General features: G+C 64.8%; 47 protein-coding genes (2 of these 47 running past the window's edge). 29 read left to right on the forward strand and 18 right to left on the reverse strand.

Annotated elements, in window-relative coordinates:
• On the reverse strand, positions 1-1,462 hold the 5' portion of the coding sequence (locus GEMMAAP_RS17725; RefSeq protein WP_053333545.1) for a sialidase family protein. It extends 1,631 nt beyond the left edge of the window; the window shows 1,462 of its 3,093 coding nt (coding positions 1-1,462); the start codon lies at positions 1,460-1,462; its stop codon lies beyond the left edge, outside the window.
• Positions 1,463-1,586: 124 nt separating this feature from the next.
• On the opposite strand from GEMMAAP_RS17725, the gene GEMMAAP_RS17730 reads away from it, so the two are divergent.
• From GEMMAAP_RS17730 to GEMMAAP_RS17775, 10 genes are all read left to right on the forward strand, one after another.
• Positions 1,587-2,930 carry an alpha/beta hydrolase family protein gene (locus tag GEMMAAP_RS17730; RefSeq protein WP_026848152.1) on the forward strand — a complete coding sequence of 448 codons (1,344 nt, stop codon included), beginning with the start codon at positions 1,587-1,589 and terminating at the stop codon, positions 2,928-2,930.
• Positions 2,931-2,985: 55 nt separating this feature from the next.
• Entirely contained in the window at positions 2,986-3,444 is a 459-nt protein-coding gene (locus GEMMAAP_RS17735; RefSeq protein WP_026848151.1) for a hypothetical protein, read from the forward strand.
• Entirely contained in the window at positions 3,444-6,557 is a 3,114-nt protein-coding gene (locus tag GEMMAAP_RS17740; RefSeq protein WP_053333544.1) for a serine/threonine-protein kinase, read from the forward strand. Before GEMMAAP_RS17735 ends, GEMMAAP_RS17740 begins: the two co-directional genes overlap by 1 nt.
• 64 nt (positions 6,558-6,621) lie before the next feature.
• Entirely contained in the window at positions 6,622-7,245 is a 624-nt protein-coding gene (locus GEMMAAP_RS17745) for an RNA polymerase sigma factor (protein ID WP_075071563.1), read from the forward strand.
• Positions 7,242-8,309 (forward strand): FecR family protein, encoded by a 1,068-nt coding sequence (locus tag GEMMAAP_RS17750; RefSeq protein ID WP_026848149.1) that lies wholly within the window; start codon positions 7,242-7,244, stop codon positions 8,307-8,309. The genes GEMMAAP_RS17745 and GEMMAAP_RS17750 overlap by 4 nt, the downstream gene beginning before the upstream one ends.
• A gap of 17 nt (positions 8,310-8,326) precedes the next feature.
• Positions 8,327-11,143 (forward strand): TonB-dependent receptor, encoded by a 2,817-nt coding sequence (locus GEMMAAP_RS17755; protein WP_158514917.1) that lies wholly within the window; start codon positions 8,327-8,329, stop codon positions 11,141-11,143.
• Between the two features lie 170 nt (positions 11,144-11,313).
• Complete coding sequence (locus GEMMAAP_RS17760) at positions 11,314-12,219, forward strand: fasciclin domain-containing protein (protein WP_026848147.1); 906 nt, start codon at positions 11,314-11,316, stop codon at positions 12,217-12,219.
• Between the two features lie 175 nt (positions 12,220-12,394).
• On the forward strand, positions 12,395-13,249 hold the full coding sequence (locus GEMMAAP_RS17765) for a hypothetical protein (RefSeq protein ID WP_145979218.1): 855 nt from the start codon (positions 12,395-12,397) through the stop codon (positions 13,247-13,249).
• Positions 13,246-13,677: an ABA4-like family protein gene (locus GEMMAAP_RS17770; RefSeq protein ID WP_026848146.1), complete on the forward strand. Its 432-nt coding sequence runs from the start codon at positions 13,246-13,248 to the stop codon at positions 13,675-13,677. Before GEMMAAP_RS17765 ends, GEMMAAP_RS17770 begins: the two co-directional genes overlap by 4 nt.
• Positions 13,678-13,841: 164 nt before the next feature.
• The gene (locus GEMMAAP_RS17775; protein WP_145979219.1) at positions 13,842-14,576 is read left to right on the forward strand and encodes a hypothetical protein; all 735 of its coding nucleotides are present in this window, start codon (positions 13,842-13,844) and stop codon (positions 14,574-14,576) included.
• On the opposite strand, the gene GEMMAAP_RS17780 is transcribed toward GEMMAAP_RS17775, so the two are convergent.
• On the reverse strand, positions 14,560-14,778 hold the full coding sequence (locus GEMMAAP_RS17780) for a hypothetical protein (RefSeq protein ID WP_026848144.1): 219 nt from the start codon (positions 14,776-14,778) through the stop codon (positions 14,560-14,562). The two genes, GEMMAAP_RS17775 and GEMMAAP_RS17780, sit on opposite strands and share 17 nt — an antisense overlap.
• Before the next feature lie 85 nt (positions 14,779-14,863).
• Between GEMMAAP_RS17780 and GEMMAAP_RS17785 the strand changes: the two genes are divergently transcribed.
• The 3 genes from GEMMAAP_RS17785 to GEMMAAP_RS17795 all read left to right on the forward strand — a co-directional run bounded on the left by GEMMAAP_RS17785 (position 14,864) and on the right by GEMMAAP_RS17795 (position 17,988).
• A complete protein-coding gene (locus tag GEMMAAP_RS17785) occupies positions 14,864-15,397 on the forward strand; it encodes a hypothetical protein (protein WP_026848143.1) in 534 nt (177 codons plus the stop codon).
• A 168-nt stretch (positions 15,398-15,565) separates the two neighbouring features.
• The gene (locus GEMMAAP_RS17790; RefSeq protein ID WP_082821456.1) at positions 15,566-17,287 is read left to right on the forward strand and encodes a GMC family oxidoreductase; all 1,722 of its coding nucleotides are present in this window, start codon (positions 15,566-15,568) and stop codon (positions 17,285-17,287) included.
• Positions 17,287-17,988 (forward strand): gluconate 2-dehydrogenase subunit 3 family protein, encoded by a 702-nt coding sequence (locus GEMMAAP_RS17795; RefSeq protein ID WP_053333541.1) that lies wholly within the window; start codon positions 17,287-17,289, stop codon positions 17,986-17,988. Before GEMMAAP_RS17790 ends, GEMMAAP_RS17795 begins: the two co-directional genes overlap by 1 nt.
• Here GEMMAAP_RS17795 and GEMMAAP_RS17800 read toward each other — a convergent pair.
• Complete coding sequence (locus GEMMAAP_RS17800) at positions 17,985-20,888, reverse strand: serine/threonine protein kinase (protein WP_053333540.1); 2,904 nt, start codon at positions 20,886-20,888, stop codon at positions 17,985-17,987. The genes GEMMAAP_RS17795 and GEMMAAP_RS17800 overlap by 4 nt on opposite strands.
• A 161-nt stretch (positions 20,889-21,049) precedes the next feature.
• On the opposite strand from GEMMAAP_RS17800, the gene GEMMAAP_RS17805 reads away from it, so the two are divergent.
• The 3 genes from GEMMAAP_RS17805 to GEMMAAP_RS17815 are packed head-to-tail and all read left to right on the forward strand — an operon-like array spanning position 21,050 to position 24,551.
• Positions 21,050-21,679, forward strand: coding sequence for a hypothetical protein (locus GEMMAAP_RS17805; RefSeq protein ID WP_145979220.1), 630 nt, complete (start codon positions 21,050-21,052; stop codon positions 21,677-21,679).
• Positions 21,680-21,723: 44 nt separating this feature from the next.
• Complete coding sequence (locus GEMMAAP_RS17810) at positions 21,724-22,191, forward strand: (2Fe-2S)-binding protein (RefSeq protein WP_043579311.1); 468 nt, start codon at positions 21,724-21,726, stop codon at positions 22,189-22,191.
• Positions 22,188-24,551 (forward strand): xanthine dehydrogenase family protein molybdopterin-binding subunit, encoded by a 2,364-nt coding sequence (locus GEMMAAP_RS17815; protein ID WP_053333539.1) that lies wholly within the window; start codon positions 22,188-22,190, stop codon positions 24,549-24,551. Before GEMMAAP_RS17810 ends, GEMMAAP_RS17815 begins: the two co-directional genes overlap by 4 nt.
• A gap of 20 nt (positions 24,552-24,571) precedes the next feature.
• Here the strand turns inward: GEMMAAP_RS17815 and GEMMAAP_RS17820 are convergent, their stop codons facing one another.
• Positions 24,572-25,795, reverse strand: coding sequence for a hypothetical protein (locus tag GEMMAAP_RS17820; protein ID WP_026848138.1), 1,224 nt, complete (start codon positions 25,793-25,795; stop codon positions 24,572-24,574).
• Between the two features lie 17 nt (positions 25,796-25,812).
• Between GEMMAAP_RS17820 and GEMMAAP_RS17825 the strand changes: the two genes are divergently transcribed.
• Both GEMMAAP_RS17825 and GEMMAAP_RS17830 read left to right on the forward strand, forming a co-directional pair.
• On the forward strand, positions 25,813-26,427 hold the full coding sequence (locus GEMMAAP_RS17825; protein WP_026848137.1) for a GNAT family N-acetyltransferase: 615 nt from the start codon (positions 25,813-25,815) through the stop codon (positions 26,425-26,427).
• Between the two features lie 35 nt (positions 26,428-26,462).
• Positions 26,463-26,912, forward strand: a complete 450-nt coding sequence (locus tag GEMMAAP_RS17830; RefSeq protein WP_026848136.1) for a hypothetical protein — start codon at positions 26,463-26,465, stop codon at positions 26,910-26,912.
• Between the two features lie 9 nt (positions 26,913-26,921).
• Here GEMMAAP_RS17830 and GEMMAAP_RS17835 read toward each other — a convergent pair whose 3' ends face one another.
• The 5 genes from GEMMAAP_RS17835 to GEMMAAP_RS17855 are packed head-to-tail and all read right to left on the reverse strand — an operon-like array spanning position 26,922 to position 29,064.
• The gene (locus GEMMAAP_RS17835; protein WP_026848135.1) at positions 26,922-27,227 is read right to left on the reverse strand and encodes a hypothetical protein; all 306 of its coding nucleotides are present in this window, start codon (positions 27,225-27,227) and stop codon (positions 26,922-26,924) included.
• Between the two features lies 1 nt (position 27,228).
• Complete coding sequence (locus GEMMAAP_RS17840; RefSeq protein WP_026848134.1) at positions 27,229-27,954, reverse strand: hypothetical protein; 726 nt, start codon at positions 27,952-27,954, stop codon at positions 27,229-27,231.
• A gap of 39 nt (positions 27,955-27,993) precedes the next feature.
• Entirely contained in the window at positions 27,994-28,266 is a 273-nt protein-coding gene (locus GEMMAAP_RS17845) for a hypothetical protein (RefSeq protein WP_026848133.1), read from the reverse strand.
• A 10-nt stretch (positions 28,267-28,276) separates the two neighbouring features.
• Positions 28,277-28,663 (reverse strand): DUF2200 domain-containing protein, encoded by a 387-nt coding sequence (locus tag GEMMAAP_RS17850; protein WP_053333537.1) that lies wholly within the window; start codon positions 28,661-28,663, stop codon positions 28,277-28,279.
• Positions 28,663-29,064, reverse strand: a complete 402-nt coding sequence (locus tag GEMMAAP_RS17855) for a hypothetical protein (RefSeq protein WP_026848132.1) — start codon at positions 29,062-29,064, stop codon at positions 28,663-28,665. The genes GEMMAAP_RS17850 and GEMMAAP_RS17855 overlap by 1 nt, the downstream gene beginning before the upstream one ends.
• A 364-nt stretch (positions 29,065-29,428) precedes the next feature.
• Between GEMMAAP_RS17855 and GEMMAAP_RS17860 the strand changes: the two genes are divergently transcribed.
• The 3 genes from GEMMAAP_RS17860 (at position 29,429) to GEMMAAP_RS17870 (ending at position 35,510) form a co-directional block, all read left to right on the forward strand.
• Positions 29,429-32,431, forward strand: a complete 3,003-nt coding sequence (locus tag GEMMAAP_RS17860) for an amidohydrolase family protein (RefSeq protein WP_145979221.1) — start codon at positions 29,429-29,431, stop codon at positions 32,429-32,431.
• 38 nt (positions 32,432-32,469) lie between these two features.
• Positions 32,470-33,852, forward strand: coding sequence for an amidohydrolase family protein (locus GEMMAAP_RS17865; RefSeq protein ID WP_053333536.1), 1,383 nt, complete (start codon positions 32,470-32,472; stop codon positions 33,850-33,852).
• A 74-nt stretch (positions 33,853-33,926) separates the two neighbouring features.
• Positions 33,927-35,510, forward strand: coding sequence for a phospholipase D family protein (locus tag GEMMAAP_RS17870; protein WP_053333535.1), 1,584 nt, complete (start codon positions 33,927-33,929; stop codon positions 35,508-35,510).
• 28 nt (positions 35,511-35,538) lie between these two features.
• Here the strand turns inward: GEMMAAP_RS17870 and GEMMAAP_RS17875 are convergent, their stop codons facing one another.
• Both GEMMAAP_RS17875 and GEMMAAP_RS17880 read right to left on the reverse strand, forming a co-directional pair.
• Complete coding sequence (locus GEMMAAP_RS17875; protein ID WP_026848128.1) at positions 35,539-35,967, reverse strand: CBS domain-containing protein; 429 nt, start codon at positions 35,965-35,967, stop codon at positions 35,539-35,541.
• Positions 35,968-36,173: 206 nt separating this feature from the next.
• Positions 36,174-37,631, reverse strand: coding sequence for a sulfatase-like hydrolase/transferase (locus GEMMAAP_RS17880; RefSeq protein ID WP_082821457.1), 1,458 nt, complete (start codon positions 37,629-37,631; stop codon positions 36,174-36,176).
• A 265-nt stretch (positions 37,632-37,896) separates the two neighbouring features.
• Between GEMMAAP_RS17880 and GEMMAAP_RS17885 the strand changes: the two genes are divergently transcribed.
• Entirely contained in the window at positions 37,897-39,240 is a 1,344-nt protein-coding gene (locus GEMMAAP_RS17885) for a hybrid sensor histidine kinase/response regulator (protein ID WP_145979223.1), read from the forward strand.
• 22 nt (positions 39,241-39,262) lie between these two features.
• On the opposite strand, the gene GEMMAAP_RS17890 is transcribed toward GEMMAAP_RS17885, so the two are convergent.
• Complete coding sequence (locus GEMMAAP_RS17890; RefSeq protein WP_145979224.1) at positions 39,263-39,964, reverse strand: alpha/beta hydrolase family protein; 702 nt, start codon at positions 39,962-39,964, stop codon at positions 39,263-39,265.
• A gap of 125 nt (positions 39,965-40,089) precedes the next feature.
• Here GEMMAAP_RS17890 and GEMMAAP_RS17895 point away from each other — a divergent pair, with 125 nt between their 5' ends.
• Both GEMMAAP_RS17895 and GEMMAAP_RS17900 read left to right on the forward strand, forming a co-directional pair.
• On the forward strand, positions 40,090-40,911 hold the full coding sequence (locus GEMMAAP_RS17895; protein ID WP_026848125.1) for a fumarylacetoacetate hydrolase family protein: 822 nt from the start codon (positions 40,090-40,092) through the stop codon (positions 40,909-40,911).
• 21 nt (positions 40,912-40,932) lie between these two features.
• On the forward strand, positions 40,933-42,276 hold the full coding sequence (locus GEMMAAP_RS17900; RefSeq protein ID WP_026848124.1) for an NRAMP family divalent metal transporter: 1,344 nt from the start codon (positions 40,933-40,935) through the stop codon (positions 42,274-42,276).
• On the opposite strand, the gene GEMMAAP_RS17905 is transcribed toward GEMMAAP_RS17900, so the two are convergent.
• Complete coding sequence (locus GEMMAAP_RS17905; RefSeq protein ID WP_075071564.1) at positions 42,268-42,564, reverse strand: DUF4342 domain-containing protein; 297 nt, start codon at positions 42,562-42,564, stop codon at positions 42,268-42,270. The two genes, GEMMAAP_RS17900 and GEMMAAP_RS17905, sit on opposite strands and share 9 nt — an antisense overlap.
• A gap of 154 nt (positions 42,565-42,718) precedes the next feature.
• On the opposite strand from GEMMAAP_RS17905, the gene GEMMAAP_RS17910 reads away from it, so the two are divergent.
• On the forward strand, positions 42,719-43,111 hold the full coding sequence (locus tag GEMMAAP_RS17910; protein ID WP_026848123.1) for a nuclear transport factor 2 family protein: 393 nt from the start codon (positions 42,719-42,721) through the stop codon (positions 43,109-43,111).
• 18 nt (positions 43,112-43,129) lie between these two features.
• Here the strand turns inward: GEMMAAP_RS17910 and GEMMAAP_RS17915 are convergent, their stop codons facing one another.
• Both GEMMAAP_RS17915 and ggt read right to left on the reverse strand, forming a co-directional pair.
• Positions 43,130-43,825, reverse strand: a complete 696-nt coding sequence (locus GEMMAAP_RS17915) for a potassium channel family protein (RefSeq protein ID WP_026848122.1) — start codon at positions 43,823-43,825, stop codon at positions 43,130-43,132.
• Positions 43,826-43,864: 39 nt separating this feature from the next.
• Positions 43,865-45,550 carry a gamma-glutamyltransferase gene (gene ggt / locus GEMMAAP_RS17920; protein WP_026848121.1) on the reverse strand — a complete coding sequence of 562 codons (1,686 nt, stop codon included), beginning with the start codon at positions 45,548-45,550 and terminating at the stop codon, positions 43,865-43,867.
• Positions 45,551-45,659: 109 nt separating this feature from the next.
• Here ggt and ppk1 point away from each other — a divergent pair, with 109 nt between their 5' ends.
• A complete protein-coding gene (gene ppk1, locus GEMMAAP_RS17925; RefSeq protein WP_053333532.1) occupies positions 45,660-47,756 on the forward strand; it encodes a polyphosphate kinase 1 in 2,097 nt (698 codons plus the stop codon).
• A gap of 4 nt (positions 47,757-47,760) precedes the next feature.
• Here the strand turns inward: ppk1 and GEMMAAP_RS17930 are convergent, their stop codons facing one another.
• A complete protein-coding gene (locus GEMMAAP_RS17930) occupies positions 47,761-48,315 on the reverse strand; it encodes a hypothetical protein (protein WP_026848120.1) in 555 nt (184 codons plus the stop codon).
• A gap of 170 nt (positions 48,316-48,485) precedes the next feature.
• Between GEMMAAP_RS17930 and GEMMAAP_RS17935 the strand changes: the two genes are divergently transcribed.
• On the forward strand, positions 48,486-51,785 hold the full coding sequence (locus GEMMAAP_RS17935) for a WD40/YVTN/BNR-like repeat-containing protein (protein WP_158514918.1): 3,300 nt from the start codon (positions 48,486-48,488) through the stop codon (positions 51,783-51,785).
• An 8-nt stretch (positions 51,786-51,793) separates the two neighbouring features.
• On the opposite strand, the gene GEMMAAP_RS17940 is transcribed toward GEMMAAP_RS17935, so the two are convergent.
• Positions 51,794-52,270, reverse strand: coding sequence for a hypothetical protein (locus GEMMAAP_RS17940; protein WP_145979225.1), 477 nt, complete (start codon positions 52,268-52,270; stop codon positions 51,794-51,796).
• 208 nt (positions 52,271-52,478) lie between these two features.
• Between GEMMAAP_RS17940 and GEMMAAP_RS17945 the strand changes: the two genes are divergently transcribed.
• Both GEMMAAP_RS17945 and GEMMAAP_RS17950 read left to right on the forward strand, forming a co-directional pair.
• Positions 52,479-53,867, forward strand: coding sequence for an L-serine ammonia-lyase, iron-sulfur-dependent, subunit alpha (locus tag GEMMAAP_RS17945; protein ID WP_043579308.1), 1,389 nt, complete (start codon positions 52,479-52,481; stop codon positions 53,865-53,867).
• Positions 53,868-53,901: 34 nt separating this feature from the next.
• Positions 53,902-55,548, forward strand: coding sequence for an FG-GAP-like repeat-containing protein (locus GEMMAAP_RS17950; protein ID WP_082821461.1), 1,647 nt, complete (start codon positions 53,902-53,904; stop codon positions 55,546-55,548).
• A 15-nt stretch (positions 55,549-55,563) separates the two neighbouring features.
• Here GEMMAAP_RS17950 and GEMMAAP_RS17955 read toward each other — a convergent pair whose 3' ends face one another.
• On the reverse strand, positions 55,564-57,379 hold the 3' portion of the coding sequence (locus tag GEMMAAP_RS17955; protein WP_026848115.1) for a multicopper oxidase domain-containing protein. The gene runs 815 nt beyond the window's last position; 1,816 of the gene's 2,631 nt are visible here — the last part of the coding sequence; its start codon lies beyond the right edge, outside the window; the stop codon is at positions 55,564-55,566.

Here is a 57,379-nt window from a genome sequence, read left to right on the forward strand (position 1 = left end):
CGTTGCGGCGCGGCTGCGGAGAGATGTCCTGCTGCTCCAGCGTTTTCATGTGCGTACGCCAGATCATGCCACCCTGCGACTCCGAGACGATGAAGTCCGGATCGTCGGGGTGTGAGGTCTGATAGTAGCCATCGCCGTACGACACCAACCGCCAGTCGTCCACGAGAATGCCCTGCGGTTCACGTGTGCGGCTGGGGCCAAGCCAGTTGCCGTTGTCCTGCAATCCACCGCCAAGGAAGTAGAACGGCTCGCGGTTGTCGGCGTGCACCTGATAGAACTGGGCCAACGGAAACTGATTGGGGAAGCGCCAGGTGGCGCCCTGATCGTTGGAGACGGCAATACCGCCGTCGTTCACCTGCCACAGGCGACGCGGATCGGTGGGATCAATCCAGAGTCCGTGATGATCGCCGTGCACGTTGCCGGAGAAGCGGACAAAGTTGCGGCCGCCGTCAATGGAGTACGAGAACTGACAGGCAATGGCGTACACGCGATCGTGATTCTGCGGGTCCACGCGCAAGTCGGAGTAGTAGTAGCCGCGGCACATGGTCGCGGCATCCTGACTGGTGGCGCGCCAGGTGGCGCCGTAGTCGTCGCTGCGCCACACGTAGCCTTCGCGCGATTCGGTGAGCGCGTACAGTGTGCTGGGGCGCGACGGGGCCACCTTGATGCCCACGCGGCCCAGCAGTTTGGGCAACCCGCCGCCCTGCTTCTTCCAGGTGCGGCCACCATCGGCCGACGCGAAGATGCCACCCTCGGTGGAACCACTGGTGAAGGTCCACTGCTTGCGATCGAAGTGCCACATGACCGCGTACACGCGGTTGGGATTGACCGGGTCGATATCCAGATCAGCACACCCGTGTTTATCGTCGGTAAACAGCGATTTTGTCCATGATTCGCCACCGTCTCGCGTGACAAACACACCGCGTTCGGCGCTGGGCGCCCCGATGTGCCCCACCGCGCACACAAAGACCGTGCGCACATCACGCGGGTCCACAATCACACGGGCAATGTGGCGCGCATCGCCCAGGCCAATGAAGCGCCATGACGCACCACCATCGGTGCTCTTGTACATGCCGCGCCCGAACGACACCGAATTGCGCACATTGGCTTCGCCGGTGCCCACATAGATGACCTCGGGGTTGCCCGGTTCAAGCGCGAGGTCACCAATGGACAGCGTGGGCTGCGCGTCAAAGAGCGCCTTCCACGTGGTCCCTCCGTTGGTGGTCTTCCATACGCCGCCACTGGCGGTGCCCACGTAAACGATGTTGGGATCACCCGGGACCCCTTCTACATCGGTCGCACGGCCCATCATGTTGGCCGGGCCGATGCTGCGGAAGGTGAGGCGGGAGAGCGCTGAGGTGTCCACGGCGGGGCGCGCCGCAGTGGATGCCGGCTGGGCCGGCAGTGGTACAGTGGCGAGCGCGCCAACCAGGAGCGCGGCGGCGGAGGAGCGGGTACGCATCGGGCGGAGGCGGATGGAGGGGAGACGCAGTATGCCTGATGGCCCGAAATTGCGGGACGAGGTGTGCTGGCGCCAGCGACGGGCGCGGGAAGACGGGGGGGAGGCGGCGTGGTACGTTTCCGACATGCAACGGTCCCTTCGATTCTTCGTGCCGCTCGTCGCCTTCATTGCGCACCCCGTGGAGTCAGCGGCGCAGTCCCGTGCGGCCGACACGCCCGCCCAGGCTGCGGTCTGTCCGGCGTCGGTCGCTGCCGGCAGCCGGTGTCTCGCCGGGCGCGATAGTGCCGGGGCGTACTACTGGTTTGCGGTGCCGCCCCAGTGGAACGGCACGCTGGTGGTGCATGCCCATGGTGGCCCGGAACTGGGCAATCCCAAGGCTGACCGGGTGGCCGAAGATCTGACCCGCTGGTCGATCTGGACCCGGGCCGGGTACGCCTACGCCGGCTCCGGTTTCCATCAAGGCGGCGTGGCCGTACGAAGTGCCGCGGAGGATGTCGAACGCGTGCGCCGGCTGTTTGTGGCGCAGATTGGCGTCCCCACGCGCACGGTGCTGCACGGACAGTCCTGGGGCGCCAGTGTCGCGGCGCGTGCCGCTGAAGGAACCGCAGGAGCCACGGGGGCCAGGTACCCCTACGACGCCGTATTGCTCACTGCCGGCGTTCTGGCTGGTGGTTCGCAATCGTACGATGTCCGCTTCGACTTGCGGGTCGTGTATCAGGCTATCTGTGGTAATCACCCGCGCGCTGACGAGCCCTCGTATCCGCTCTGGCAGGGACTCCCGCTGTCGTCCACACTCACGCGCGCCGAATTGGCCAACCGGGTGGACGAGTGTACCGGCGTCCGCAAGTCGCCCGGCGAGCGCAGTGCGCAGCAGCAGCGCAATCTGCAAAGCATCCTCGGCGTGATTGCCATTCCCGAGACGGCATTGATTGCCCATCTCAACTGGGGGACCTGGCACTTCCAGGACATCGTATTCCGGCGGCTCGGCGGCCGCAATCCGTTCGGCAACGCCTCGGTGCGCTATACCGGGTCGCTCGACGACGCCACCCTGAACGCGACGGCCTTTCGGGCCACCCCCGATCCGGCAGCGTTGGCCGAGTTTGTGAACGACACCGATCCCACCGGCCGCATTCCCGTACCGGTGCTCACGCTGCACGCCATACACGACCCCACCGCCTTTGTCGAATTGGAATCGGTGTTCCGCGAAACCATGCAGCGGGGCGGCAGCGGTGATCGGCTGGTGCAACTCTTTACCGACGACCGGGAGCATAGCTACCTGAGCGACGCGCAGTACGTGGCGGCCATGCGTGCCCTGCTCACCTGGGCAGAACGCGGGGTGAAGCCGACGCCGAAGGAAGTGGCCGCGCAGTGCCGCACGGTGGACGCGCAGTTTTCACCGGCCACCGGATGCCGGTTCCTCCCCGACTATCAGCCGCGTCCTCTCAGCGCGCGCGTGCCAAAACGCTAGATTGCCGTGGCGCGATGGCGTGCCTCCCTCCGTTCTCTCTCTCCCAGCCTCTCCCGTGTCCACCTCACCCGATTCCCGCGTCGTCCTCGATCAGCTGCTTGCCACCAATGGCCTGACGTCGGAAACCCGGCTCTATCGGGAGGCGCTGTTCAGTGCGCTGCACCCCACAGAGACACCGGGACTGTTCCGCCTGGCGGCCAACGCCTCACCGGCGGAGTCCGTGATTGACGTGTACGGGGCGGGGCACCTGGTGCAGGCAGAATCCACCGGCGCTGGCCTCGCCTTTGCCGAAAGCGCACGCCCCAATTGGCAGGAAACCATGGAGCTACGCACGCTGCGCCTCGACACCAGTCACGGCGCGCTTCCCGATCCGCACGTGGAGGTGGAAGTCCAACTCGGCGATTTGCTCGCGCAGGGCGCTCTGGTTTATCCGGTGGAATCCGTCACGGTGGAAAAGGCCTGGTACTGCACGATGCCCGCCGGCGACGTGCTGGTGCGCCTCGTCGGCTCGTAATGTCCGATCCGATCGACGACGTCAACCTCTCTGGGCTGGCCGGCTACGGTATCCCCCGGGACATCGGGCGATACCGCATTGTCAGTGTGCTCGGCGAAGGCGGCATGGGCACGGTGTTCGAGGCGGAGCAGGATCAGCCGCAGCGCATGGTGGCGTTGAAAGTCATTCGTCCGGATTACGTCCTTCCCAAACTGATCCTGCGCTTCACGCGCGAGGCTGAAGTCCTGGGGCGGCTGCAGCATCCGGGAATCGCGCAGATCTACGAAGCCGGCACCTTTGCCAATCGCGATGGGCAGCGCCCCTTCTTCGCCATGGAGCTGGTGAAGGGCGTATCGCTCACCGAATATGCCCGCGCCAATGAGCTGGATGCGCAAGGTCGCCTGTCGCTCTTTGCCAAGGTGTGCGACGCCGTGCACTACGCGCACCAGCAGGGGGTCATTCATCGCGATCTCAAGCCGGCCAACATCCTGGTGGACAGTAGCGGTCAACCCAAGATCCTCGATTTTGGCGTGGCGCTGCTCAGCGAGGGCGGACTGCAGAAGAACCGGCAGACCTCACTGGGTGAAGTGGTGGGCACGTTGCAGTACATGAGCCCCGAACAGGTCAATGCCGACCAGATGCCGCTCGATTATCGCAGCGATGTCTACTCGCTCGGCGTCATTTTGTACGAACTGCTCTCGGGTCGGCTGCCCTATGACCTGAGCAGCAAGCTGATTTTCGAAGCGGCACGCGTCATTCTGGTGGACGAGCCGGCGCCCTTGAGCTCCGTCAATCGGCAGCTCCGCGGTGACGTGGAAGTCATCGTCAGCAAGGCACTCGAGAAGGAACGGCAGCGCCGCTACAGCTCGGCCAATGAACTCGCTAGCGATGTACGTCGGTATCTGAGCGACGAGCCCATTACGGCGCGCAAAGCCAGTGCCATGTACCAGCTGCGCAAGTTTGCGCGCCGCAACCGTTCGCTCGTGACCGGTCTGTCCATCGCGGCGGGCGTGCTGGTGGCGGGTACGGTGGTGAGTGTGTGGCAGGCGGTGCGCGCGACCGCGGCCGAGCGGTTGGCCGATGCACGCCGCGAAGAAGCGCTCGCGTCGCGCGAGTTGGCGGAACAACGGCGCCTGCAGGCCGAGAAGGCACTCTTGGCCGCGGATTCGGCGCGCGCGCAAGCAGACGTGGCGCGCGCCGATGCCGAGCAGCAACAGGAAATCGCCTCGGCCAGCGCCGTTCGTGCCACCAACGAAGCCGCTCGCGCCAACGCGGTGAATGAGTTCCTGCAGAACATGCTCAACTCGTCCGACCCGGCACTCGCCAAGGGGCAGGAGTTGACAGTGCGTTCCGTACTCGATCGGGCCGCCGTTCGCATGGACTCGGGGCAGTTTGCCGGTCAGCCGGAAACGCGCGCCGGCCTGGAGTCCACGATTGGGCGCACCTACTACGCGCTGGGGCTTTACGACAAAGCGCAGCCGCATCTTGACTCGGCCTACGCCATTCGCCTGCGGGTGCTGGGGGCGACCAATACGCAGGTTGCTACCAGTGCCGGCGATCTGGGCGAACTGGCCCGGGCCAACGGTGACTTTCCCACCGCCGAACGCCTGCTCAAGCAATCGCTCGCCACCGCGCGCGCCAAGCTGCCGGCCAATGACGATCAGGTCACCGGGACACTGTCGCTGTTGGCCACGGTTACCTACTCACTGGGGCGTAATGCTGACGCCGAACGGCTGCACCGCGAGGCACTGGCGCTCAGCAAATCGAAGTATCCTCGCGGCGGGCCCATTGTCGCCGCACGATTGTTGTCGCTCGGCACGTTCCTGCTGTTTGCGCAGCAGCCGGAGAAGGCGTTGCCGTACCTCGAGGAGTCACTGACCCTCGGTCGCGCCGCCAACGGCGAACTAAGCCCAGCCACGGTGAGTACGCTGATCATGCTGGGCGATACGCGCCGCCAACTGCGACAGTTCGACATCGCCGAACGCACGTATCGCACGGCACTGCAAAGCGCACGCCCCCTGTTTGGTGCGCAACACCCCACGGTAGCCGACGTCGTCTCGCGCCTGGGCGGTGTGCTGAGCGACCAATCCAAGTTTGCCGAAGTGGACCCGCTGCTGAAGGAAGCGATTGCCATTCGCATCGCGGTGCTGGGCGAGCAACATCCCGACGTGCAGCTGGGTCGCGTGGAGCGCGGGCGATTCCTGCAGCAGCTCTCACGGTTCGCGGAAGCGGAAACACTTTTCACTCAGGCCTACGAAGGGCGGCTGGCACGACTGGGGCCCACCAGTCCGGCCGTGGCGTCCTCTCTGCAGGACCTCGGGTACCTGGCCAAACTCACCGAGAACTGGCCGGTGGTGGAAAAGCGGTACCGCGAGTCGTTGCCCATCTGGCGTGCCGCGAACATTGAAGTGGAAGTCCTGCGCTCCGAAGGCGAAGTGGGCTTTGCCCTCGTCAAGCTGAACCGGAATGACGAGGCGTACACTTTGCTGACCAATGTGGTGGCGCGTCGGAAAGCGATGTTCGGTGACAATCATTGGTTCACCGGAGACGCCCTCGAGAAACTGGCCGGTGTGGAGCTCAACCGCGGTCGGCTGGTCGAGGCGGAATCGCTGGGCACCATTGGTCTTCGCATTCGCCGCACGGTGTACGGTGACCGCTCCGTTCCTGTGGCGGGACACCTGCAGAACATGGCGGTGTACCGAGAAATGCAGAACGACACGCTGGGATCCATTGCCCCGTTGCGGGAGTCGTTCCGCACCTTCAGTGCGTTGCGCGCGCCCAATGACCGGAACGTGTTGCTGGCACAGCGGTGGTTGGCACATAACCTGTGCGCCACCGGCGCCATCGCCGAGGGCGACTCGCTGCTGCGGGCTGGGGTGGCGTTGAGTCCTCTCGACAGCACTCAGCCGGTGCCCTACCGCCTGCGGGCCAGCCTGGGGGATTGCCTCGCCCGGCAGCGGAAGTTCGCCGAGGCAGAACCACTGTTGCTGGAAGCGCAGCGGGTGCTGAACGGCTTCCCCACGACCTCCACGATCCTCCGTACTGCGCTGGTCGACATGCTGGTGGCGCTCTACCAGGGGTGGGGACGCGCCGCCGACGCGGCCGCGTGGAGCGCGAGGCGCCCCCCCAAGTAGGCGTCTGCATGGCCCCGGCCCTGGTGACTGGTCATGCGGGCGTTCTGGGGTGTCTATCGTTGGTATGCCTCCTCTTCCGCCACCGCTCTCCGTGAGCTCTCTCCCCGATCCCCCGTTGTTCGATCTGGCTGCTGTGCAGGCAGGTGACGAGGGGACCTTTCAGGCGCTGTTCGACGCGCTTTATGGGCCACTGCTGCGCTACGCGCAGTCGTATCTGGACGAGCCGGCAGCGGCCGAGGATCTGGTGCAGGAGGCCTTTGTGCGGCTGTGGGACCGCCGGGCAAGCCTTCCGGCCGACGTCACCCTGAGCGCGTACCTGTACAAAACGGTGCGCAATCTGGCGCTGAACGTGCGACGGGATCGGGCCACCCGGGAGCGGCTGCTGGAAGATCCCGCCGCGCAGGAGGGAGCGGCCACGCCGGCCGCCGTGCCGCAGCCGGACGCCGAGGTGGAAGGGGAGGATCTGGGCGGGCGATTGACCGGCTATCTCGCCGATCTTCCACCGCGCCAGCGGGAAGCCATTCAGCTGTCCCGATTTGAAGGGCTGACGCACCACGAGGTCGCCGTCGCGATGGGTTGCTCACCGCGGACGGTCAACAATCACCTGGTCGCCGCACTGTCTACGTTGCGGCGCCGACTTTCCGAGGCCGGCAGTCTGGTGGCGGCCGTAGCCTGGTGGCTCACATGACGCACGACCCAACCCCGACCCGCTCGCGTGATCTGGAGGCGATGCTGGCCGGTCGCGCTGATCGCGACGCGCTGCGGGAGGTGTGGGAGACACTCCCCCGCGTAGCGCCTTCGTCACTCGACCCCTCACCGGAGGCACGCCGGGTGGCGTGGAACCGGCTCCGGGCCACTCTTGCCGACCCCTCGCGCACACCGTTCACTGCGGATGCCGCGGCGCCGCTTACGCTGGTGGACGATGACCAGCCGACCGTGGTCCCGGCGCCTGCCGCGACCATCGGTCGCGCGCGGCGCTGGCTCGTGGCGGCCAGCGCGGCCGGTGTGTTGATCACCGGTGGTGCCGCGCTGCGAGCCGTGCCCACCACGTATGCCGCGCCTGCTACGGCCGGCGCGGCGCCGGTCGTGGTCGTGCGCCTGGCCGACGGCTCCGACGTGTGGTTGGCGGCAGGGAGCACGCTGTCGGTGCCGCGTGCATTGGGGTGGCCTGGTGTGCTGCGGGCGTCGTCGCGCGACGTGGTGCTGTCCGGTCGCGGCTTCTTTGCGGTACAGAAGGACGGGCGGCCGTTCGTGGTGCGCACCACCGATGCCGCCGTGCGGGTGCTGGGCACGCGCTTCGAGGTGCTCAGCGCCGCCGTGGCAGGGAGCCCCGCTGTTGGGACACAAGTGACGGTGCAGGAAGGGCGGGTAGCCGTGTCGGCCACGTCGCAGGATGGGGCGCTTGGGGCCGCCGTCGAGCTGGGGGCAGGACAGCGCGCCGCCACCATGGCCGGTCGCGCGCAGCTCCTCCCTGTGCGGTCGGTGTCGGCCGAACAGGTGGGTGCGTGGCGCACGGGCGGGTTTTCCGCCCTCGATGAATCGCTCGACGCGGTGCTGAGTGAACTGGCGCGACGGTCGGCGCTGGAGATCACGCACGCACGTGAGGTGGACGGCGCGGTCACCGTCTCCCTGTTCTATCCGGATATGCCGTCGGTGGACACCGTGCTCAACGACCTGTGCACGGCGCAGGGGCTGACGCTCACCCGGACCAGCCGCGGCTTTCACATTACGCGGAGTGGCACGCGCCCGTGAGCGAGCGACGCTCGCGGATGGCGCGGCCCGTTGGCCACGTACCGACTCACGCGCGGGCGTGGCCGCTGGCCATAGGCCTGTGTGCGGCGGTGGCGTGGGCGGCGCCCCGCCCCGTGGCAGCGCAACAGCAAACGCCGCCGCCTGCGTCGACGGTGGGTCGGCAGGCCGATAGCACACGCGCTCTGACCATGGCGCTCCTCGACGTCACCGTGGTGGAGGCGCTGGAGCGTCTCTCCGGTGCGGCGCGTATGAGCATTGTGTGGCAGCCGGCGAGTCTTGGGGCACGTGCCTCCACGCGCATCAGCTGCCGGATTGATCGCGAGATGCCCGAAGTCCTGTTGCGCTGCATCACGCGCGCGGCCGACCTCGACTACTACCGGCTGTCGTCCGGCACCTACGTGGTGATTGCGGCGGCGGAAGCGCCGCCGGGGTGGGCCGCACTGGGTGGTTTTGTGGTCGATGCCGCCACCGGCGCCGGGTTACCCTCGGCGCGCGTGCAGTTGGCCGAATTGCCCAACGCGGTGTTTGCTGGCGATGACGGCGCCTTTACCATGGCGCGTCTGCGGCCGGGCACGTATGCCGTGACCGTGCGCGCACTGGGGTACCAACCATTGGCCACCACCCTGGAGGTCACCCCCAACGCGACACGTCGGGTACGACTGCTGTTGACGCGCCAGGAATTGGCGGCGCGCCCCATCATTGTGAACGGCATTCGTCCGGGCGACGCCAGCGCCCGACTTGGTGCCGCGACGATAGCCGACAGTGCCACGCGCATGCTGGTGGGGCCGTCGCTCTTTCTGCCGGGCGCCGTGGCCCCCTTGGGGGTGTCGCGCCGCGACGGTACCGGCGATCTGCATGTGCAGGGTGGGGACATCGGTGAGCATCCGTGGCGACTCGATGGCATCCCGTTGTACGACGTCACCACGTTGACGGGGCTGCTTGGCATTGTCTCGCCGCTGGCGGTGGAGCGCGTCACGGTGCATCGCGCCGGCTACGGAGCGTCGGTAGGCAGCTTTACGTCGGGGGCGATTGATCTCACGCATAGTCTTGGTGAGCCGCTGTCGCCGTCGGCGCAAACGGCGTCGCGTGGCGTGGCGACGGACATCGCCATTGATCCGTTGACCGCCACCGCCCGACTCTCAACGCCCGTTGCGGTGGGTAACGCAACCGGACGGGCCATGCTCGCGGCGCGCACCGGGCTGTGGCAGTTCACCGCTCCGCCGGCCATGGTGCGTGCGGTGCGCCATTGGAGTGCCCCCGACCCGGTGCTGCTGGCCCGCGTGAGTGGATTTGGCGCCGTGCCGGGGATGGAGCAGCTGGATCGCACCCCATATACAGGGAGCGCGGGCGATCAGGCCGTGTCACTCAACGATGTGCATCTGGCGGTGGCGCTCGATTGGGGGACGGCGCACCAGCTGTCCGCGTCGGCGTTCACCACCGCGCAGGGCATTGCCCACGACGGTACCGCCAGCGACAGCGGTCGGGCCACCGTGCACAGCGTGGATGAGTACGGATGGCGCACAGCCGGGGCGCAGCTCACGCATCGGTGGCTGCTGGGCACGCGGGTGCGGCAACGCGTGCAGCTGCGGGCCTCGCGCCACGCACTCGATCACGACGTGTCCATGGCCATGGCATCGACCCCGCTCGCCATTGCTGGCGGTGAACACAACGCGATCAGCGAAATGTCGTTGGTGGCCGATTGGCGGGTGCAGCTATTGCCACAGACGACGGCCACGTTTGGCGCCGAGGTGAGTCGGGCGCAGGCGGAGCTGGACATTGCCAATCGCGTGTTGCGTCCGCTGTCGTTCGCCAACACGGTGTGGCGTGGCACACTCATGGCGGATGTCACCACGCGTGTGGCGGCCACCACGTTTCTCGATGCCGGCGTGCGCGTGTCGCAACTGCAGAGTGGTCGCAGTTACGCCGAACCTCGACTGGCACTTCGCCGCGAAAGTGCCGCGGCGGGGGTCCCGTGGAGCTGGCGCCTGTCGGCTGGAGGCTACCACCAGTTTGTCACGCAGTTCGATGTGGCGAGCACCATGCCGGTGGCGTTTGTGCCCAGCGTGCGCTTCTGGTTGCCAACCGATGGCACCACGCCGGTGGCGCAGGCGTGGCATGTGGCCCAGGAAGCGGTCTGGCGGCCGGCGCCCGGGTGGGAAGTGCGCGGGGAAGGGTATGCCAAGTGGATGCCCAGTATCCCGACGTTCGACTATGGCGTGCTGTACGCCGCCGAAGGCGTTCCCGCATCTCCGTCGCTGGTGCGCGCCGCGCAGTTTGTTCAGCGTGCCAACGGGCGTGCGGTGGGTGGCGGTGTGCGGGTCATTCGCGACGCGCGGTTGTCGCGTGGACATTGGCGCCATGAACTCGCCTACGACTATGGGTGGGCGGAGCGGGCGTTTCCGTCGCGCTTTGGTGGCCAGCAACAGCCCCCCTCGTGGCTGGAGCCGCATCGCGTGCTGGCCGTGTCCGAAGTGACGCCGTGGGCGCCGCTCACTGCGGCCATTCGAGCGCGCGGTGTCATGGGACGGCCGTGGGCGTTGCGTCAGGTGTACTACGATTTGTTTGGCGCCGCGCCTGATCGCTCGGGGTTGCCCATCGATCTCCCCGGACGCATGACGCGTCCCGCCATTGTGGACCTCGATATGGGCGCGACCTGGCGGCAACGCGTAGGGACCGCCACGGTGGAGGTGGGCGTGAGCGTGACCAATGTGCTCAATCGTGCCAACGTGCTCGACTATGGCTTGCGGCGCCGCGCGGATGGCTCCGGCTACGACATGATTGCCCGCCTGCTGCCCGGGCGTATTCCCGTGGTCACGATGCAGCTGCGGCGCTGAGCAGCTCGCGAAGGAAGCGAGGTCCGAGTTTTTTCGGACCGACTAGTCATACACGAAGTCTTGCGTGTTCTCCCCGTGATCACCAACGGCGATGCCGTTGCGATGGCATGACGCGTGTCGCGTTCGTCGCCGTCGATCACTCCGATCACGTCCACACAAGGCTTTCCTCCATGCGTTCCACGCTGTTCTCGCGCCGCGCGGCGCTCGTGCTTTCCTTCTCGGTTCTGGCCACTGGACTGACGGCCTGCGGTGACGATGATCCGGTCGCGCCGCCTGCTCTGACCATCACGGAAACGGCGGCCGGTTCGGCGCAGCTCTCCACGCTGGTATCGGCGCTGACCGCCGCCGGGCTCACGCAGACGCTCAATGGCACCGGCCCGTTCACGGTGTTCGCTCCGGTGAACAGCGCGTTCTCGGCGCTTCCGGCTGACGTCGTGCAGCGTCTGCTCGAGACGGGCAACCGTTCCATTCTCACCAAGGTGCTGACGTTCCATGTGGTGCCGGGGCGCATCACGGCCAGCCAGCTGCAGAACGGACAGACGCTCACGACGGTGGAAGGGACGACGTTGCCGGTGACCGTCGCGAACGGCGTGGTGACGGTGGGTGGCGCGCGCGTCACGACCCCCGACATCTCGGCGTCGAACGGTGTGGTGCACCTGATTGATGGCGTGTTGCTGGGCAGCATGGACATCGTGGACAACGCCATCGTGCGCGGCTTCAGCTCGCTCGTGAGCGCGGTGACCACGGCCGGACTCGGCACGGCGCTGCGCGGTGGCAACCTCACGGTATTCGCGCCCACCAATGCCGCCTTTGCCGCCATTCCCGGTGGTGCACCCACGACGGCCGCGGCGCTGACGCCGGTGCTGCAGCTGCACGTGGTTGGCACGCGTGCCCTGTCGTCGCAGCTCACCAACGGGCAGATCCTGAATACGCTGCTCACGGGCTCCAACCTTACGGTGGGACTCACTAGCGGCGTGCGCGTGACTGGCCCCAAGAATTTCGCCACCGTCACGGCGGCCAACATCGTGGCCAAGAACGGTGTCATTCACGTGATTGACACGGTGCTGCTGCCGTAATCGGCGCCGCTCCGCTGTGTTCCTCGCCCGACGCTGCCTGTTGTCTCTCAGGCGGCGTCGGGCGATGTCGTTTCCCCGCGCAGGAACCGCGCAGGAACAGTACAGGCGAAACCGCACGACGAACCGGCACGTTGGGAGAGGGGCGCCGTTCTTCCCTCCCGACCTCATGGACCGCATGCCCGCTCCTGTTGACCTGCGACCCACATGGTCGCCCTGGCTCGTTCGCCTGGCCGCTGTGTCGGCGGCATTGTGTGCTGTGAGCCTCGGCGGGCTGCTGCTCGATGACCGCGTTATTGGGGGAGCCCCCGCCTGGCTCAAGCCGGCCAAGTTCGGAGCCTCCGGCGCAATGTTCCTGCTGTCGGTGGCGTGGATGACACACACCCTGCGCCCCACGCGACTGCTTCGTGTGGCGGAGTCACTGATCGGTGCGATCATTGTGGCGGAAATCGTGATCATCATGGTTCAGGCGGCGCGCGGCCGCCTCAGTCATTTCAATATCGACACACCGCTGGATGCTGCACTCTTCAGCAGCATGGGCATGGGCATCGCCACGGTGTGGGTGCTGACCATGGTGGTATTGGCCCTGCATCTGCGCACGCCACACGCCGACCGTGCGCTGGCCGTGGCGTTTCGGGCCGGGCTGCTCTTGCACATTGTCGGCGCCGGGATGGGCTGGATGATGACGCAGCCGCGCCCGCAGCAGGTGGCGGCGATGCAGCGTGGCGAACGTCCGTTTGTTTCAGGCGCGCACACGATGGGTGGACAGGACGGAGGCCCGGGGCTCCCGGTGACCATGTGGAGTCGCGATCATGGCGACTTGCGGGTCCCGCATTTTGTGGGGATGCATGCCCTGCAGCTGTTGCCTTTGCTGTTGCTTGGCGTGCGTGCCGTGCGTGGCCGCCGCAATGATGGACTGGAACTGGGGGTACTGGTGGCCTCAGCGGCGGCGGCGTATCTCCTCTTTGCGGGCGCGCTGTGGCAGGCGCTGCACGATCATCCGGTGGTGGCGTTCCTGGGAGGCAAGACGTGACCGAAGCGCAGCTGTTCCAATATGCCAACACGACCGCGCTGCTCAGTTGGGTGGTTCTCATTCTGGTGCCGAAGCGCGCCGCCCCCGTGTTGCGCATCGTGGTGCCCGTGGGCATGGCACTTCTCTATATCTGGGCACTTACAACGGCTCCGGCCAACCCGGATGGCGGGTTCGGATCGCTGGCGCAGGTGAAGGCCCTGTTCACCCAGGATCGCGCCGTGTTGGCCGGTTGGGTGCACTATCTGGCCTTCGATCTTTTTGTCGGGTGCTGGATCGTGCTTGATGCCCCCGAGCATCGACTGCACCACCTGCTGGTGGTGCCCTGCCTCCTGCTGACCTTCATGTTCGGACCAGCGGGACTGCTGCTGTACTATGTGCTGCGCACCTCCATTCGCCTCCGTCGGGCCGAGCCCGCGGCCACGGGCTGACGGAGGGGATTGCCGAGGGGCAACGGCGATCCGGGGCCGATTCTATTGGCTGAACGCGAAGGAGGCGCCAGCGGGGTGTAAGGCGCTTCCCGATTTTCGCGAAACGCGAATGTCGTAGTGTTGAAGCACCCTTTAGCGACGCACACCTCATGCTGGAGTTCCACATGAGAAACTCGTGGCGGCTTCTCGCGGTGGCGGTGACCACCGCCTGCAACAGCACCACGCCAACGGCCCCCGTTGGCGACTTCACCTTTTCCGTTGGTGACTTCTCGCCCGCTGACGTGCGCCCTGGGGATACGACATCGCTGCCTCTCTTCTCGGCCTTCCGGAATGGCTTTCAATCGCCGGTTGGGTTTGCCTTTGAAGGCCCCAGCGGCTTTACCACGTGGCTCACCGACTGCCGAACGATTCTCACACCCCAACCGTTCGGGCCTGCCGCTGGCGCGTCGTGTACGGCCATGATTCGTGTGGACAGCACCGTCACCGCTGGCACGCACAGTCTCGTCTTCACCGCGACGTCGGCGAGCGCGGTTGCCAAACGGATCTCCGCGCCACTGGCCATTCTGCCGCCCCGTCCGCTGCCGCAAACCTTCTCCGTCACGCCGAGCACGCGGGCCCTCACCATTCGGCGCGGCGATAGCGCCGATGTGGTTTTTGTGCTGTCAGCGCGACCCGTTGGTGCGGCCCCTGTGACCTTCACCGTGCTCGGGAATTATCTCGGGATTGGATTGCAGTGGCGTCCATCATCCGTCGTACCCGCAGGCAATGATACCGTCCGCGTGCGTATCACCGTCCGTCAGGACGGTGTCGTTGGCGGGCACTCGTATCTGTTTCAGGCGCAACTTCCCGGGAAGCCCACCTATTCGATTCCCGTGTCGGTGACTATTCCGGCCGGGTAATGCGCTGGCCCTTTGTGTATCGCACGCCATCAAGCGTGACCGCCCGCGACAACCGGCAGCTTCGCAATCGTCCATCGGGATAGAGTTGGAGCTGCGTGGTGCCGGTGAGCTCCCGCCAGAACCATGCAGCCTGGCAAGGCACTCCGTCGATCACCGCCACTTCGGAGAAATAGCAGGCCGACATGCGCACGAGGTCGACCATCTCTCAAAGTTATGATGCCCCGGGCTCGGCGGAAGACGGCGGGAGAGCGTTGCGCCGCCGCCAACAGGCGTGCTAGTTCACAGGTATGACTTCTGCTCGCGTTGCCGCGCTCCCGTTTCAGGTGAGCGGCGAAAATCAGGTCATTGCCAAAGGCACCGTGACCACCACCGAAGAGCGCCGCCATGGCGTGCTGCGCCTGGAGGGCGCCACGCTCACAGTGCAGTGGCGGGTGGAACGGGAAATTCAGCGCGTCGGCGTTGAGATCCGCACCGACACGGAGCGCGATGGCATGCGATCCATCCCGGTGCGCGTCGATCAGCTGGGCGATGCACGGGTCCGGACCCGCGGACGCTGGTGGTGGCGCCGCTGGGAGCTGGTCCTCACCGCGCGCGACCTGTCGGCGTTTGACCCGCTGGCCGGCAACGACGGGTTTGATTTTGCGCACCCCGCCGAGTTGGTGTTGCCTGTACGCACGGCGGATGTCGAGTTGGCGCGGGAGTTCGCGTCCGAGGTGGAGCTGGCCATCGCCGAACTGGCGCTCCGTGCCGCTGAGCAGGCGGCCGCGCCGCTGCCCGCCCCAGCACCCGGTGCCCTCCCCTCAGCGCCACCTTCCGCCTAGTTGCTGGCCGGTCACGGACCGTAGATTACCCCAGTCGCTTCCCCACCCAGCGCGCGTCAGTCGCGCGCCTCTGCACCGCCCCCCTGTGGAGTCGCTGTGATTCAAAGCAGTCCCAAGTCGCAAACTGAATACGACGTCGTCGTCGTAGGCTCCGGCGCCGGTGGCGGTATGGCCGCCTATCAACTCGCCATTGCCGGCCTCAAGGTGCTCGTGCTCGAAGCGGGCCGGTCGTACGACCCGGTGCGCGAAACGCCCATGTTCAAGCTGCCGCGTGAAGCGCCATTGCGCGGCGCCGGGGGGCGCGAGAAGCCGTTCGGCTTTTACGACGCCACGGTAGACGGCGGCTGGGAAGTGCCGGGTGAACCCTATACCAATGCGCCGGGCACCGACTTCCGGTGGTGGCGGGCGCGCATGATGGGCGGGCGCACCAATCACTGGGGCCGTATCTCCCTTCGCATGGGCGAGTACGACTTCAAGCCGAAAACGCGCGACGGTCTGGGCGCCGACTGGCCGCTGTCGTACAAGGATCTCGCGCCGTACTACGACAAGACCGAGTTGCTCATCGGCGTGTACGGTGGCGATGACGATCTCGAAAACACACCACGCTCGTCACCTGGTGTGCTCCAGCCGCCACCAGCGCCACGCGCCGTGGAAATGCTGGTGAAAAAGCACGCCACGCCGTTGGGCATTCCCGTCATTCCGGCCCACCTGGCCATCATGACGCAGCGGCAGAACGCCGATCGACTGCCCAAACTGCTGCACCCGGGCAATGCGCTCGCCCAGCGTGTGTTGCGCCAGTCCATGCAGTCGCGCGCGGCCTGCTTCTATGCAACGCCCTGCGGCTGGGGCTGCTCCATCAAGGCCAACTTCCAGAGTACCACGGTGCTGCTGCCGCCGGCGCTCGCCACGGGCAACGTGGACATTGTGCCCGACGCCATGGTGCGTGAAGTCACGGTCGGGAAGGACGGGCTCGCGACCGGGGTGAGCTACATCGACAAGCGCACGCGGCAGGACCGGCGTGTGAAAGCGCGCGTGGTGGTGCTCGCCGCCAGCGCGGCCGAAACGGCGCGCATTCTGCTCAACTCCAAGAGCAGCCAGAACCCCAACGGGGTCTCCAACTCCAGCGGTCTCGTTGGCAAGTACCTCATGGACACGGTGGGTGCCGGCCTCGGGGGACAGATCCCGATGCTCGAGAACCTGCCGCCGCACAACAACGACGGCGCCTCCGCCATGCACGTGTACATGCCCTGGTGGCAGTACAAGGAGCAGTTGGGCGGCAAGCTCGATTTTGCGCGCGGCTACCACGTGGAATTTGGCGGCGGCCGCGGCATGCCCGGCAACGGCTCCTTCAATTTCCTCGAGAATCTCACCCAAGGCGCGTACGGCAAGTCGTACAAGGAAGCGGCTCGTCGCTACTACGGCTCGTTCGTCTGGTTCGACGGCCGCGGCGAAATGATTCCCAACGAAGACAGCTTCTGCGAGATCGATCCCGAGGTGGTGGATCAGTGGGGCATTCCGGTGCTTCGCTTCCACTGGAAGTGGTCGGATCATGAGCTCAAGCAAGCCGTGCACATGCAGAAGACGTTTGCTGAAGTCATCACGGCCATGGGCGGAAAGCCGGGCAGTGAGCCGCAAACCGATGGCAACAAGGCTATCGCCAAAGGCGGGCAGATCATCCACGAAGTGGGCACCTGCCGCATGGGTGACGACGCACGCACCAGTGTGCTCAACCAATACTGCCAGTCGTGGGACGTAAAGAATCTGTTCGTCACCGACGGCGCGCCGTTTGTCTCCAACGCCGACAAGAATCCCACGCTGTCCATTCTCGCGCTGGCGTGGCGCACGACCGACTATCTGCTTGAGCAGATGCGCAAGAAGGAGATTGGCTGATGTCTGACGAACAGCACGAAGCCGCGCCTGAAGCAGCGCCCGAAGGGGTGAAGCGGCGCGATGCCCTCAAGGCCATGGCCGCGGCGGCCAGCTTACCCATTCTGGGCAGCATTGCCGCACCGGAGGCCGACGCCCAGGCGAAACCGGCGGCACCCACCGCCCCTCCGGTACAGTTGCGCCGCGGCGGACCGCGTGGCGACGCGTGGGATCCCGATCTCATCAATCCCAAGAAAGACTGGCCGCGCAAACTCACCGCCGCCGAGATGACCACGCTGGCCGCACTGGCCGATGTGATTATCCCGGCGGACGGCAAGTCGCCAAGTGCGTCGGCAGTGGGCGCGCACCTGTACATCAACGAGCATGTGAGCGCCCCCGGTGAAGGGAACGCCCGTGATCTCGTGCGCGTGCGCGGCGGAGTGAGCTGGCTCAATCTCGAAAGCCAGCGCCGCTTCAGCAAAGGCTTTGTTGGTCTCACCATGGCGCAGAAGACCGCCATCTGCGACGACATCTGCTACGTGCCCAAGGCCAAGATAGAATTCAAGGCGGGGGCGCGCTTCTTCTCGCTGGTGCGCAATCTCACCGCCACCGCTTTCTACACCACCGATCAGGGGATGAAAGACGTGGGGTACGTGGGCAACATGGCGCTGCCCAAGTGGGACCCGCCACCACCAGCGGTCCTCAAGGCGCTCGGTCTCGACTAGCGTACTCCGGGCTCACCTGACGTCAGCGCCAGCATTCGCGCCCGGGCTTCGCGCACGAACGGCTGCAGCTCGGCGTCGGCGCGTTCATAACGGGCGACGTAGTCGCGGTACAGTTGCACCGCATTCTTGCGATCGCCGCGCGCGTCGTAGATGCGAGCCAGCGCCAGCGTGGACCTAATGGGAATGTAGAGATCCGGCCCGATACGCGGGCGGGAGCCAACGGCCGTACGTCGATAGGCGTCATACTGCACCAGCGCCGAATCGGCGAGGCCCACTGTGGCAAACACGCGCACCAACTCCAGAGGTAGACAGGACATACAACTGGAGGCCGGCCCATCTGGCTTCTGGCTCGCCCGGCGCACCATGGCCGCGGCATCGGCCCATCGCCCTTCGGCGATCGCCAATTCCATCAGGATGTCGTTTCGTCCGTCGACATAGCTCGCCAGTTGCGTGGAATCAGTGAAGAGTCGATCGAACTGCGCCAGCGCGGCCTTTGCTTCTGCGACCATCCTGAGTTTCGCGTAGGCACGAGCCGCCGATATGCTTACGGCCAATTGCTCTTTGGGTGAAGAGGCGCGTACCGCATCTTCAAACCGGCGCAGTACCTCAGGCGGGACCACGCCCGCGTCGATGGCACTCTCCAGCGAGATGAACGCTCCGGTAAACGCATCAATGGGAACACCCTGGGCCCGGTAGGTCGCCAAGGACGCGTCACGAAAACGATCGGCGTCGCGCAAGCGACCCTCCTCCAGCGCATCGAGCATCTGCTGGTTGGCGCTCTGCACCGGGTCGCGCGAATACCCCTTGGCTACGGCATCGTCCAAGAGTCGCCGCTGTAACTCGAGGTCGCCCGTTCTATAGGCGCGGGTGCGAGCCCACGCGCCATTCAGTTCGTCGTCAGGAAAGCGACGGCGGACGATCGCTTCAATGGAGTCGACCGACGTCCATTTGCCTTGGAGCGAGAGGTTGGCGCGCAAGGCACTCAACCGCAGAATGCCGGAATCACGGGCCACCACGAGCCGACGCAACACTTCAGCGCGCCCGAACTCCTGCCGGCTTTCGTACTGCGCGGCAAGATTCCCCAGCACGCTGCTGTCACCAAGTGCCAGCACACGTTCGAAGGCGGGAATGGATTTGCGACGGTCCGCCCGCGAACCCGCCGCGAAGTATGTGGCCGTGACGCGCTCGGCATCGATTTCCCGCAGACGGTCCCGCAGCAGATAGGCTTTACTCAACGCCGAATCGGCAGCACCAGGCGGAGCCGTCATGTTGCTCAGCAACAGTCCAAGCCTTCGCCATCCTTCCGCAAAGAGCGTATCAATGGCCACGGCCTCGCGAAACAGTTGCGCCGCGCGGACCCTGTTGCCTTCCACATCGGCGGCCTGTACGGCGGCTGAATATTTGCGCAGCGCCTCAAGTGAACTGGTGGTGACTCGCTCGAGTGGCGGCGACGCATTGACCAACCGCAGCGACTCCCCAATGCGTGACCGCAGCTTTCGGGACAGATCGTCGGCCATCTGGATCAGACTGTCCGGACTGGCGGCGGTGGCCCGGAACGACGCCAGTTCACGGCCCGAATCGGCGGTCACCAAACGCACCGCCAATATGTACGACGCGCCCACCGCCGTGAGCTCGCCATCGACAATGGCGCGCACCCCTTCTCGGCTGGCGAGGTCGCGCACAAGCTCCAACGAGAGGCGGCTCTCGCGCGGTCGTTCCATACGCCCCAGCGCCTCCGCGATCTCGCTGGGCGTCAGCAGCGTAATTGCGCCAGACTGCACCAGGCCAGCGCGCACGGCGTCAGACGCCACACGCCCCAGCAAGCTGTCGGCACCGCGCACGGTGAAGTCGGTGATCACCAAACGTTCGTTGGGCGCCAGCGTACCGCGGGCCTGCAGCGACCCCGCCGGCCCAATGCCCAGCTTGCCCAATCCAACGTACCCGGCAACCACCAGCAGCAGCCCCGCAACACCCAACGCCGCGACGCGCCGCGGTGTGAGCGTATGCCAGAACCCTTGATCGGCCACCGTCTCGCCGGTCCGTTCTCCACTGCGCACGCCGGCCTGCTCAAGGGCCGCCACGATGTCGCGGGCCTCCTGCGGGCGCGTCGCCACGTCCTTCTCGAGACACTGCATCACGAGCGCCGCCAACGCCGGCGGTACATCCGCCCGACGCTCGGCAATGGGGACGGCGTTCACCGTGAGGTGTGCCGTGAGTTGCTGTTGGACCGGCTTGTCGGCAAACGGCGCACTGCCGCACAGCATCTCGTATGCAACGCACCCCAGCGCGTAAATGTCGGTGCGATGGTCCACACTGTCGCTGCCTGTCACCTGCTCCGGTGACATATACCCCGGCGTGCCGATGGCCATCCCCATTTGGGTGAGAGCCTCACCGGGCACGTCCGCCCGCGCCGCGTTGATGGCCTTGGCAATGCCGAAATCCGCAACGGTAGCGGCGTCACCGGTGAGCAGAATGTTGTCGGGCTTGATGTCGCGATGAATGACACCGCGCTCGTGGGCATAGGCCAATGCTTTGGCCACATCCCGCATGACACTCACCACATCGCCTATGGGCAACTCGCGATCGCGATCAATGCGCGCGCGCAGCGACTCCCCTTCGATGTAGGGCATGCTGAACCACGGCAACCCGTGCAGCGATCCCACGGTGAGCACCGGCACGATGTGCGGATGCTGCAGCCGCGCCAGCAACAGCGTTTCGCGGTTGAAGCGCTCGACATTGACCACCGCCGCCAACTCCACGGGGAGCACCTTCAACACGACCTGACGGCTGAGCGCGAGGTCGTCGGCCAAAAACACGCGCGACATCCCCCCGCCGCCAAGCTCACGGTCGAGCCGGTAGGTGCCGCCGAGCGCGTATTGGAGGTCGTCGAAGGTGCTCATTGCGATGAAAGAAGAGCGATTACAGGGGAATTGTACAGGTCGCTTCCTTCTTCACCATGCACCTCCTCGCTCTCTGCGCACCTGAGCCGCATACTTCTTCCCTTCCTCAGAAAATCCGCTGGCTGTCGATCGGCGCAGACCACCCTCTTCAGGAGCTCGCAATGGCAGCAGACGCAAATGCAGTACAGGTGTTTCAGAAGTATCCCCTGGACTTCATGAAGCAAACGCTGGTCCGCGCCCCATCCTGCCAGACCGCCGTCTACGGTCGGCCTATGGCACTGACCTTGTCGCTGGATCCCATGGCGACGGCCCAGCTCGCGGGCAAAGCGGTAAAGGTGTATGCACTCCGGGCCGCCGAGCCTGGGGAACCATCCTTCAGTTCGTACATCTGCGACTTCAGCACGGGCAACATCAGCTATCAGGTCCTCGGCAGAGAATCGGAGTTCTGTTTCACCTTCGCGATGGACGGTTGCACCTTTTCGGTTGGGTCTCCTACGGGGACGGGAGACGTCCTCGTCTCCCACGGGAACGCCAAGGGCGTGACGGAGGGTGGGGATAGCCAGGTCGGTCGTCAGCACAGCTTTGCGTCACAGCTGCACGGCGGTGGCGTTGCGCAGATGCTGCAGCCGGGCACGTACCGCGCAGACGGCGCCAAGGTGGCCACGACCTTTGGGCTGCGGGACCGAACGGGATGGAGCTTTTACTACCAGAACTATGTCGTGACCAAGAAAGGCTTCCCACCCGGGTACGAACTGTTTGGCGTCTACGATTTTTCCGGCAAAAAGGTCTAGTCTCAACTGATGCGCAGCGCCACGTCATCCTGAAGGGAGAACTGATGTCCACCGCCCCCATAACGCTCACCGTCAACGGTTCGCCACGTCGTTTTGACGGCGATCCGTCCATGCCCTTGCTCTGGTACCTGCGCGACGAGTTAGCGCTGACGGGGACCAAATATGGGTGTGGTATCTCCCAATGCGGCGCCTGCACCGTGCATGTGAATGGCGCACCGGTTCGTGCCTGCCAGCGTCGCATGCAGACGCTGGCTGGCGCGTCCGTCACCACCATTGAGGGGTTGCATCCTGACGACGCGCATCCGCTGCAAGACGCGTGGCGCAGCATAGACGTGCCCCAATGCGGCTTCTGCCAGTCGGGGCAAATCATGCAGGCGGCCACGCTGCTGGCGCGAAACGCCAATCCCACCGACGCCGATATTGATACCGCGATGAACGGACACATCTGTCGGTGCGGCACGTATCCCCGCATTCGCGCCGCCATCAAGGCCGCGGCGGAGCGGGCTCGATGAGCGCGCGTCGGAATCTCCCGTGGCTGGCCGTACCCGCGGCCACCGACACCGCGGCAACGCCGGCAGTCGACACACCATCGACCAGCACCGAACCGGCTCGACGCGACTTTCTCAAAGTGCTCGGCATGGGCGGCTTGCTCATTGCCGCCAGCAGTGTTGGTGTGCGTCGGCTGGAGGCGGCAGCAGGTTTTGCCCCAAGCGCAGAACCTTGGGAGCCGCACGCCTACATTCGCCTTGGCGACGACGGACTGATCACGATCATCTGCCATCGGTCGGAGATGGGACAAGGGATCCGCACGACCATGCCCATGATCATCGCCGACGAAATGGACGCCAACTGGGCGCTGTGTCGCGTGGAACAAGGGCTCGGAAACGAACCGAAATACGGCAGCCAGAACACCGATGGCTCCACCAGTATTCGCGACTTCCTGCAGAAGTATCGCGAGGCGGGCGCCACCGTGCGGGCGTTGCTGGAAGATGCCGCCGCCAAGGAATGGGCGGTGGCCAGCAGTGAGGTGCAGGCACGCAACGGCGAAGTGGTGCACGTGGCGTCCGGACGCACCAAGGCGTTTGGTGCGCTGGTGGCTACCGCGCGGACGATACCCATGCCCGCTGCCACGCGCGTTCGTATCAAGACGCCCGCCGAACGTAAATGGGAAGGCAAGGCGATGCCGTCCATCGACCTCGTGCCCATGACCACCGGCGGCGCGATCTTCGGAGCGGATGTGCGGCTGCCAGGCATGAAGGTCGCGGCCATCGCACGGCCGCCAGTGTGGGGTGGTACCGTGCTGAGCGTTGACGATTCGCTGGCCAAACAAGTGGCCGGTGTTGAGCGCATTGTGCGCATTCCCGCGTCGCCCATGCCCGGTGGGTTTTTACCACTGGGCGGTGTGGCCGTGATTGCCACCAATACATGGGCCGCCATGAAGGGGCGCGACGCGCTGCGCATTACCTGGAATCATGGGCCCAACGCTTCGTACGATAGCGCCGCCTACAAAACGTCGCTCCAGGAATCCGTGCGTCGTCCTGGAGCCGCTGGCCGCACCAACGGCGATGTGGAGCGCGGACTGACCACCGCCGCGCGACGCGTCACGGCAGAGTACTACATGCCGCACCTCTCGCACGCCCAAATGGAACCGGTGGTTGCCGTGGCACAGGTAACCAACGGCAAGGCGGAAGTCTGGGCGCCCACGCAGTCTCCCATGGATGCACGCAAAACCGTGGCGGAGTATCTCAAGCTCGACGTCGCCAACGTGAGCGTGCACGTGACCTTGCTGGGTGGTGGATTCGGGCGAAAGTCCAAACCCGATTTCATCTGCGAAGCCGCGTTTCTCTCACGGGAAGTTGGGGCTCCCGTGCGAGTGCAATGGACGCGGGAAGATGACCTGCGCCATTCCTACCTGCACTCGCCGGCGGCGCATCGACTGGAGGCTGGTCTTGATGCCGCAGGCAAAGTGGTGGCGTGGCGTCATCGTTCTGCATATCCCGCTATTTCGGCCACTTTTGCACCCAAGGTGACCGGCGCGGAGCCCGACGAACTCACGAATGGCGCGAGCGACATTCCGTTCGACATTCCGAACATGCAGGTGGAGATCTGCCCCGCAGTGGCGCACACGCGGATTGGCTGGTACCGCAGCGTCAACGCCATCCATCATGGCTTCGCCATTGGGTCATTCGTTGACGAATTGGCCCGTGCCGCCAAACAGGATCCGGCGGACTTTCTGCTGGCCTTGCTGGGCCCAGATCGGCGCGTGGACCTGTCGCAGGCAGGACTGGTAAAGCCGGCGAGCAATTACGGCGCCACGTGGACGGATCATCCACTCGATTCGGCGCGCGCCCGACGGGTGGTGGAGCTGGCCATCGAGAAGAGCGGCTGGCGCGGCCCCGCATTGGCACGCGGCCGTGGGCGCGGCATTGCGGTGCACCGCAGCTTCCTGTCGTACGTGGCGATGGTGGTGGAAGTGGAGGTCCTGCCCGATGGTACCGTGCTGGTCCCTCGCGCGACCGTAGCCGTGGATGCGGGATTCGTTGCCAATCCCGATCGCGCCCGCGCGCAGATGGAAGGGGCGCTCATCATGGCCATGAGTAACGTGCTATCCAGCGAAGTCACCTTTGCCGCCGGCCGCGTGGTGCAGTCCAACTTTCGCGACTACGGCGTGACCCGCATGCGCGCCGCCCCACGACAGGTGGATGTGCACCTCGTCCCCAGTGAGGGACTTCCCGGTGGCATTGGTGAGCCTGGCGTACCGCCGGCCTGCGGTGCCATTGCCAACGCCATTTTTGCCGCCACCGGGGTGCGGGTCCGTGAACTCCCCGTGGGACGCCAACTGGCGGGGTGGCAAACGCGCAGCAGCAACTGAGTTGACCAGACAGCGCGACTCTACGGTCTGCTGAACACCGTGCCGTGCGGCACCGCGGCACGGCGTGCGCCATGTGGCCACGCCATTCCCTCCATACGATGACCTGGTTCAGCGCTTCCGGCCCCACGAAAGCGCTCGTCCAGCGTGAGCGTCCCGTTTGCTTCGTTGAAACGCGCCAGCAGAATGCGTGTTTTCATGGCCTGGTAGCCCGTGATCACAACACGCTGGTGATTGGGTTCCACACCAATCCAGTGCGGCACATCGTTGGGCCCGAGTGTAATGCGTGACACTTCACGGGGATGCGATGGATCTGACACGTCGAGACTCACCACCGCGCTCCACGCGGGCACCGTAATGAGGTAGTAGTTGCCAATCACCACGGGCACCGCACAAGAGGTCCCGGGTTTACGCGGGAACGAGGCCACCAGCTGCGCAGCGGGGTGATCACCGGCAATGTCACGCAGCAGGTACAAGCCGCAATTGAAGGTGGACACCAACACCGTCTTGCCATCGCGCAGCACGCGCGGTTCCGCCGAGCGATACCCTTCATCGCCCCGCGGTCCGTTGGGGAGTTCGATGGTGTGCTGCACACTCAAGTCGGACAGGCGCCAGAACTGCAGCGCCCGCGTGGTGTCACGATTATCCATGTCGGAGGTCGTCACCACCACCCGATCAATCGCGGGCAGAATGGCTGCGGAGTACGGTCGGATGCGACGATCCACGCCTGTCGCATTGGCCGAGCGCACGCGCACCACGTCGCCACGTGGGGTCAGCTCCGCGAGCCCGCCGGGCGCCATCCCCTGGGCATCGTGCTGCATCTGGAAGGTGGCCAGCACATTCCCGTTGGGCAGCCGCCAGAAGCTGTGCGGATGCATGAGCCCACTGACGTCGCCAAACTGCCGGGCAATACGCGGGGCGGTTGGTGTGGTGAGGTCGAAGATGAACGACTGTCCGGAGCCAAAGCCATTCGCGAACAGCTGGCCATCAGCGGGCATGTCATGTTCGGTATGGTGCGTACGATTGGCGCGGCCGGGCACAGGGACCGTGGCCACCAGCGCACCGTATCGCTCGGCGCTCGGATTGTCCCGAATGTCGTAGACCGCCAGAAAGTCTGCCTCTGAGCTATCGGCGGATGACGCCCAGGCAAACAGATAGTCGCTCGAGCCCTTGGGCAGCTGAGATGGGCCGGAAGGAACGGCCAGAAGCGTAGCGGCAGCAATCAGGATGGGAACGCGAAGTGACATGCGCGATAATTAAGTGCATGACCGACACCCCTGCACTTCCCGTGGGCTACAGCACCGTCCCGCCCGGCCACCTCGCGAGTGTGGTGACCTATCTCGAGATGACGTCGCGGCCGACCAGCCGTCCGGTACCTGAGCTGGGGGCAACGCTCACGTTACATCGGCTCGGCGCCGCGGAGCTCGACCGGTATCGGGCGCTCTTCCGGGCCGTTGGGACCCGATGGCTCTGGTTTTCCCGTCTCAGGCTGTCCGATGAGGCGCTGACGGCCATCCTGGGCGACCCGCAGGTTTACGTGTGGGCCGTTCAGGAGGGAGACCAGTCCGTGGGACTGCTGGAGCTGGACTTCCGGGAAGCAGATGCGTGCGAGCTCGCCTTTTTCGGCCTCATCGACCGGATGGTAGGGCGCGGGGCGGGACGGTGGCTCATGGATGAGGCCATCACGCGCGCGTGGGCACACCCGATACGCCGCTTCCACGTGCACACCTGTACCCTTGATCATCCCGGCGCGGTGGCGTTTTACCAGCGCTCCGGGTTTGTGGCGTATCGGCGTGCCGTGGAGATTGCCCGTGACCCGCGAATCACCGGCGAACTGGGACTCGATGCTGGGAGTGATGTACCGGTGATTGCCGGGTGACGACCGTGACCAGGCTTTTCACCTGGTGCACACGCATGGGACTGGTCTTCGTGGTCTGTCCCATAGGCATGGCCACGGCACAGCCAGCGCCCACAGCGCGCGGTCAACTCGTGTGGAGCGAGAAGGCGTGGCACAAGGAATCGTTACGACGCCAATTGGTGCGCGACAGCAGCATCTCTCCGACAGCACTCGTGGCCGACTTTGACGGAGACGGTCGCCGGGATGTTGCGTGGACCGTTCGCCACCAGCGTACGGGCGAACGCGGCATTCTGATTGTGCACGCCAGCGGACGGGCAGCCCAGCAGTGCGGCGCCGGTGTGGCATTTGGGAACGGCGGAACGAACTACGAGTGGATGGACCACTGGGAGGTGATTCCGCACGACGGTGGAAAGGGTGCGGCGTTGTTGATCGCCAAGGCTGAATCAGCCAGCGCGCGCATTGAATTCAGGGGCGGCCGCTACCGGTGGCAACAGCGCGGCGATTGAGTGGACGCGCTACACCGTTGTGTCGGCGTAGACGGTAATGAATTGCTCATCGACGTCATAACGACCTCGCCCCGATGTCTGCGTGCGCACGACATGTTCGCCAATGATACGCAACACGTCTTCACGCTGTGAGAGTGGGAGTTTTGTGGTGCTTTCCCACTGCGCCACGGAGGGAATATTGATGATCGCCAACGCTCCGGCTCCGGCAAACTCCCACCACATTGAGAACGTCGACTGTGGGTTCTCAAAGTGAATCACACCACTGCGTCCTTCTGACGTAATGCGCACCTGCGTGTTGTGCGGGAGTCCGCTCACGCTACTCCCCATACCGTCGCACACGGTAGCGCAGCTCGATCATCGATGATCTGCTGCCTGAAGACTCTGCACCGGCGGCCGATTCCACACGCTCCGGACGGAACCAGGCACTCCAGTCGGCTCGGCTATCAGGAATGCGCGGCATTGGCGGGGTAAACACCTCCGTTTGCCGACCGGGAAGCTGAACCACGATGACCCGTCCAGTGGCCCGCATAAGCGGGTTCTGCATGACCGGGATGATGCGGTGGGGTCCTTCGGTGCGCATGGCGGCCCAACGCACGGTGCCTTCCGGGCGGGTCTTGCTGGTGTGCACCTCCACCTGCAGCCAGGGCGGAGCGGTATCTGCGGGGACGTTCGCCGCATCAACCCGCAGTTCCAACTCGAGCGTAGCCATGGCGCCGTCGTATTCCAGCGGCTTCTCCATGAGGTACAGCCACGACCACGCGCCCAGGACCACCACGCCCACGAGTGTAGTCACCCCGAGAATGGCCGACCACCCATACGTGGCGCCCTGCCCACTTGGCGCGGACCGCGCGTACAGCGCCATGCCTGCCGCCAGGCCAACGAGGGCCCCCACCAGCCCGACACCAATGGTGAGATAGCCCACCGCACCATCGCGGGAAGACACGTTGGTGAGTTTGGCAAAGAGCAGCGCCGCCCCAAGGCCCACGCCAAAGCCAGCCACGGCCCCACCAAGGACATAGATCACACCAAAAAGACTTCGCATCGGAAAAGCTTACGGTGCGAGCGCCACCCTCGCGAGCGTTTACGTGCCGCTTCGGCGGCGCCACAGCTGAAAGCCGGCCCCAATCCCAAGCGCAATCAGGAAGGCCCACATGCCGCCAACCACGAAGGCGATAGGTGCGAACTTGTCGAGGTGGCCAAGCTTGATGGTGAGCCCGATTTGAAAGAGCGTCGAGGCGGCGAGTGCCGAGAGAACCGCCGCCATCAACCAGTCGCGTGTTCGCAGGTTGGCGACCACGGCACACACCACGCTCAATCCGATCAGGAGCGTCAGACCAACGGCCGCTTCGTTCATGGGGAGTGGGTCATTGGGAGTCGCTCGGAACTGGTACCGATGCGCGCGAGCTCCTGAGAATCTTCTCCATCGCCCTGCCCTTTGCCAGTTCATCCACCAGCTTGTCGAGCCAGCGGATCTGTTGCATCAACGGGTCCTCCACCTCTTCCACGCGCACCCCGCATACCACGCCGGTAATCAACGCGGCGTTGGGATGCATGGCCGGGGCCTGTGCGAAGAATGTGCGAATGTCACACCCGTTCGCGATCTGCTGACTGAGCTCCTCCGCAGTGTATCCGGTCAGCCAGCAGATGATTCGATCCAGGTCACTCTTGGATCGACCCTTGCGCTCCACTTTGTTGACGTACGCCGGATACACACGGCCAAAGGGCATGGAAAAAATGCGGTGCTCCACCATTATCGATCCTGGCCATCGAAAGGGGTACGAGTCTGTATCCTCGGCATACGTGACACGATTTCATAGAAGTCGCGCTCCGGGTCGCTGAATCCCGGCAGCCACGGACACGACGCCAACTCGATGACTCGTGCGGCGTAGCGGATACGGCACCCGCCTTCCTGTGTTTGTGCCACCATGTCGAAGCGCTCGCCCTTGCGAATGACCAGCGCGGTATCGCCATACAGCACACCGCGCCTCTGTAGACCCAAACTCAACCGTTGCACCGGCACATCCTGCAGTACTCGCATCACCAACAGCGGTTGCCCTGACGCATCCGTTGGCGAGCGGCGCGGAGTGCACGCCGTCAGCAGAGTGATGCCCGCAAGTACCAGCACGCGTGGAGCACGATTCGAAGCCCGCATCGGCGTGAATATGTGCACCGCACAGGGAGATGGCACGTTGGCGCCACGACCATCGTGTGCGGCACGAATGTGACGGCGCGCGGCGCCCTCCAGCCCCGACCGCGCGTCTCTGAGGGGCAACGCCCCGAAGCAACGCGCCAAGGGGCTGGAGGGCGTCGCGCGACGGGGCCCACACCCAATTGGGGCCCACACCCAATTGGGGCCCACACCCAAGGGGGGCCTACAGCGGTCAACGATTTGATTCTGTGTGCGTTTGCCCCCAATGTAGGAGGATGCCCGAACGCGTAGTCGCCGGGCGTACAGCAAGCCCCCACCCTTCGTCGTTGATGGCGTTCGTGCGCGACCGCCGTCCCGGGAGTGTTTCGTGAAAGTCGTTCGATCCCTGTTGAGCCTCGCCGCGCTGGCCGTAGGCGTCAGCACCCTTGAGGCCCAGCAATCGTCTCGCACCGAGCCCGTGACGGGTCTGCGTGCCAATGCCACGGGTTATCACGCGCTGGTCGGTGCCAAAGTGATCACCGCCCCCGGGCAGGTCCTCGACAATGCCACCATCGTCATCCGGAACGGCGTGGTCACCGCCGTGGGCGCCGGCCTCACCCCGCCCGCGGGTGCCCGCGTGTGGGAACTCAAGGGGCTGACGGTCTACCCCGGCTTCGTGGACGCCCATGCCGACCTCGGCGGTGACGCCCCCCAGCAGGGCGGCGATGTGGGGCCCACGCACTGGAATCCGCAGGTCCGCGCCTGGTTCAGCACCACGGCCAACCTGAAAGACGATTCCACCCGTCGCATTGCGCTCCGCTCGCTCGGCTTTGGCGCCGCGCTTGCCGTGCCACGCCAGGGCATCTTCCGCGGTACCGCCTCGGTGGTGCACCTCGGTGAGGCCGGCGTGCGCGAACGCGTGCTGCGCCCCGATCTCGCGCAGAGCATCGGCTTCTCGCGGTCGTTCGCCCTGGGGGGCATGTACCCCAACTCCACCATGGGCACCAGCGCGCTCATGAAGCAGACGTTCCTCGACGCGGAGTGGTACATCCGCGCCTGGTCCACCTACGAAACCAGCGGGCGCACCATGCTGCCCCCCGAGACCAGCGAAGCACTCGCCGCGCTCGGCAAGGCCGTGAAGGGCACGCAGCCCGTCGTGTTCCAGACGGAAAGCGAAGAGGAATACCTGCGCGCCTTCAAACTGGCCGCCGATTACAAGCTCACCCCGTGGTTCCGCGGCAGTGGGCAGGAATACCGCCTGGTGGACGTGCTCAAGGGGCGCACGCAGCCTCTCATTGTGCCGCTCGCCTTCCCGGACGCGCCCAACGTGGCCAATCCGGAAGCGGCCACCAACGTGTCGCTGGGAGATCTGCGCCACTGGTACCTCGCGCCCACCAACCCGGCGCAGCTCGCCGCCAACAACATTCCGTTCGCCATTACGGCGGACGGCCTGTCGTCGGTGAATCAGTTCCTCCCCAACCTGCGCGTGGCCGTGGCTCGCGGCCTTACGCCCGACAAGGCGCTCGCCGCGCTCACCACCGTGCCCGCCGGCTGGCTCGGCATTGAGAAGACGCACGGCACGATTGCCGTGGGCAAGGTGGCCAATCTTGTCGTGACGGAAGGCGATCTCTTCACCGAAGAGAGCGCCATTCGCGATGTGTGGGTGCAGGGGACCCGGTACGGCGTAACGCGCCCGCCGCAGGTCGACCCGCGCGGCACGTGGACGATTGCCTCCGAAGACCTCGGCACCTTCAAGAGCGCCACGCTGCGTCTCGAAGGCCCGCTCAACCGTATTCGCGGCACCATCGAAATGCCCAGCCGTCGCCCGGTGAACCTCACCGGTGTGCGCATCATTGCCGAAACGGGCCGCCTCGAAGCCACCTTCAACGGTGAGCAACTGGGCCTCGAAGGCGCAGTGCTGCTCTCCGGGTCAGTCCGCGGCGAAGAGTTCTTTGGCTGGATGTCGCTCCCCACCGGGACCGATGCCAACTACAAGGGCACGCGGACCGAGCAGTACCAGGGCCCGGCGCGCGGCGCGGTGGCGGTGAAGGTCCCCAAGATCGACCTGCCCTTCATTCGCCCGAGCATGGAGTTTGGCCGCACGTCGCAGCCGGTGCAGCCGGCTACGGTAGTGGTGCGGAATGCCACCGTCTGGACGCAGGGGCCGCAGGGCAAGCTCGAAAACGCCGACCTGCTGGTGCAGGCCGGCAAGGTGGTGCGCGTGGGGCAGAAGCTCTCGGCTCCCGCCGGGGCGGTGGAGATTGATGCCACCGGCAAGCATGTCACGCCGGGGCTCATTGATCCGCACACGCACGGTGGTGTGAGCTCGGTGAACGAAAGCGGTTTCGCCATCGTCCCCGAAGTGCAGATGGGTGACGTGATCACGCACAACAACATCTGGTTCTACCGCCAGCTCGCCGGTGGCCTCACCTCCACCATGATCAAGCACGGCTCGGCCAATCCCATTGGCGGCGAGAATGTGTTTGTGAAAACGCGCTGGGGTTCGCTCCCCGAGGACTACAAGATTGTCGGCGCGCCGCGCACGGTGAAGTTTGCCTTGGGTGAAAACCCCAAGCGTGCGCCCACGCGCTACCCCAACACCCGCATGGGTGTGCAGGAAATCATTCGCGACCACTTCCTGGCCGCGCGCGACTACGAAAAGGAATGGAAGCGCTGGGAGAAGGAGAAGACCGGTATTCCGCCGCGCAAGGATCTGCGCATGGAAGCCATTCTCGACATCCTGAACCAGAAGCTGCTCATTTCCTCGCACGGCTATCGCGCCGACGAGTTCCTGGCGCTGGTGCGCCTGGCGGAGGAGTTCGGGTTCAAGGTGCAGACGCTGCAGCACGGCGTGGAAGCGTACAAGATTGCCGACGAGCTCAAGAAGTCGGGAGTTGCCGCCGTGGTGTGGAGTGACTGGGGCGCCTTCAAGCTCGAAGCGTATGACGCCACGAGCTACAACGCGCGTCTGCTCATGGAAGCGGGCGTGGTTACCTCGCTGCACTCCGACGACAACGAGATCTCCACGCGCATGAACTGGGAAGCAGGGAAGCTGCTCCGCTCGGGCGTGAACGAAATCGACGCGTTGAATACAGTCACGATCAACGCGGCGAAGGCCATTGCCATCGACAAGCGCATCGGCTCGCTCGAAGCCGGCAAGGATGCCGACTTCGTGATCTGGAACGGCAACCCGTTGTCGCAGTTCACCAAGGCCGAACAGACCTGGGTAGATGGTCGCAAGTACTTCTCGATTGACGAAGACAAGGTGCTGCGCGCGGATGTCACCAAGCAGCGTGCCCAGCTCATTCAGGCGGTCATCGCGGCGAGCGCCGACGCGGCCCCGGCGGCCGGCGCGGCGCCAGCCCGCGGCCGTGGCCCGGGAGGCAAGTAAGCATGCGTTCTCTCACGACACCTAACCGGACACACCCCATGCACTCCGCCTTGCATCGCGCGGCCCGTACCGCCGCTCTGACCGCGAGCCTCGTGGTGACCGGCTTCGTGGGCGCCGCTGCCACGCCGTCGTTCGCCGGCGCGCAGGTCGTCATTCCTACCGCCGCGCAGGATCAGCCGGTGGTGCTCAAGGGCGCCACCATTCATACGGTCACCAAGGGCACCATCACGAACGGCACCATCGTGATGGAGCGCGGCAAAATCACCGCCATCGGCGGCCCCGAAGTCGCCACGCCGCGTGGCGCCAAAGTGGTGGATCTCACCGGCAAGCACATCTACCCGGGCCTCATTGACGCCTACAGCACGGTGGGCATCACCGAAATCGGCGCCGTGGATGTCTCCAGCGACATCAACGAGCTGGGCGACTTCAATCCCAACGTCCGTCCGGAAGTCGCCGTGAACGCGGAAAGCCGTCACATTGGCACCACGCGGTCGGCCGGCGTGCTGGTGGCCTTCGCCACGCCGGGGGGCGGCCTGATCTCCGGCTTGTCGTCGGCGATTTCGCTCGAAGGATGGACCTGGGAAGAGATGAGCATGAAGGGCGCCGCGGCGCTCAACGTGAACTGGCCCGACCCCAACGCGCGTCCGCGTCGCGGGTTCGGCGGACCGCCGGGTGGCTTTGGCGGTCGTCCACAGCCGGCGCCCAAGACCTACGCCGAGCAGGTGGAAGAGATCAAAAACTTCTTTGGCGAAGCGCGGGCGTATCGCGATGCGCTCAAGGCTGGTCAGAATGTGCGGACGGACGCACGCTACGCCGCCATGATTCCCGCCCTCAACGGGGAAATCCCGGTGGTGGTGGCGGCCGACGGTGTGTCGCAGATCAACGACGCCATTACCTGGGCCAAACAGGAAGGGGTGAAGCTGGTCATTCGTGGCGGGCGCAACGCACTGGATGTCGCGGCGCGACTCAAGGCCGAGAACGTGCCGGTAATTCTCACGGCCACCATGTCGGCCCCGTCGCGCAGCGACGACGCATACGACGAGGCCTACGCCACGCCGGCCGCCTTGTTCAAGGCCGGTGTGAAGTTCGCGATTGCCGGTGACGGTGATGCGCTCTACAGCTATCGCCTGCCGTGGGACGCCGGCGTAGCCGTGGCCTTCGGACTGCCGGAAGAAGAAGCCCTGAAGGCCGTGACGATCAACGCCGCCGAATTCATGGGCGTGGCCGACAAGGTAGGGTCGCTCGAAGTGGGCAAGGAAGCCACGCTGGTGATCACCACCGGCACCCCGCTGGATATGACGACGAACATCATTCAGTCGTACATCCAGGGGCGCGAGATCGACATGAACGACATGCAGAAGCAGTTCTTCAAGAAGTACATGGAAAAGATCAACCAGGCCAAGAAGAAGATTGCCAGCTGATCGTGATGCCTGAACCAGTGCGCGGCGCGTTGCCCTGTGGGCGACGCGCCGCGTTCCCTTTGATCCCCCTCTGAATGATGCCTGTTTCCCGTCGCCGCCTTGTTCGTACGATTGCGCTCAGTGTGGCGCTCATCGTGCCCATTGTTCTGCTCAAGCGATCTCCCGAGCCCGCCCCCGAGCGCCCGCGTGCGCTGCGCCAGGTGACTGCGGACGCCGCGTTTTGTGCGCCACGCCAACGCGCGGGGATATCGCTCTCACAGCATCTGGCACCGGTCGCATCGCGCTTGTCATCGAGCACGGGCGTTTTTGCACTGGAAGAAGGCGATATCTCCATGATTGCGCGGGCGTGGCTCACGGAAACGGCCGAGCGCACCATCGATATCCAGTATTTCATTTTCACCGCCGACAACGTGGGGCTCATTGCCGCCGACTATCTGCTGCGCGCTGCCGATCGAGGGATTCGCGTTCGGCTGCTGGTGGATGATTTCATGCTTGAGGCGGACGCCGAGGCGCTGCTCGCCCTCGACGCGCACCCCAATCTCGAAATCCGGCTCTATAACCCCACCACGAATATCGGGAAGAATCTTCCCACCAAGCTGTTCAACCTCACGTCCGACTTCCGCGGTTTCAATCAGCGGATGCACAACAAGACGTTCATTGTGGACTCGCAGGTGGTGATCACCGGTGGCCGCAATATTGCCGATGAGTACTTCGACTACGATCACGAATACAATTTCCGCGATCGGGACGTACTGTTGCTGGGGAAAGCGGCCCGCGATGTGCAGCGCTCATTCACACAGTTCTGGAACGATCCGCTCAGCGTACCGGTGGCGTCGTTGGTCCAATCCAGCGTAGCGCAGCCTGATACCGCCACCACGTATCGCTATCTGCACGATTATGCCTGCGATCCGCGCAACTTCTGGCCGCAGGTGCGCGAACGCATTGCCGCCGTACCAAGCACCTTCAACAGCATGCAGGAGTCCGGCGCGCTCGTCTGGTCCGACAGTGTCACCTTCGTGACGGATCTGCCCGGCAAGAACGCGGGCACCGATGGCCTTGGCGGTGGCGGGCAGAGTACGGCAGAACTGATTCGCCTGGTGCGCAGCGCGAAGAGCTCGGTGACCATTCAGTCACCGTATCTCGTGACCACTGCAGTCAGCCAGGAGCTTTTTCGCGACGCCATTAAACGCGGCGTACGCGTGCGCATCCTCACCAACAGTCTGGCCTCGACGGATAATCTCGACGCCTTCAGTGGATATCAACGTGACCGCGACGTGCTGCTGGGGTTGGGCGTGGAGCTCTATGAATTCAAGCCCGATGCGGCGGTGCGCCGTCGCGTGATGACCGGCGCGCTGCAAACCACGCTCAATTACGCCCCCATCTTTGGATTGCACGCCAAATCCATGGTGGTGGATAATCACATCGCTGTCATTGGCACCTTCAATCTCGATCCACGCAGTGCCAACCTGAACACCGAATGTCTGGCCATCGTGCGGGACGCCCGCATTGCCGGTGATCTCGCGAAAGCCATGGACGAGGATATGCGCCCGGAGAACGCCTGGCATACCACATCGTCGTTCAACCCGGATGGGAGCGTTCGCCTGGGGAAACGTCTTGCCGTCTGGTTTCGGCGTGTCGTCCCGAAAGCGGTGCTATAGCGCTTGGAGTTCGCTCGGGCCTGCGCACTCAGGACGTGATATAGCTGTGGAGCGAGGCGATCGTGGACTCATGGTCGGCAATGATGTCGTTCATGATGTCCCGAATGGAAATCATGCCGAGCACGCGGGTGCCATCGATGACGGGCAAGTGTCGAATTTTCCTGACACTCATGAGCGACATGCACTCGCGCGTTCGCGTCGTCGCGCTCACGGTGATGACTTCGGTGGTCATGATCTCCGCGACACGCGTCTCCTTCGAGTTGCGCCCCTGCAGCGTAATCTTGCGGGTATAGTCGCGCTCGGAAAAGACACCAGCCAGTCGATCGCCTTCCATGACCAGCAGAGCACCGACCCCGTGGTACGCCAATCGCTCGACCGCGGCGTAGACGGTCATGTCCGGCGTTACATGCCAGAGGGTCCCGTCATGTTTCTTGAGCAGTTCGCCAACAGCTTTCATACCTGAGGACCGGAAATCGGGAGGCGTGTGGCATGGCCATGAACTACCGGCCGCGCGGGACCGCGACGAACTGAGACATCGGCTACGGGCTGCAGCGCAATACTGCACCCGGCTCGGGCCCGCCGACAAGAAAGGCGCGGAAATCGCCCCTCCCCGCGACGGGCCGAATGGCCGAGTCCGCTGATCTCGTCGGCAGCGCTTTGGCCTTACCGACGCGGTACGGCAGGGCGTTGCGGATGCGTGCCCCGCTGGTCTTCGGCCCGTCGAATGGAATCCAGACGTGCCGCCACCAGCGGCTCGCGCAACGCGACATCCGTCTGTTCACCGGGATCCTGTTCGAGGTTGAATACCCGCATGGTATCCAGCATCCAGACGGCCTTCCACTGGCCGGCCAGCACCGCCGACTGCCGACGGTCGGGAGAGTACCAGACCTGCACATCCCGTGGCGTGTATATGCCACGACCAGTAAGCAGCGGCAGGAAGGACCGCCCGGTTACGGTGGTGGGTGCGGGCTGCCCGGCAACCTCCACCAGCGTGGCATGCAAGTCGGTGAAGTCCACGCGCGCGGACGTGGTACGCCCCGGCGTCACCACCCCGGGCCAATGCACGATGCCCGGAACCCGCAAACCGCCGTCGTACAAGTCCCCCTTGAAGCCGCGATACCCCAGGGTGCCGTTGAACCAGCGGCCAATAACCTCCGAGGCCCCGTCATGCGGACCGCGCAGGAACGTGGCGCCGTTATCCGAGAGAAACACCACCATCGTGTGCTGCGCCACGCCAAGGGAGTCCAGCAGGCGACGGAGCCCCCCGAGATCCTCGTCCAGGCGGTGAATCTGCGCGGCATAACTGCGCTTGGGTAACGACCACGATGTTGTAGCGTACGGGCCGAGTGTTGGTGTCTCATACCCACCGTCGGGCGCGGTGCGACTGGTTTCGTTGTGAATGTGCGGGAGATTGGTGGCCCAGAACAGGAAGAAGGGCGTACGCGCAGCGGCCTGTTGGCGAACGAACTGGAACGCGCGGGCCCGCAGCAGATCGGGGGCGTAGTCGAGGCGCACCGTGGCATACCCGCTGCCCATGCCGCGCGGGACCGGTACCACATTCCGTGTGCGCAGCGAATCGGTGCCGTCGAGCAGATACTCCGGATAGAAGTTGTGCGCATGCACCTGATCACGATATCCGAAGAACACATCGAACCCTTGTGCCTGCGGCCACGACTCCGGCTCAGTCTCCCAACTCAACCCCCACTTCCCCACGAGTGCCGTGGCGTATCCGGCACCACGCAGCCGTTCCGCCAGAGTCACATCGGCCGAACGCAGATAATCGTTGTCATTGTCATCCAACCGGCAGCGACCATTGTGGTAACCGGTCATGAACGAACAGCGCGCCGGCCCGCACACGGCCGCGCTCGAGCGAAACTCCGTAAAGCGCACGCCTTCACGCGCAAGTTGATCGATGTGGGGCGTCGCCACCTCCCGCTGTCCCCACGCGCCCAATTCGCCAATACCGAGATCATCGGCCAGTAACACCACGATGTTGGGCGGCGTTGTTGCTAGTGACGCGGCCGCGGGTGACATACCCAGCGGCACGGATCCACTCGGCGTACACGCCACGCCGCCGAGCATGACCACCCTGGCTACGACTGCCCCAGCACTACGCAGCATGTTTCAGTACCTCGGTTCATGAAAACGTGGCCCACGACGAAACAAAACCAGGGGAAGAGGAGCGCGTACCATCACCGCTTGATGAATCTGCGCTCATCTGCCGAATCATGCCGGAAACGGCATGCTACAACCGGCATGAAGTATCGCCGACGATTCGCGGAGTTGCTGGTGGATTGATATGTTCACGCCAGTACGTTCCGTCACTATTGCCCCAGACCCAATGATTTGGCACGCTCGACTTGTGAGGCTGGGCCGCCTCCGCACCATGCTCCTGCTGACAGCCTTCAGTGTCGCGGCTTCAGTCGCGCTCGTGGCGGTCTTTTTTGTGGTTTTTGAGGGACAACCCGAGGATCTGCCGGCGTACTTCGTACCGGCAGTCATAGTCCCGGCCATGGTGGCACCCCTGGTGATTCATCTCCTGCTGGGGCTCGCTGTGGAACTGGAGGCGGCGCATTCCCAGGCGGCACAGCAGCAGGAACAGCTGCAGCGTGTCCGTCAGCTCGATCTGGTGGGGCGACTGGCCAGTGGTCTGGCGCATGATTTCAACAATCTGCTCACCGTGGTGCGGGCCAATGTGGAGGCGCTTGGCGGTGCCACCGTGCGGGAAGAGCTCTCCGCGATCGATGATGCGGCAGTGCGGGGGGCGCGCCTCACCCGTCGGTTGCTGTCGATCAGCCGGCACGATGTCGTGGAGCGTGTGGCGCAGCCACTGGCGCCACTCCTTCGGGAAACGGAGGAGATGTTGCGACGCGTGCTCCCTCCCAACATGCAGCTCGAGATGCCACCCGTCCTTCCTGATGTCACACTCGAGTTTGACCATGATGCCATTCAACAGGCGTTGCTCAATCTTGCGCTGAATGCGCGTGATGCCATGGGGGCGCACGGACGACTGACCATAACCGTTCACGGTCGGCAGACCGAGGACGGGCCGTGGCAGGTACTTGAGGTGCGGGACAATGGACCGGGCATGCCCCCCGAGGTGCTTGGACGAGCAACCGAACCCTTTTTCACGACCAAGGCGGCTCACGAAGGGACGGGGCTCGGGCTGGCCATCGTGCATCGTTGCATGGCGCAGCACAATGGTCGTCTTGTACTCGACAGTGAAGAAGGCATCGGGACCACGGCAGCACTGTGGTTTCCTTCCACCCTGCGCGGCAGTGACGTCATCCGTCGCGAGCGCGTGCCTACCACGCCGCCCACTGGAATCCGACGGAGCGAGCGCTATGACCTGCTGGTCATTGACGATGAACCCGAAATCCGGAGTGTCACCGAGCGTGCGCTGCGGCGTCTGGGACATCGCGTCACCAGCGTTGGCGATATTGCCGCGGCGATGGCGTGGCTGGAGACGGCCCCCAAAGTGGATGGCATTGTCTCCGACGTGATGATGCCGGGGGGAACGGGCATTGAACTCGTCCACCTCCTGCGCAGCGCCGGCCGTACGACACCGGTCCTGCTTGTATCAGGATTTGCGCTCGAAGTGCTCGATGATGTTCTGAGTGCCGACTCCAGCGTGGCGTTCCTTCCGAAGCCCTGGGCACTCGATGCCCTGATGAGTGGCATCGAAAGCGTGATCCACAAGCCCAACCCGGATCAGCCAACGGCACCGTAGCACAGGAGGGGAAGGTGGTGCGTTATCTGCCATGCTGCTCCAGCCATTCCATGGTGGCCTGCATCGCCTGCTCCCACTCCACTGCCGACGTAAGATGACCGGCGCCTCGCAACACGTCATGCCGCCGTGACGGGGTGGTTCCGTAGCGCGTGTCCAACGCCGTGTGCAAGCGCACCACGGCGGCTGGCGGTACACTCACATCATGCTCCGCCGTGATGCTGAGCAGAGAGACATCGCGAAAGCATTGGGGCACGAGGTGAGCGCTGGTGCCCGACGACCATTCGGGACTTCCCAGCAAGGCGACGACGGCACGCACGGGAAGCCCCGCCCCAACGGCGCGATAGGCGAGAAAGGCGCCCATGGAAATGCCCACCAGGGACATGGCCTCGGCGCTGGCGTCGAACTCTGACACCAGCGCGTGGAGGAGACCCGGCACCTCGTTGACGGTGTGCTCAACCTGTTCCAGCATGAGCGGCAGCGCACCGCCGTCGCGCGCAATTCGGGCAGACATGCCGGCATCGAGGCGAGCGCCGTGGCCCACCGCATCAATGCCAATCGCGAGAAAGCCCGCCCGGGCACACCGTTCGAGCTCTCTCGCATGTGCCAGCGCATCAGCACGGAAGCCGTGACACCAAAGCACCGTGGGGAGTGGATACCCCCTCGACTCGGATGGACGAGCCAGTAAGATGGGGACACCGGCGACCGTCAATCCGCGAGTAGACATGCGTGAATAGTACGCGGCAGCCTTCACGATCGAAGGTGGCAGGAGCACGGGACGGCTCTTTCTGGCGCGGGCGGCGTTGCCCCCGTAGCGTTGAGGGTCGCACTCCCCCCAACTCCGAGGATCTCATGCTTCGCCGAATGCTGGTACTGGCCGTGCTCCTTGCCGGGCCGGCGGCCCTCGCCGCCCAACCCGCCAACTATGTGCGCTATCAGATGGGAGGCCGGGTCTCCTATGGACGTCTCGACGGCGACCAGATTTCCCAGCTGCGCGGTGCCCCCTGGCTGGACAAGACACCGACGGGGGTCAAGGTGCCGCGGTCAAAGGTGACCCTCCTGGCGCCGGCCACCCCGTCGAAGGTGATTGCCGTGGGACTCAACTACCAGACGCACCTCGGCGAACGGAGTGCGGCCGCGTATCCCGGTCTCTTTGCCAAACTCCCTACGTCGATCATTGCGCACAATGACACGGTGGTGCTCACACCCGATGCCACGAACGTGCACTACGAGGGGGAAATGGTGCTCGTGATTGGCAAACGCGCCCACAATGTCCCGGTCGCCAACGCCAAGGACTACGTATTCGGCGTGACCACGGGGAATGATGTCTCCGAGCGCGATTGGCAGAAGAGCGACTTGCAGTGGTTTCGCGCCAAGGCCGCCGACACCTTTGGCCCCCTCGGCCCAGTGATTGTCACCGGCGTGAACTACGACGATCTGCTATTGCAGACTCGACTCAACGGCGAAGTGGTGCAATCCCAGCGTACCAAGGACCTGATCTTCAGCGTCGCGGAGATTGTGAGCTACATCAGCCGCTATGTCACCCTCGAGCCGGGGGATGTGATTTACAGTGGCACTCCGGGGACCACGCGACAGATGAAAAGCGGCGATGTGGTGGAAGTGGAACTGGAGCGGGTTGGCCTGTTGCGTAACCCGGTCGTACAACGTCGCTAAGGCTCGGCCAGTTGACGTGAGATGAACACGAAGTCCGCAAAACGCCGCTCCCGCCCACCCGGCATCAGCCCGCATGGTGTTGCGCATGTGCGGCGGGGCTTCAGCGCGCGTTTTGCCACTCTGCGCACGGCCGGCGCGTCCGCGCTGGCCGCCTTCCTGGCCGTGCTGGGCCCGGGGTTGCTGGCGGGTCTCTCCGACGATGACCCGGCCGGGATCACGACCTATTCCGTGCTGGGGGCTGACCACGGCTACCGACTGCTGTGGATCATTCCCCTGTCCACCGTGTTGCTGGTCCAGTTTCATCTGGTGGCGGTCCGGATTGGTGCCGCCACCGGCAAAGGCTTTGTCGGCATCATTCGCACCCGGTGGGGTCGGCACTGGGGATACGTCAGCGTCATCGCGCTGTTGTTCGCGAACTTCGGCACGATTTGCGCCGAGTACGCCGGCATTGCCGCCGCGGGATCGCTCATCGGCGTACCGGCGTGGCTCAGTGCCCCGGTTGCCGGCGTCCTCATCACGCTCGTTGTGCTGCTTGGCTCGTTCCACCGTGTTGAGCACGTATTGCTCGTCATCTCCTCCACGTTGGCGCTCTATATCGTGGATGGCGTGCTGGCCCGCCCCGCGTGGTCGGAGGTGATTGCGGGAGCATTCCTGCCAAACTTGCCCAACACCGACGCCGGTTGGATTGCCCTGACCGCGTCACTTGGCACAACGCTCGCCCCGTGGGGACTGGCGTTTATTCAGTCATACGCCGTGGACAAGCGCATCACCACGGACTCGCTACGCTGGGCCCGCTGGGACGTCATTATCGGTTCCGTACTCACGGGAGTCATTGGCCTCGCGATTGCCGTGGCCTGTGCGGCGACGCTGCATCAGGCCGGCGTACGCATTGAGACGGCAGGCGATGCTGCGGCCGCATTGCGGCCACTTGCCGGTTCGTTTGCCACGGTGTTCTTCGGCGCAGGACTGCTCGGCGCCTCCTTGCTGGCCGCCGCCATCGTGCCTATTGCCACCGCGTATTCCATTGCAGAAGGTGTCGGCGAGCCCGCCTCTCTCGATTTGGATGCCCGCCATTTCCAGTGGTTTTACGCCGCGTTTGTCGGCTTGACCGTCGCGGCTATCAGCATCGTCGCCCTGCCGGGGCTTCCGCTCATTCCGCTCATTTATTCGAGCCAGGTACTGAATGCCATTGTGTTGCCGCTCCATCTGATTGCGTTGATGCTGTTGGCCGCCGACCACTCCATCATGGGTGCCTCCTGTTCCACGCCCACGGAGAAGGTACTGGGCTGGGGGAGTGTAATCCTCGTGCTGTTGTGTGTGGCCGCACTGGCGTGGAGTTGGGTGCAGCAGCCGCCGCTATTCTGAGCGTACCACTGCCCCATCCGGATCTCGCTCCACCACAATCGTGAACTCCTTGGCGAGTGCGACAATGCCCGCCACGGCAATCCAGAAGGGCATCAATACCACGCCCGCGACGCCCGCCGTCAACGGCATGTCCAGCAGGGTCCGGCCACTGGCGTTGCGAATGATGACGCGGCGCACGTTACCTTCGCGCAGCAGCTGCTTGAGAGTGGACTTGAGTTTGTCTCCAGCCACTTTGATCTCGCTCATATCTCGCTCGCCGTTGAAGAGAAACCGCACAGCCAGTCGCATGGCCCACGCCGGGCCCCGGCGGACAGCCTGACCACACATGAAATATGCGACATCCTAAATCGTCCCAATAGCCATTGCCGCCTGCTGAGCCGGATGCCTATTGATGGTACCCCGTGCACTACGCGTTCTCCTTCTTCCCGTTTCGGAGCTTTCGATGTCCAACGCGCAGACCATTCAGGCGGCGTATGCCGCGTTCGCGAACAACGATCCGTCGGTGCTCTTTGGCGCCATGGCGCCTGACATCCAGTGGCACGAAGCCCAGGGCAACCCGCTGGCCGATCGCAATCCGTACGTGGGGGCGCAGGCCATTGGCGAAGGCGTGTTTGGCCGCTTGCTCGCCGCGATTGACCACTTTACCGCCGTCCCCAGCGAGATCATCGATGGCGGCAATCATGTCATCGTGCTCGGCCGCTATGGTGGCACCATGAAACATACCGGCGCCACGCTCGACGCTCCGTTCTGCCACGTCTACCGCTTCGAGGGCGGACACATCGTGTCGTTTCAGCAGTACACCGACACGGCCCAGTGGGCGCAGTTGATGCCCTGACACCCTCGGCGGTGGCGGTCAGGGAGACGGCGGGTCGGTGTCGTCGTGGCGCATGACACTCTCAATGCGCGGCAGCACGGAGACGATGCGTCCAAAAATCAGAATGGTGAACGCCACGGCGATCAACCCCTGCAGAGAGCTGATCAGACGGGCCACACCCAGAGGGCGGATATCACCGTACCCGATGGTCAGCTGCGTAACCACACTGTAGTACAGCGCATCGAGCCATCCCGCCGACCCCACCAGCTGGCTGTTGACCGAGGTGTACAGAATACCAAACAGGATGATCAGCTCGAGGTAGTTCAGGAAGCTGAGCACCAGTGTGCGCACGGCCGACGACACCATCAGTGATCCGCGCGACCGCAGCTGATCGAAGACGCTGAGATTGACGGAGGACTGCAGGATGTCGAGGATGCGAATGCTCGCCAAGACGCGTGACACCACCAGCGGCCAGCCAAGTTCGAGGGCGGCGATGGCGAGCAGGAACATCTCGATAAGGAACCAGCTGAGGATGTAGACCTCAACACGCCGTGAGCGACGAACCGTGGTGCCATGCGGGTCCAGCCGGAAGGCTTCCGAGCGGTAGTGCACCACACGGCTGCCCCCGGCCAGCCGACTCGGGGAGAGCAGATACATGCCCCAGAAGAGCCGTTCAAAGCACCACGTAATCAGCGAGTACGCTCGCAGTTCCGGACCGAGTAGTCGTCGAGGCATCTCAGAACCTCGCTGCGTCTCGTACGGGACGGAAGGGGCTCAGTAACCCACCGCCATGCCATCCTTGCGCGGGTCGCTCCCCGCGGCGAATCCCCGGGCAAGACGCACAATGGCCTGTGCCCCGCCAAAGGCGATAGTGGGCTGCTCAATGAGCACATGCCCCATCCCCACCAGTGCATTGCGTACGCCATCGCCAATGGGGGGTTCGAGCGCCACCCGCTGACGGTCATAGTGACGAAAGCGTGGCGCATCGATGGCCTCCTGCACGTCCATGCCGAAGACGAAGTGGTTGAGCAGGAACTGCACATGCCCCTGGGCCTGCACTCCGCCACCCATGAGGCCGAAGCTCATGTACGCCTGCTCGCGGCCGTTCACGGTCTGCGTCACGAACCCCGGAATGAGCGTGTGAAACGGGCGCTTCCCCGGAGCAACCGTATTGGGCAGCCCTTCGGTCAGTGTGAAACCGGCGCCTCGATTGTGCAGCGCGAAGCCGGTACCCGGAACCACGATCCCCGACCCGAAGTAGTCGTAAATCGAGTTGATGAAGGACACCATGTTCCCTTCGGCGTCGGCAACCGTGAGATACACCGTTTCACTTTTGGTGCGCAGCGGCCCCGGGTCTACCCGCTCCTGCGCGCGCTGCGGGTTCAGGTGACTGCGGCGTTCGGCGATGAACTCGTCGGTGAGCAACTGCGACGCCGGCATGGCCAGATGGTCCGCGTCACCGACAAAGCGATCAAGATCAGCATACGCCAACTTCTTGGCTTCTATAAGATGGTGCAGGTACGCCGGTGAGTTGTGCCCCATGGCCTTGAGATCATAGGGCTCGAGAATGCGCAGCATTTCCAGCGCGGCGATTCCCTGATTGCTGGGCGGCAGTTCCCACACGCGATAGCCCTGAAACGGCACCGACATGGGGGTCACCCACTCGGGCGCATTCCGGCGCAAGTCATTCAGCGTGACAAATCCGTTCAACGCGCTGATGCGTGCCACGATTCGCTGACCAAGACTGCCGCCATAGAACGTCCCAATGCCGCTGTCGGCAATGGTTCTGAGCGTGCGCGCATAGTCGGCGTTCCGGAACCATTCCCCAGCCTTCGGTGCCCGTCCGCCGGGCAGGTAGGTGGCGGCAGCGGCCGAGTCGCGCTGCAGGAACGCCACTTCGTTGGCCCATTGCGCGGCAATGATCGGCGAGACGGGAAATCCATCGCGCGCGTAGCCTATGGCCGGCTGCAGCACCTGCGCCAACGTGCACTTGCCATAGGTACGGACCAGCTTGTCCCATCCCGCCAGAGCGCCGGGCACTGTGACCGACATGACCCCCTGTTGCGACCCGGCGCGGAATCCGCGCGCCTGCAGCGTTTCGCGCGTCATGAGCGAACCGGCCCGGCCACTCGCGTTGAGCGCCACCAGACGCTGCTCCCGGGCCAGCCACACGATGGCGAACATATCGCCGCCAATGCCTGTCATGTGCGGCTCGGTCACGCTCAGCACCGCGGCGGCGGACACGGCGGCGTCAATGGCATTGCCACCACGCCGCAGGATCTCCAGACCAGCCGCCGAGGCGAGCGGTTGGCTCGTCGCCACCATGCCGTTGGGGGCGTAGACCGTCGAGCGACCAGCCATGGTGCTTGGGCGCTGCGCGTGTACCGTCGCCGAGTCGAGGCCGACCCAGGCGAGGGAGGCGAGGAGGGCGTAGCGCGCGGAGGTTCGACAGCGTGACATACCGGGATCCGGAAGGTGAGGCGGAAACAAAAACCGGAAGGATCATGCGGGGACGCGGGAAAGCTAGTGCTTCAGCAGAACCTTCGTGTTTGGCCTATCTTGTGGCGCGATGACTTTTGCCCACCCCCTGCTGACCCAGTCGGAACACGACGAGGACCTCCTCGAGGCCGAACTGAGCCTGCTCGCGTTTCAGCACCGCGTGCTGTCGCTGGCGGCGGATCCCGCGGTGCCGCTCGTGGAGCGATTCCGCTTTCTCGGCATCGTGACCAGCAATCTCGATGAGCTGTACATGGTGCGCATGGCCGAATTGCGCCGGGCCGCGAGTGAAGATCCGGAAGAGAGCAGTGTGGCCGCGCGAACGCTGGCCCGGGTGGAACGCGCCGTTCAGGACATTATGGCACGGATGGACTCGCTTGCCGCCGCCTGTCTGGCGGATGCAGCCCGGTGTGGGGTGCAACTCCTACGCTGGGAGACCCTGACTCCGGAGGAGAGGGGATCGCTGCACGCGCTGTACGAGCGGGATATTCACCCCACCCTGCACTCGCATGCGGTGACCCTCAGCACCGGACACCCCATACCGCACCTGGCGCATCTGGGGCTGTTCATGGCTGTCGTGTACCGCGATCAGGAAGGGGGCCGGCTGCGCGTGGCCGAACACGAGCTCCCCGGTGATGTGCCCCGACTGCTCCCGGTCCCGGGTCGGGTCGGTACGGTTATTCCCCTGGAAGATGTGCTGCGCGCCAATGTCGCCGCGCTGTACCCTGACGTACTGGTGGAGAGTGCACATCTCTTTCGTGTCACGCGCGGTGGCGATCTGCAACTCACCGACGACGACGGGCAGGATCTGCTGGACGCGGTAGACCGCGCGACGCTGCGTCGCCCGCTCAATCCCGCCGTCCGCGTGGAAGTGGACCGGGGGATGCCAACCGCTGTCAGCGCCGTACTCATTGAGGGCCTGCATCGCGAAGCGTCGGCCCGCGACCAGTCGCTTACGGTATCGGCCGTGCAAGTCGTGGACGGCCTGCTCGACCTGCGGTGCCTCACGCAGCTGCCGTTCCCGGCGTCCACACCAGGGCTATCGTGGCCATTGCTGCCCCAGCGGTCGCCGTTCACAGGACGTTCCGTTTTGGCAACGATCCGCGACGGCGACGTGCTGGCGCATCATCCGTTCGATGACTTCAACGACACGGTCGTTCGCTTCTTTGAGGAAGCGGCGGCCGATCCGGATGTCACCACCATTGCCGCCACGCTGTATCGGGTTGGCCATCCGTCGCCGGTGGCCGGGGCGCTGCTGTTGGCCGCCGAGGCGGGCAAACGGGTGTTTGCGCTGGTGGAGTTGCAGGCGCGCTTCGACGAAGAGCACAATGTGCGCTGGGCGCGGGCGATCGAGCGCGCCGGTGGCCACGTGGTGTACGGATTGCCGGGGCTCAAGGTGCACGCCAAGGCCGCGCTGGTGGTGCGACGCGAAGGCGATCTGCTGCGCCGCTACGTACACGTGGGGACCGGCAACTACAATCCCCGCAGCGGGCGGCTGTACACCGATCTATCGCTGTTTTCTGTGCGGCCATCGCTCGGTGAAGACATCACGGCACTCTTCCGGGCGGTGAGTGGGGGGGATGGCGAGACCCCGCGCGCGCCGGCGGCACTGCCACGCGAAGCCCTGGTGGCCCCGCATCAGTTGCGTACCGCGCTGCTCGATCGCATTGCCCGCGAAACGGCCAACGCACAGGCCGGACGGCCGAGTGGGATAACCGCCAAGGTGAACGCCCTGGCCGACCGCGAAATGGTCCGGGCACTGTATGCCGCCTCGCTGGCGGGGGTTCCCGTGCAGCTTGTCGTCCGCGGGATCTGCACACTGCGCCCACAGGTCCCCGGACTGTCCGAACACATCCGCGTCGTGAGTGTCGTGGGACGCTTCCTCGAGCATTCCCGCGTCTACCGGTTTCACAACGACGGTGACGTCGAGTATCTGATTGGCTCGAGTGATCTGCGACCACGCAATCTGCGGCGGCGCGTCGAACTGCTTGTGCCCGTCATTACCGCGGCACAACAGCGGCAGCTCGACGAACTGCTCGCCTGCTACCTCAACGACCCCACCGCGTGGGAATTGCACGCGGACGGCCAGTATTCGATGGTCGAGGGCGCAGGTGTCTCAGCGCAGCAGCACTATGCACAAGAAGCCGCCCGCGCGCTGCCGGTGGCATAACGCATCACGATGGCCGGGACGGATGGTCCAGGTACCGCAACACGAGCAGTACCGCGACCGACAGTGTCCCGGCCACCACCAGCCCTGACGAAGGGATCGCCAGCCAGGCGAGCGACTCCTTGGCGGCGCCGGTGCTCCCCAGTGCCGGCGCCCGGGCACCGGCCAGCACCCAGAAGAGCGCATAGCCAAGCCCACCGAGCCCCAGCGCCACACTCACGAGACGTGCCAGCGTGTCCCGCACGCCAATGAGGACGACCACCACGGTCAGCGCCACCGCCGTGGTGCCCAGCGCCCCGGCGTGGAGATGGGAACGCTGCATGTATGTCCATGATTTGGCGAGCACTGATTGCACCATCGCGGCGTCGCCGTGGTAAACGGCCGGGGGCGCCTGCGCGGCAGTGGCCGCCAGACGTGAGGTAATGGCCTCTTCGTTCAGTCCGAAGACCACACCAAGCCCGAACCCCAGCAACAACGTCAGCGTGGCAAGCAGCAGCCCGGGCAGGACCGCCCGGATGAGCTGTTCACGGGTGGCCGACGGGGAGAACAGGGGGGAACTCATAGTCGCACTCACTGCCGTAAGGCATGTGGCGAGGAACGCACAGGATGACACCTCGTATGCGGTGTCATTCCGTCGCAGGAAGCGTACCGGTGGCGGGGCTGTCGTTCGCGTGGCACATTCGCCGCCTGCGTCGCTCGCTCGTCCACCCGCTCCCGCCCCGGCCCGGCCCCATGTCCTTCCGCACTGTCCTTGGCGTTTCCAGTCTCGTCGTCGGATGCCTCCCTGGCCTCCTCGGCGCGCAGCGCCCTCGGGGGATCACCCCTGCCACCCCCGCCACGGCCACCACCACGCTCGATTCGTCGTTCATCAAGGTGCCCACGTGGCGCTTTGTGGGCCCTGATGGCAATCGCGTGATTGCCGTAGCGGGCGTACCGGGCGAGTATCGCACCTACTACGCCGGGGCCGCGTCGGGCGGTCTGTTCAAGAGCACCAACGGTGGCGTGCGCTGGACGCCAGTCACCGACTCGCTGCGGGTCTCCTCCGTGAGCGCCGTGGCCGTGGCGCCCTCAGACCCCAACGTGGTCTGGTTCGGTACCGGCGAAACGTTCCTGCGCAGCAATGTCTCCATTGGCGATGGCATTTATCGCTCCACCGATGCCGGTGAGCACTGGAAGCGCATGGGGCTCGAGAACACCGGACGCATTGGGCGCGTGCTCATTCACCCGGACAACCCCAATGTGGTGTACGCGGCGGCGCAAGGGCATGGCTACGGCCCGCAGCAGGACCGTGGACTCTGGCGCACCACCGACGGCGGGACCACGTGGAAGAAAGTGCTGTTCGTGAACGACAGCACCGGCATAATTGATGTGGCCATGGACCCCACCAATCCGCGCGTGCTCTTTGCGGCCAGCTGGCAGCAGTACATCGTGCCGTGGAACAAACATTCCGGTGGCCATGGCAGCGGGATCTACATGTCACGCGATGGCGGCGACACGTGGCGGCGGCTCGATGGTGGCGCCGACGGCCAGGGATGGGGCAAAGGATTGCCGAGGGCCGGCACCATGGGCAAGATCGCCGTGGGGGTCGCCCGCAGCGATGCGCAACGTCTCTACGCGTTGATCGAAATGAAAGAGCCGGCGCTCTATCGCTCCGACGATGGGGGCCGCAGCTGGCGGTCGGTGAATCGCGATCACGACTTGCTGGAGCGCCCGCAGTACTACACCCGTTTTGGCATTGCGCCTGACAACGCCGACAAACTGTTTGTGGTGGGCGTGCGCTTTGTCGGCACGAGCGACGGTGGCTTGACCAAGATGCCCAATCCGCCGCGGGCCGGCGGTGACCTGCATGACATCTGGTGGGATGTCCGTGACCCCAACCGGTTCATGGTGGGGGACGACGGCGGCGTAGGCATCACCGTTGACGGCGGGAAGTCGTTCCAGCGCATCGCGCTCCCCAATGCCCAGATGTATCACGTGGCCGTAGACACCAGGATTCCGTACAACCTCTACGGCAATCGGCAGGACGGGTATTCGTATGTGGGGCCCAGCAATTCGCGTGGCTCCCGCTCCATTGGCGTATGGAGCCCGGTGGGCGGGTGCGAGAGCGGGTGGACCATTCCCGACACGGTCGATAACCGCACGGTCTGGAGTGGCTGCTACGACGCCGGCCTGGAGACCTTCGATCTGCAAACGCGTATGGCCCGCGCCGTGGAGCCCTGGCCCGAAGCGGGGTATGGCGTGGCCCCCAAGGATCTCAAGTATCGATTCCAGTGGACCTTCCCCATTGCCATCTCCCCGCACGATCACAACACCGTGTATGTGGGTTCGCAGGTGGTGCATCGCACTACCAATGGCGGCCAGTCGTGGAGTATCATCTCCCCCGACTTGTCCACCAATGACAGGTCGAAGCAGGAATCAAGTGGGGGACTGGTCATCGACAACCTGTTCGTCGAAAATGTGACCGTGCTCTTCTCCATCGCCGAATCACCGCTCCAGAAAGGTCTGATCTGGGCCGGCACCATGGATGGACTCGTGCACGTCACGCGCGATGGCGGCGGCAGCTGGACGAACGTGACCGCGAACGTGCCCGGCCTCCCCAAGTGGAGCACGATCTCCAACATCGAGCCCAGCAAATACGAAGCGGGGACGGCGTACATGTCGGTGGATGCGCACCTCATCAACGATCGGGATCCGTACATCTATCGCACCACCGACTATGGCCGTTCGTGGGTGCGCATCAACGGCAATATTCCCGCCAGCGTGTTCAGTTACGTGCACGTGGTGCGTCAGGACCCGGTGCGCAAAGGCATGCTCTACGCGGGCACCGAGAACGCGTTGTATGTGTCGCTGAACGACGGCGTGTCCTGGATGGAGATCAATGGCTCCCTGCCGCACGCCCCGGTGAGCTGGATCGAGATTCAGGGGCACTTTCATGATCTCGTCGTGTCCACATATGGCCGCGGCTTTTATATCGCCGACGACATTTCGTATCTCCGCACCATGGCCGACTCGCTGGCGGCCAAGCCGGCGGCCCTCTTGCCCATGCGGGCCACCTATCGCTTCCGCAAGGTGAGCACCCCAACGGGTTCGCCCGGATCGCTCGTGAACGGCCAAGACCCGCCACTGGCCGCCACGATCAACTACACAGTCAACACCATTCCCAACGATTCGACCGCCCGCGATTCCGTGAACTTCCGCGTCTACGACGCGTCAGGCGCACTCATTCGCAAATTCCGCACGGCACCAGCGAAGCGGGGGCTCAACCGGGCCCTCTGGGATTTGCGTCATGAGGGACCACGCAAGGCCAAGCTGCGCACGGCGCCACCGGGCAACACCTCGCTCCGCGTACTCGATTCGCGTCCGCTGGTGCCCTGGGATCTCGACCTCGTTGGCGGGCAGGTTGGTCCGCTGGTGGCGCCGGGGACGTACACCGTGGCGATGATCTGGAAGGGAGACACCCTGCGCCAGAACGTCGAGGTGCGACGCGACCCCAACAGCGCCGGCACCGAGGGCGATATTGCAGCGCAGGTCGCCCTGGCGCTGCGCATCCGCGACGCGCTCAACGAGACCGTGGCGCTCATCGACGAGTCGGAGTGGAACCGCCGCACGTTCGAGCAGTTGCGGAACATGCTGCGCGAAAAGATCCGGGATACGAAGGAGTTCGGGCCGCCGCCGGGGCGCAATCCGACCACTGCCGATGCCGAAGCGTTCCTCAAGGAGATCGACGCCATTGAAAAGAAGGTCATCGAGATTGAAGGGCAGCTGTACGACATCACCCTCACCGGTGCGCGTGAGGACGCCTTCCGCTCACCCAATCAGCTGTACGAAAAGCTCGCGTCTGTGGGCAGTGATGTGGCAGCCTCCAGTGCCGACTTCCGCCCCACTGACCAGCATGTCGAAGTGCATGGCATGTTGCGGGGGCAACTCGACACGTTGAAGCAGAAGTTCAGCAGCCTTATTGCCAACGATCTCAGCGCGTTCGCAGCCAAGGCCGCCAAACTCGGTCTGACGATGCCCGTGATGTTCGAGTAGCGCGCGGGTCAGCCCGGCCGTACGCCGAGCAGCCACAGCACCCCGACGACAATCATGGATCCGATGGAGACCAGCAGCCGGGTGTGTATTTCGGCCTCCGTGCGCCGTCGGAAGAGCCACCCGTACCAGGGTCCGGTACGTGGTGGCCGGCGCACGGCCTCCTTGGTGGCAAAGCCTTCGCTGGGGAGTAGCACCAGCAAAGCCAGCAACGCCCCCGCCGCCAGCGAAAACAGCGGGATCAGCCAGAGGAGAATGATCACTTCGCCGAGGCGTCCCCACGCGGCACTCTCTCCGCCGGTTTGCAGGCGGAGGTCGTTGATGAGTGGCAGCGCGATGGGGACGATCAGGAGCGCCGTCGTCAACGGCAGCCAGAGGATCCAGGGACGCAACCGCCCCCGTCGCTGCCACACGAGATAGGCGCCAAAGGCCGCAATGGCGGCGAGAATCCCCACCGCTTGCAGGGCGCCAGCGTCGACCGGGCTCACGGACGGTTCATCGCGGTACGGGTACAGGGCATTCGCGTATGCTACCCTGGGGAGCCCACGGCGGACAATACGTCGAACATGAATCCCTTCCGTTCCCAGCTGTCCATTGGGCCACCGGCACACGTCACGCGCTTCGGCAAGAATGCCGCAGGTGATGATGCGGCACGTTGCAGTTGACAGTCGTGTAGTTGCGCCGCAGCCTTGTGCCATGATCAGCATCTTCAACGACGTGATCGGCCCCGTCATGCGCGGGGCCTCAAGCTCACACTGTGCGGCGGCGCTGCGCATTGGGCGACTGGCGCGCGATCTGATGGGTGGTGATATCCAGCAGGTGCTGATCGAATTCGATCTCCACGGCTCGCTCCCCGCCACCCACCAGAGTCAGGGATCCGACATGGGGCTCTTTGGCGGACTGCTCGGCTGGGATGCCGCCGACGCTCGCCTGGCGATGTCACCGCAAGCCCTGCGCGAGGCCGGTGTGGCGGTTGAGATCCGCTACGTGGACCTGCACGACCCACACCCCAACACCTATCGGCTTACGCTGTCGAACGCCACCGAGCAGCACACCATGATCGCCATCTCCACCGGAGGCGGCATGATTGAGGTGCAGGACGTGGATGGGCAGCGGGTGGCACTCGATGGTGGTGCCCGTGTGGAGATTTCCGGTCGGGTGCTGCATCCGGTGTTGCCGGTGCTCTCCAATCCGGGGGCCACCCTGCCGTTTCGCAGTTGCGCCGAATTGATGGCGCACGACGGAGGGCGCGAGATTCCGCTCTGGCAGTGGGCCGTGGAGTACGAAAAGGCGCGCGGCAACCTGACCGATGCCGAGGTTCTCGCCAAGATGGTGGAAATCGTGCGGATCCTCCGCGCGTCCATCGCCGAAGGCGTGGCCGGTACCACCTACGCCGATCGTTTGCTGGGGCATCAGTCGGGGATGTTTGCCGATCATATGCAGCGTGGGGCATTGCTGAACGCGGGGGTACTCAATCGCACCGTGCTGTACACGACGGCGCTGATGGAGGTGAAGAGTGCGATGGGGGTCATTGTCGCGGCGCCTACCGCCGGTGCCTGCGCCGCATTGCCCGCGTCGGTCATCGCGGTGGCCGAAGAGATGCAGTGCTCGGAAGAGGATATGGCGCGCGCCATGCTTGCGGCCGGTCTTATTGGTGTCTTCATTGCCGGCCCGTGGACCTTTGCCGCCGAAGTGGGCGGTTGTCAGGCCGAAGGCGGATCGGCGGCGGCCATGTCAGCGGCGGCGCTGGTCACGCTGGCTGACGGTACACTCACGCACGCCACCGGTGCTGCCTCCATGGCGCTGCAGAGCATGCTGGGGCTCATCTGCGATCCCGTGGCGGCCCGCGTGGAGATTCCCTGCCTCGGCAAGAACGTGCTGGCGGCGAGCAATGCCGTCTCCTGCGCCAACATGGCGCTCGCGGGCTTCAATGCCATGATTCCGTTTGACGAGGTGGTCGGCGCTGCGGCGCGTGTGGCGGAGCGTATGCCACGCGAACATCGGTGTACGGCGTTGGGCGGGCTGGCCACCACCCCTACGGCTCTGCGGCTCAGTGCGGAGTTGGCGGCGCGGGCGCAGATGTAGGGCACAAAGAGGTACCAGGGTGCATGATTACCTGATGGCTCCTCTTCTTTGTCTCCGCCGATCACCGCGCCTGGTACATACCGGCGCGGCCCTCGTCATCAGTTTGGCCTTCGCACTGCCTCTCCACGCGCAACGCCGCGGCCCCCCACCACCGCCCCGCAGCGATCAGGGGGGGCGCGAGGTGCTCAATCCTTCAGGTCTGGCACCGCTCGTACCCGCCTACTCCGTGGCCATTCGCGACGGCGAGTGGGTTTTTGTGTCCGGCATGACGGGCATCAAGCCCGGCACGCAGGACATCATTGAGGGCGGTATTGCGGTGCAAACGCGGCAGACCATGGAGAACATCCGCACGGCGCTGGCGTCCGGCGGCGCCACCATGGCCGATGTGGCCGAATGCACGGTGTTCCTCAAGAACATCGCGGATTACGCCGCCATGAACGCCGAGTACATCAAGTTCTTTCCGGTCAATCCGCCGGCCCGCGCCACGCTGGCTGTCACCGCCATGCCGCGCCCCGCCGCACTCGTGGAAGTGAAGTGCACCGCGCGACGGCGCCCGGGGGCTCCGCCATCCGCGCCGCCCCCACCGCCGCCGTCCCAATCGCCAACGGCGGCCGGTACACCAGCGGGTGCGCGCCGCTTCGATCGCGCCCTCGCTCTTGAAGACTCTGGCGTCACCTCGGCCAGTGCGAGTGTGGGCGATGTGAACCGCGATGGCCACCTCGACATCCTCCTGGTGAGAGGACGCCATTGGCCACTCCGAAATCTGGTGCTGCTGGGGAATGGCGCCGGTGTGTTTCAGCCGCCCCTCCCGGTGGACACGGCCAGTGATCGCTCGTACTCCGGCATTCTGGTTGATCTCGACCGCGACGGAGCGCTCGACATTGTCGTGAGCAACGACTCACCCGATGCCAAAAAGATCTATCGCAATGATGGCACCGGACACTTCGCGCTCGTGACCACCTTTGGCAGCCCGGACTGGAACACGCGCCACGTGGCTGTGGGCGATGTGAATGGTGATGGCATCCCCGATATCGCGCTGGCCAATCGCAGCAGTCGCGGCGCCACAGCCAGTTATCTGTGCATTGGCACGGGCGGGGGGCATGTGGCCGAACCGTGCCGAGAGATCTCACGCGGTTCCGCGACGACCATCAGCATGGCCGATGTGAACCGGGACGGGGCGCTCGATCTGCTCATCCCGCATCGTGACGGTGGCCAGAGTGTCGTGGCCCTGAATGATGGTCGCGGGAACTTCGGCACCCGCATTCCGTTTGGATCGCCCAAGGGTACCATCCGCGCCGCGCATGCGGCGGACCTGGATGGCGACGGTGTCAGTGATCTGGTCGCGATTGATGAACTGGGCAGCGCACTCACGATGCGTGGTGAGGGCGATACCACCTATGCCACGCCTGAACCGTTGGGGCTACCGAATGCACGTCCGTACGCGCTGGCTGTACATGACGTGGACCGGAATGGACGCCCCGACGTGATTGTTGGCTACACCAAAGCGCGCCCCATCGTGTTCTTCAATGATGGACCCGGCCGCTTTCACGCGGTTCCGTTCGGTGATGCGGAAGGTATTGCCTACGGATTTGCCGTCGCCGACCTGAATAGCGATGGACTGCTGGATATTGTCATGGCGCGATCGGACGCGCCGAATGTGTTGTACTTCGGCGGGCGATGACGCGGGGCGGACGCGCTAGGGCACTCGTGTCGTTCGGATGGCCGGCTGGCCTGGGAAGAGCAGATCGATGGCCACCACGGTATCTCCGTCACGCACCACGTGCAATGCCACCGCCAGATCGAATGCTGGTGCCACGAGCCGAGTCCGTGAATCCTCAAGCAATGGCACCGGTGGCCGTCCAAAAATGCGAAGCGTCAGACCCGGAGAGGCAGACTCGATATTCAACGTGATGCCTTCGGTCGGTGCAGTCCACGCACCAATCAGCAACTGACGCTCGGTATCCAGCAACAGTGGCGCATCGCGTCGATCGAGCTGGATGGGTGCCGCTCCGGGCTCCGTCATTTCCACCCCGGTAATGTCGCCTTTGGTGCGCAGGAATCGCACCCGATGATCAGCGTGCGCTTCGGTGATCACCCCGGCATCAAAGGTGCCAAACACGAACGTATCGTCACCGATGGGAACCAGGTACTGCGGTGCGGATACAGTATCGTTGATACGCGCCCGGTCGGCGTACAGCCGCCCCTCGCGATTGAGCATGATGCGGAGACGAGGAGCGACGGTGCTGCCCGCGCTCGCCGGGCGGGTGTACAATGCGCCGTAGGGTGCGAGGGCCGCCGCATCGAGCGCCACCACCGGCAGCGCGGTGCCGCGAATAGCGGCCACAACTGCCGCATCCGTCACCGGGCCAACCGCAAACGGCACGCGTTGAATCTGGGCGCCGCCACGTTGGGGGTAGTAGGTCGTTCGCACTTCGAGCACATAGAGGCCTGGTACTGTTGGCGTCCATTCTACATCGCGTGTTTCACCGACTCCCAGTTCGAAGCTCGCGGAGACCTCCATACGCTGCGCGGTCGGCAGGTCGGCGCCGTCCTTGGCAAGGAGTTGCCACTCGACCACCCGACCATCGCGCAATAGTCGAACTTCCTTGAGTTCATCGGCACTGATGTGCCCGAATCGCAGACGTACAGACTCGCCGGGGGTGAACCACTCCGTTGGTGCCTGCTCCCGTCCATTTATGGCCGGTGGTGCATCAATGACCGCGCCGCGTGACGCGAGCAGAAAGAGCCGATCGCGTGTCGGCATGGGCGGGGCACCTTGCGGGAGCACGACGAAGCCGCCATACAGTCCCTGCGCCAACTCGTGCCCCGGTTCACCATGCGTGTGATACATGAACGTACCCGCACGTGGTGGGGTAATGAGCACCGCCATGGAATCACCGGGGGCGATTGGGGCACTCGGCGTGGCCGGTTCACCGCTCCATCCACCGACGCCGTCATACGCACTCTTGAGCTCCAGTCCATGCCAGTGCAGCGAGAGTGGAAAGCTCAGCCGGTTGTGGACCATGATGCGAGTGGGCTCTCCCTGTCGCAGCTGCAGTGTACTGCTCAGTGCTGACACGGAATCAGGGGCCGGAACCGCACCGTCTTGCACAATGAAGACCAGCCCGGGCCCCTCCTGGTAAACCCCAGGTCGCGTAGCGGTCCACAGGTCAATGCGACGCTGCGGGGTCGGCTCGGCCGTACGCACGACCCCCGCGCGCGGCCGTACCGTGATGCCCATCACCAGCCCGGCCATGTCGTGCTGGGCGTGCGCATGTTCATCGGCCACGGTCGTCGTCGCACTATCGGCGGTTCGATCGGCGGCATAGCGCTGCGCACCGCCCATGTGTCGAATAAGGTGGCAATGAAAGAGCCAGTTGCCTGCTTCGGTCGCGACCCAACTCAGACGAAGCGTTCCAATGCCATTCAGTCGATCGGTCACCACATGCGGACGTTGCGCCGTAGTGTACACGGTATCGACATCGCCGTCACCACGCGCATCAACATTGAAG

The sequence above is a fragment of the Gemmatimonas phototrophica genome (genome assembly GCF_000695095.2).
In the GTDB taxonomy this organism is placed as follows: domain Bacteria; phylum Gemmatimonadota; class Gemmatimonadetes; order Gemmatimonadales; family Gemmatimonadaceae; genus Gemmatimonas; species Gemmatimonas phototrophica.

Excerpts from the sequence above, each read along its gene's own strand:
- GEMMAAP_RS17730 (WP_026848152.1), top strand. The coding sequence starts at position 1,587 with ATGCAACGGTCCCTTCGATTCTTCGTGCCGCTCGTCGCCTTCATTGCG.
- GEMMAAP_RS17740 (WP_053333544.1), top strand. The coding sequence starts at position 3,444 with ATGTCCGATCCGATCGACGACGTCAACCTCTCTGGGCTGGCCGGCTAC.
- GEMMAAP_RS17745 (WP_075071563.1), top strand. The coding sequence starts at position 6,622 with ATGCCTCCTCTTCCGCCACCGCTCTCCGTGAGCTCTCTCCCCGATCCC.
- GEMMAAP_RS17750 (WP_026848149.1), top strand. The coding sequence starts at position 7,242 with ATGACGCACGACCCAACCCCGACCCGCTCGCGTGATCTGGAGGCGATG.
- GEMMAAP_RS17755 (WP_158514917.1), top strand. The coding sequence starts at position 8,327 with ATGGCGCGGCCCGTTGGCCACGTACCGACTCACGCGCGGGCGTGGCCG.
- GEMMAAP_RS17760 (WP_026848147.1), top strand. The coding sequence starts at position 11,314 with ATGCGTTCCACGCTGTTCTCGCGCCGCGCGGCGCTCGTGCTTTCCTTC.
- GEMMAAP_RS17765 (WP_145979218.1), top strand. The coding sequence starts at position 12,395 with ATGCCCGCTCCTGTTGACCTGCGACCCACATGGTCGCCCTGGCTCGTT.
- GEMMAAP_RS17775 (WP_145979219.1), top strand. The coding sequence starts at position 13,842 with ATGAGAAACTCGTGGCGGCTTCTCGCGGTGGCGGTGACCACCGCCTGC.
- GEMMAAP_RS17780 (WP_026848144.1), bottom strand. The coding sequence starts at position 14,778 with ATGGTCGACCTCGTGCGCATGTCGGCCTGCTATTTCTCCGAAGTGGCG.
- GEMMAAP_RS17785 (WP_026848143.1), top strand. The coding sequence starts at position 14,864 with ATGACTTCTGCTCGCGTTGCCGCGCTCCCGTTTCAGGTGAGCGGCGAA.
- GEMMAAP_RS17790 (WP_082821456.1), top strand. The coding sequence starts at position 15,566 with ATGGCCGCCTATCAACTCGCCATTGCCGGCCTCAAGGTGCTCGTGCTC.
- GEMMAAP_RS17795 (WP_053333541.1), top strand. The coding sequence starts at position 17,287 with ATGTCTGACGAACAGCACGAAGCCGCGCCTGAAGCAGCGCCCGAAGGG.
- GEMMAAP_RS17800 (WP_053333540.1), bottom strand. The coding sequence starts at position 20,888 with ATGAGCACCTTCGACGACCTCCAATACGCGCTCGGCGGCACCTACCGG.
- GEMMAAP_RS17805 (WP_145979220.1), top strand. The coding sequence starts at position 21,050 with ATGGCAGCAGACGCAAATGCAGTACAGGTGTTTCAGAAGTATCCCCTG.
- GEMMAAP_RS17810 (WP_043579311.1), top strand. The coding sequence starts at position 21,724 with ATGTCCACCGCCCCCATAACGCTCACCGTCAACGGTTCGCCACGTCGT.
- GEMMAAP_RS17815 (WP_053333539.1), top strand. The coding sequence starts at position 22,188 with ATGAGCGCGCGTCGGAATCTCCCGTGGCTGGCCGTACCCGCGGCCACC.
- GEMMAAP_RS17820 (WP_026848138.1), bottom strand. The coding sequence starts at position 25,795 with ATGTCACTTCGCGTTCCCATCCTGATTGCTGCCGCTACGCTTCTGGCC.
- GEMMAAP_RS17825 (WP_026848137.1), top strand. The coding sequence starts at position 25,813 with ATGACCGACACCCCTGCACTTCCCGTGGGCTACAGCACCGTCCCGCCC.
- GEMMAAP_RS17830 (WP_026848136.1), top strand. The coding sequence starts at position 26,463 with ATGGGACTGGTCTTCGTGGTCTGTCCCATAGGCATGGCCACGGCACAG.
- GEMMAAP_RS17840 (WP_026848134.1), bottom strand. The coding sequence starts at position 27,954 with ATGCGAAGTCTTTTTGGTGTGATCTATGTCCTTGGTGGGGCCGTGGCT.
- GEMMAAP_RS17845 (WP_026848133.1), bottom strand. The coding sequence starts at position 28,266 with ATGAACGAAGCGGCCGTTGGTCTGACGCTCCTGATCGGATTGAGCGTG.
- GEMMAAP_RS17850 (WP_053333537.1), bottom strand. The coding sequence starts at position 28,663 with ATGGTGGAGCACCGCATTTTTTCCATGCCCTTTGGCCGTGTGTATCCG.
- GEMMAAP_RS17855 (WP_026848132.1), bottom strand. The coding sequence starts at position 29,064 with ATGCGGGCTTCGAATCGTGCTCCACGCGTGCTGGTACTTGCGGGCATC.
- GEMMAAP_RS17865 (WP_053333536.1), top strand. The coding sequence starts at position 32,470 with ATGCACTCCGCCTTGCATCGCGCGGCCCGTACCGCCGCTCTGACCGCG.
- GEMMAAP_RS17870 (WP_053333535.1), top strand. The coding sequence starts at position 33,927 with ATGATGCCTGTTTCCCGTCGCCGCCTTGTTCGTACGATTGCGCTCAGT.
- GEMMAAP_RS17875 (WP_026848128.1), bottom strand. The coding sequence starts at position 35,967 with ATGAAAGCTGTTGGCGAACTGCTCAAGAAACATGACGGGACCCTCTGG.
- GEMMAAP_RS17880 (WP_082821457.1), bottom strand. The coding sequence starts at position 37,631 with ATGCTGCGTAGTGCTGGGGCAGTCGTAGCCAGGGTGGTCATGCTCGGC.
- GEMMAAP_RS17885 (WP_145979223.1), top strand. The coding sequence starts at position 37,897 with ATGCTCCTGCTGACAGCCTTCAGTGTCGCGGCTTCAGTCGCGCTCGTG.
- GEMMAAP_RS17890 (WP_145979224.1), bottom strand. The coding sequence starts at position 39,964 with ATGTCTACTCGCGGATTGACGGTCGCCGGTGTCCCCATCTTACTGGCT.
- GEMMAAP_RS17895 (WP_026848125.1), top strand. The coding sequence starts at position 40,090 with ATGCTTCGCCGAATGCTGGTACTGGCCGTGCTCCTTGCCGGGCCGGCG.
- GEMMAAP_RS17900 (WP_026848124.1), top strand. The coding sequence starts at position 40,933 with ATGAACACGAAGTCCGCAAAACGCCGCTCCCGCCCACCCGGCATCAGC.
- GEMMAAP_RS17905 (WP_075071564.1), bottom strand. The coding sequence starts at position 42,564 with ATGCGACTGGCTGTGCGGTTTCTCTTCAACGGCGAGCGAGATATGAGC.
- GEMMAAP_RS17910 (WP_026848123.1), top strand. The coding sequence starts at position 42,719 with ATGTCCAACGCGCAGACCATTCAGGCGGCGTATGCCGCGTTCGCGAAC.
- GEMMAAP_RS17915 (WP_026848122.1), bottom strand. The coding sequence starts at position 43,825 with ATGCCTCGACGACTACTCGGTCCGGAACTGCGAGCGTACTCGCTGATT.
- ggt (WP_026848121.1), bottom strand. The coding sequence starts at position 45,550 with ATGTCACGCTGTCGAACCTCCGCGCGCTACGCCCTCCTCGCCTCCCTC.
- ppk1 (WP_053333532.1), top strand. The coding sequence starts at position 45,660 with ATGACTTTTGCCCACCCCCTGCTGACCCAGTCGGAACACGACGAGGAC.
- GEMMAAP_RS17930 (WP_026848120.1), bottom strand. The coding sequence starts at position 48,315 with ATGAGTTCCCCCCTGTTCTCCCCGTCGGCCACCCGTGAACAGCTCATC.
- GEMMAAP_RS17935 (WP_158514918.1), top strand. The coding sequence starts at position 48,486 with ATGTCCTTCCGCACTGTCCTTGGCGTTTCCAGTCTCGTCGTCGGATGC.
- GEMMAAP_RS17945 (WP_043579308.1), top strand. The coding sequence starts at position 52,479 with ATGATCAGCATCTTCAACGACGTGATCGGCCCCGTCATGCGCGGGGCC.
- GEMMAAP_RS17950 (WP_082821461.1), top strand. The coding sequence starts at position 53,902 with ATGGCTCCTCTTCTTTGTCTCCGCCGATCACCGCGCCTGGTACATACC.